The organism is Rathayibacter sp. PhB152, assembly GCF_003751395.1.
GTDB lineage: Bacteria > Actinomycetota > Actinomycetes > Actinomycetales > Microbacteriaceae > Rathayibacter > Rathayibacter festucae.
This window is the reverse complement of record NZ_RJUT01000002.1, coordinates 343,937-400,014: the sequence shown is the minus strand read 5'-3', so window position 1 is coordinate 400,014 and position 56,078 is coordinate 343,937. Positions and strand designations below refer to the sequence as shown.

The following is a 56,078-nucleotide window of genomic DNA, read 5'->3' as shown; positions in this document are numbered from 1 at the left end:
TGAAATGATGGCTTCGCGTACTGGTATGTCCTGGGCGAAAAAGAGGCTGCGAGAAAGTAATATTGCTTCTCAAGACGAGGGGCCAATGATTGCTCCCGACGTTGACGACCTGCCTGAAGTTCGGTTTGAGGCCTTTAAAAAGGCGTTGGGAAACAACGCAAAAGCGGCAGAGAATTGGGTCTCGTGGGCTGAAAGACGCGGCTTGATTGTCCGGGGATTTCAGTTGCGTTGTGAGTTCTGTCATGCGAAGCAGTGGATTCCTGTTGCGGGTTTTGCACCGCCGATCGTTTGCCGAGGGTGCAGTCTCCAAATGCTTGCGCCGTTTGGAGTGAGTTCGAACGTGAGCTTTCACTATCGTCTGAGCGAGTCACTTCGCCGAGTCTATGAGGTCGATGCGATGGGTCACATATTAGCGCTCCGGTATTTTGAAGGTCTTTTTGGCGCGCTGGCACGCCGCAATCGGATGATTACCGGATCTCATCCTGGTATCGACGTTAAGCTCACCGGCACCGAGAACATTCTCGGCGAATCTGACTTGACCATCCTATTCGAAAACGGAGACCTCATCCCGATGGAGATTAAGCGGTCCTACTCGGGAATGACCGATCCCGAGGTGGAGAAACTTTCGGCCATCGCCGACGAATTCCGCTCGCCTTGGATGGCTCTGATCGTCGCGGACCACGGACGCAATGCTCCACCGGAGTTCGTAGATCGCGGGATCCGTGGCGGGCCTTCGCGTCACTGCGTGGTGCTTAGTTACGATCAGATACTAGACCCGCAACCTTTCGTTTCGCTCGGCGGTGATCCATTTAGGTGGATTCCACTGAGCCAAGAGGAACTCGATACTCGTGAGAAGACTTTTGTTAGGCACCTTGTCGAGAGTCCACCACTTTCAGATTGGTCTTGGCTGGAGTCGGACTTGATGAGAGCCGCGACGTCCACGGAGGTTGACTAGAATCTAGTAGAAGATATTTGATAGGGCTGAGCCATCACTGAATTAGGAAGCGCCGAGAATATCGCGAAAAGCGACGGCTTATAGCGACTAGATACGAGATTGCAGCTCCGCGCTCGCGGCGGCGACCTCGCGGGCGATCCCTTCCTCGTCCGCGGCGACGAGGTGGCCGTCCGCGGCCACGGGCCGCCCGTTCACGAGCAGCAGCGTCAGCGGCGGCTGCGCGCCGAGCGCGAGGGCCGCGACCGGGTCGGCGATGCCGGCGTGCTCGATCCCGTCGATCCGCCACAGCGCGAGGTCCGCGAGCTTGCCCACCTCGATCGAGCCGATCTCGTCCTGGCGGCCGAGCACGCGCGCGCCGCCGATCGTCGCGATCGAGAGGGCCTGCCGCGCGCTCATCCGGTCGGCACCGGCGCGCAGCCGGTTCATCAGCACGGCCGCGCGGATCTCGGAGCCGAGCTGCCCGGACTCGTTCGACGCCGCGCCGTCCACGCCGAGCCCGACCGGAGCGCCGGCCGCCAGCAGCTGCGGGATCGGCGCGATGCCCGCGGCGAGCCGCGCGTTCGAGGACGGGCAGTGCGCGACTCCGGTGCCCGTGGCCGCGAACTTCGCGATCGCGTCGTCGTCCAGGTGCACGCCGTGCGCCATCCAGACGTCGTCGCCGAGCCAGCCGAGCGACTCGAGGTAGTCGGTCGGCGACATCCCGAAGGCCTCGCGGGTGTACGCGTCCTCCTCGACGGTCTCGGAGCCGTGGGTGTGCAGCCGCACGCCGAGCTGCCGGGCGAGCACCGCCGACTCGCGCAGCAGGTCCGGCGTCACCGAGAACGGCGAGCACGGGGCGATCGCGACGCGGACCATCGCGTCGAAGGAGGCGTCGTGGTAGCGCTCGACGGCCTCGCCGCTGGCCTGGAGTGCCGCGGCGGTCGTCTCGACCGCGAAGTCCGGCGGCAGCCCGCCCTGCGACTCGCCGAGGTCCATCGAGCCCCGCGTCGCGTGCAGGCGCACCCCGAGGGTCGAGGCGGCGTCCACGATCCCGCCGACGATGTCGCCGGAGCCGCGCGGGAAGACGTAGTGGTGGTCGCCGACGGTGCTGCAGCCCGAGCGGGCGAGAACCCCCATCGCGCCCAGCGAGGCCGACCGGGTGAGATCGGCGTCGATCCGGGACCAGGCCGGATACAGCGCGACGAGCCAGTCGAAGAGGATCGCGTCCTGCGCCCAGCCGCGGGTCAGCCACTGGTAGAGGTGGTGGTGGGTGTTGACGAGTCCCGGGGTCAGCAGGTGGCCGCGGCCGTCGACGCGGGTGAGCACGACGGGCTCGGGCGAGGGCAACCCGGTCGGTGCGCGGCCGTCGAGGGCCCACGCGGGCGGCTCGCCGGGGCCGACCGCGACGATCCGCCGGTCGTCGACGACCACGTGACCGCCCGGATGCTCCGTCCCCGCGGCGTCGACGGTGGCGACATGGGCTCCGGTGATGACGTGGCGCTGCATCCTCCGAGCATGGCAGCGCGGTGTTTCGCGGCGGTTTCCCCCGGACGATCCGCTGCACGGTGCGGGACGCGTCCTCCCCTCAGCGCATCCGGCCGCGGCGCCTGCCTCTAGCGCGCGGCGTGGATTGGACCGGTCCGGGCGGCCAGCGGTGCCCCGGACGCTCCCGCCCGCACGGCCAGCACCTCGGCCAGGATCGAGACCGCCGTCTCCTCCGGCGTCGACGCGCCGATGTCCAGGCCGATCGGCGAGTGCAGCCGGGCGAGCGACTCCTCCGCCACTCCGGCCTCGCGCAGCAGCCGCAGCCGCCGCTCGTGCGTGCGCCGCGAGCCCATCGCGCCGATGTAGGCGGCCGGAAGGGTCAGCGCCGTCTCGAGCAGCGGCACGTCGAACTTCTCGTCGTGGGTGAGCACCGCGATCACCGTGCGCTCGTCCACCTCCGTCGCCGCCAGGTAGTCGGACGGCCAGTCGACCACGACCTCGTCGGCGCCCGGGAACCGCTCCGCCGTCGCGAACACCGGCCGCGCATCGCAGACCGTCACGCGGTAGCCGAGCAGCGCCCCGGCCGCGCAGAGCGCCGCGGAGAAGTCGACGGCGCCGAAGATCAGCAGGCGGGGCTTCTCCGCGCTCACCACGAAGGTCACCTCGAGCTCGACGCCCTGGCAGGCGATCTCCACGGTCGCCGAGCGGCCCGAGGCCAGGCGCGCGGCCCGCTCGGCCAGGATCCGGCGCACCGTGTCCTCGTCCAGCGACGGCCCCACCACGTCCTGCGCGCGGGTCGCGCCGGTCAGCACCAGGCCGACGAGCTCGTCCGGCCCGCCGACGATCATCGCGAGCCCCGCCGGCCGCCCGGCCCGCGCGGCCCGCAGCTCGGCGAGCACGGCCCCCGAGCTCGCGTCGACGACGTGGCCGAAGACCCGCAGCTGTCCACCGCAGGAGAGACCGGCTGCGAAGGCCGCCTCGTCGTCGAAGCCGAAGTGCTCCGAGCCGGAGCCGCCCGAGCCGAGCACCTCCTGCGCGAGCGCGTAGGCCTGGGCCTCGACGCAGCCGCCCGAGATGGAGCCGATGGCGCTGCCGGCCGCGTCGACCGCCATCGAGGAGCCGAGGGCACGCGGTGCCGAGCCGAAGACGTGCGTGACGGTGACCACGGCGACGCTCTCGCCCGCCTCGACGCGCGCGAGGAGCGGAACGGCGAGTTCGAGCACGGCGGCCTCCGACGTCGACGGGCGGGAGGGCGCGGAGCCGGGTCGTGCGGCCGGCGGGCGCTCACACGCGGGAAACATGCCGAGTATATGGTCGAACCCATGCCCGACGACTCCCCCTCGCTCGACCTCGTGATCCGCTCCTCCGCCGTCCTCACCGAGAACGGGACGCGGCCCGCCAGCGTCGCCGTCGCGGGCGGTCTCATCGTCGCCGTCGGCGACATCGACGCGCCCTGGAAGACCCTCGAGGAGGTCGTCCTCCCCGCCGGCCAGGTGCTGCTGCCGGGGATCGTCGACACCCACGTGCACGTGAACGAGCCCGGCCGCACCGAGTGGGAGGGCTTCGCCTCCGCCACTCGTGCGGCAGCGGCCGGCGGCGTCACCACGATCATCGACATGCCGCTGAACTCGATCCCGCCGACCACCACCGTCGCGGGGCTGGGCGCCAAGAAGGCCGCGGCCGGTCCGCAGGCGCTCGTCGACGTCGGCTTCTGGGGCGGGGCGATCCCGGAGAACCTCGGCACCCTGCGCGAGCTGCACGACGCGGGCGTCTTCGGCTTCAAGTGCTTCCTCTCGCCGAGCGGCGTCGACGAGTTCCCGCACCTCAGCACCGAGCAGCTGTTCGCGGCGATGGCCGAGATCGCCGCGTTCGACGGCCTGCTGATCGTGCACGCCGAGGACCCGGACGAGCTCGAGGCGAGCGCCAACGCCGGCGGCACCTCCTACGACGCCTTCGTCGACTCCCGGCCGCCCGCTTCCGAGAACTCGGCGATCGCGAGCGTGATCCAGGCCGTCCGCGAGACGGGCGGGCGGGCGCACATCCTGCACCTGTCCTCCGCCGAGGCGCTGCCGCTGCTGCGCGAGGCGAAGGCCGAGGGGCTGCGGATCACCGCGGAGACCTGCCCGCACTACCTCACCTTCGATGCGGAGACGATCCCCGACGGCGGCACGCAGTTCAAGTGCTGCCCGCCGATCCGGGACGAGCGCAATCGCGAGCTGCTCTGGAAGGGCCTGCTCGACGGCACGATCGACCTGATCGCCTCCGATCACTCCCCCGCCACGGCCGAGCTCAAGTTCGCGCACGACGGCGACTTCGGCCTCGCCTGGGGCGGCATCTCCGGGCTCGAGCTGAGCTTCCGCGCGGTCTGGACGGGCGCGCGCGAGCGCGGGATCCCGCTGGAGCAGGTCGTCGCCTGGATGTCGACGGCGACCGCCGCCTTCGCCGGGCTCGGGCAGAAGGGGCTGCTGCGGGCCGGAGCGGACGCCGACCTGGTCGCGTTCGAGCCGGAGGCGGCGTCGCCGGTGGACGTCGACGCGCTCTCGCACAAGAACAAGGTCTCCGCCTACGACGGCCGCGTGCTGCGCGGCGCCGTCGCGGCGACCTGGGTCGGCGGAGTCCGGGTCACGGGCGAGACCTCGGCGCCGGTCGGCCGGCTGCTCGACCGGCCCTGAGCCGTCACCGGCGGCGGAGTCGGAGCGACGGGGCCGGGCCGCGTGTTCCGGTCACGTTTCCGCCGTGTGAACTCCCGCGGTTCCGGGCGCGGTTCCGGGCGGATCGCACAAGACTCGGGTGACGCGGGCGCCGGACGCTGAGTGCTCCGCCGGTGCGACGGGATCGCCGCGCGCGGCATCCTGGCAGACGGGCACCGCCCGGCCGCGCGACCGCGGCCCCCCGCGAAGCCCCACGAACCACCGAACGCGAACAGGAGCGGACATGTCGATCATCCTCGGAGACCACCAGTACGGGAAGGCCGAGAACCGCGTCGTCCGGATCTACCGCGACAGCCCCCGGCACGAGATCCACGATGTGAACGTCTCGACCGCCCTGCGCGGCGACTTCGCGGCCGCGCACCTCACCGGCGACCAGTCCGCGGTCCTCCCCACCGACACCCAGAAGCAGACCGCCTACTCCTTCGCCAAGGAGAAGGGGCTGCGCTCGATCGAGGCGTACGGCCTCGAGCTGGCCCGGCACTTCGTCGACGGCACCGAGACCGTGCACGGCGCGCGGATCGAGATCGAGGAGTTCGCCTGGGAGCGCGTCCTGGTCGACGGCGCCGAGCACGACCACACCTGGGTCCGCAAGGGCCAGGAGGTGCGCATCGCCTCCGTCACCGTCGAGGGCACCGGCGACGCGCAGCAGGTCTGGATCACCGGCGGCTTCAAGGACCTGACGATCCTCAAGTCCACCGGCTCGGAGTTCCACGGCTTCCTCACCGACCCGTACACGGTGCTCCCGCCCACCCGGGACCGCGTGATGGCGACCTCGCTGGTCGCGAAGTGGCGCTTCGCCCTCAGCGACGAGGAGATCGCCGCGAGCGACTGGGAGGCCGTCTACGCCGGAGTGAAGGCGCTGATGATCAGCCGCTTCGCCACCGTGCACTCGCTCGCCCTGCAGCAGACGCTCTTCGAGATGGGCAAGGCGGTGCTGGAGGAGTTCCCGCAGATCGTCGAGGTGCGCCTCTCGGCCCCGAACAAGCACCACTTCCTCTACGACCTCTCGCCCTTCGGCGTGGAGAACGACAACGAGGTCTACCACGCCGCCGACCGGCCGTACGGGCTGATCCAGGCCGCCGTCACCCGCGACGACGCGCCGGACGCCGGGCCCGCCTGGCGCGCGTACTCGGGACTGGTGTGAGCGGAGGGTCCGGTCCGGGCGCGCGCGGCGTGCACCGCGGGCACGTCCTGCACGTGGCCGGTCGGCCCACGGTCGAGACGGCCGCCGAGGCGCTGGTCTCGATCCCGGACGGCGCGCTCGTCGTCAGCGACGGCGGGACGATCCTCTGGGTCGGACCGCACGCCGCGCTCCCCCGCGAGTACGCGGACTGGCCGGTCACCGGCGACGCGGGCGCGTTCCTCCTGCCGGGCTTCGTCGACACGCACCTGCACTTCCCGCAGACGTACTCGACCGACGCGTTCGGCGGGGGGCAGCTGCTGGAGTGGCTCGACACCGCGATCTTCCCGGCGGAGTCGCGGCTGGCCGACGAGGAGTTCGCCGGCCGCATCGCGCGGGCCTTCACCCGGCGACGGGTGAGCGCCGGGACGACCGCGGCGATGGTCTTCGGCTCGGCGTTCCCGCACGCGCAGGACGCCCTGTTCGAGCGGAGTGTCGAGGCGGGGCTGCGCACGGTGTCCGGTCGCGGACTGCAGACGGTCGGGCCACCCTCGGCCGCGGCGCTGCTGACCGGCGAGGACGAGGCGCTCGCGCTCGTCGCCGAGGAGATCGACCGCTGGCACGCGGTCGACACCGGCGACCCCTCGACGGCGCTGCAGCAGGTCGCGATCGTCCCCCGCTTCTCGCTGTCGGTGACGCCGACGACGCTCGCCGGGCTCGGCGAGCTCTACGACGGCGTGCGCGACCGCGGCGTGTACGTGCACAGCCACCTCAACGAGAACGACCGGCCGGGCGACGGCGAGATCGCCGCGGTCCTCGCGAGCTTCGGCACCCGCAGCTACCTGGACACCTACGACGGGCTGTTCCTGCCCGGCTCGCGGCGCGGCGGCTCCTCGCTGCTCGGCCGGCGGACGATCCTCGCGCACGCCGTGCACTGCCAGGACGCGGAGCTGCACCGGATGGCCGCGACCGGCACCTCGATCGCGCACTGCCCGACCTCGCAGCAGTTCCTCGGCTCGGGGACGATGCCGTGGCGGCGCACCGCCGCCGCGGGCGTGACCATCGCGCTCGGCAGCGACATCGGCGCCGGCGACGAGTGGCTGCTCGCGCGGGTGGCCAACGACGCGTTCAAGGTGCACCTGTCGGAGGAGGGCGACGCGTCGATCGCGCTGCACCCGGCCCAGCTGCTCTTCACCGCGACGCTGGCCGGTGCCCGCGCACTCGACATGGAGGAGCGCTTCGGCAACTTCGACCTCGGCAAGGACGCGGACTTCCTCCGCATCGAGCCCGACCGCTGGGAGCCGCTCGCGGAGGTGCTCGCCCTCGGCGTCCGCGCCGACGACCCCGCCGAGGCGACGGCCCAGCTGCTGTTCGCCCTGCTCCTGGGCCTGCGCGAGCCCGCCATCGCGGCGGTCCACGTGCAGGGCCGCCGCGTCGTCGCTCCGGCGGAGTGACGGGCCGTCGTCCCCGTCCACGCGGCCTCCGCTCGAGTCGTGATCCCGATGATCCTGTCCTCGGGCGGAGCAGCGCGCTAGCGTCGGGCCATGACCCGTCGACTCGCCCCGGTTCTCGCCTCCGCGCTGCTGGGCCTCGTGCTCGCCGGCTGCGCGTCGTCTCCGACACCGGCGTCGACGCCCGACGCGAGCGCCGCGGCCAGCGCCGGTGACCTGGTCGCGGCAGCGGTCGACATCCGATTCACCGGCGACGCGATGCGCCTCTGCCCGTTCGACGGCGATCCCGGCTTCACCATGGGACCGTCCCCGTGCGAGGACGGGCTCTCCCTCACCGGGATCGCACCCGACGACCTCCGCGCGCAGAGCGCGGCGCAGGGGTTCCGGCCGCGGACCGAGGACGGCGTCGAGACGATCCCCGCCTACGTGGTCGGACGCCTCTCGGGACGCTCCTTCGACTTCGTCAGCGCCGACGGCGAGCGGTACGTCCCCGTGAGCAGCAGCACGCCGACCGCCGCGCCGACTCCGGCTCCGAGCTTCGCGACGGACGAGGAGAAGATCGCCTACTCCGACGCCCAGCCCGTCCCACAGCCCGAGGGCTGCAGCGCTCCGGCGGGCGGCTGGCGGTCGATGGCGGCGCTCGGGCTGCACGAGGCCGCCGCCTACCAGCAGGCGCATCCGCGCACCGTGCTCGGCAACGCGCAGACGTTCGTCGACCACAGCACGCAGATCGCGCTGCTGTCCGTCGCGGCGGACGCCGACCCCGCGGTCGTCGCGGCGGATCTCGCCACGGCCTACCCGGGCGCACTCTGCGTCCTGCAGACGGACATCACCGCCGACGACCTGGACCGCGTCCAGGCCGACCCGGTCCTCGCCGCAGCCGAGACCGTCCTGTCCTCGAGCCTCTGGCAGCCGAGCGAGACGAGCGGCGACGATCCCGACCCGGTCTTCACGGTCCGGATGACCGTCCTCACCGACGAGGCGATCGAACGCGCGGCCGAGTACCCGGACGGACTCGTCGAGCTGCAGGCCTGGTTCGAACCCGTCGTCGACCGCGACGCCTCCTGAGCAGGCCGGCTCAGCCGCAGCGCCTGTACGTCGAGGACCCCGGCAGGCGTGCTGGTGGAGCAACCCCGCAGGGCCCGCGTCCATGCTGGTCGAGTAGCCCCGCCAGGGGCGCATCGAGACCCACGCGCGCAGACGACGGCGGATCTCGATACGCGCGCTCCGCGCGCTACTCGATCAGTAAGAAAGAGTGCACCGACGTCCGGATCCTCGCCCCTTTCATGCTGGTCGAGTAGCCTCGCCAGGGGCGTATCGAGACCCTCGCGTGCAGACGCCGGCGGATCTCGAGACGCGCGCTGGGCCCGCTACTCGATCAGCACGGTTGCTCAGCGCAGCCGCAGCGCCAGGAAGAGGTCGGCGCGGTCGGAGGTGTTCGAGAGGTCGCGCTGGGTCAGCTCCTCGACCCGGGCGATGCGGTAGCGGACCGTGTTGAGGTGCAGGTGCGTCTGCTCGGCCGCGCGCACCCAGGAGCCGCCGCAGTCGAGGAACGCCGAGAGCGTCGCCACCAGCTGCGAGTTGTAGCGCGCGTCGTGCTCGATCAGCCGGCCGAGCACCAGCTCGACGAACACCGCGCGCAGGTGGTCGGGCACCGCGCTCAGCAGCTGCACCGCCGAGGTCACCTCGCCGGCCGTCCCGATCCGCACCGGCGACGCGTCGCCCGGCGCGGACGGCAGCCGCAGCGCGTACCGCGCGGACCGCAGCGCCCCACCGAGCGCGGCCAGCGGACTCGGCGCGCTCACTCCGACCCGCAGCACCGCTCCGTCCAGCGCCGCTCCGGCACGGCGCAGCGCCGCGGTCACCACGGCCAGTGCCTCGTCGTCCGCCACCGGGACCAGCGCCACCGCGCCGTCGACGTCGCGGCCCACGACGGCCCGGCCCAGGTGCGCCACCGCGTCCGTCAGCACCGAGCGCGCGAGGTCGCCGTCGCCGTCCACCGCCGCCGCCAGCACCGCGAACCGCTCGACGCCGCCGAGGCCCAGCTGGCGGAGGTAGACCGCCGTCTCGGGCTGCTCGCTGTCCTCCTCGATCAGCTCGAGCAGCCGGTCGGCGAGCGCCGCGTCTGCGAGCACGGCCGCCTCGCGCTGCAGCCGATAGAGCCCGATGACACCGGTCAGCTCGGTGATCGCGTCGAGCAGAGAGGGGTGCCACTCGTTCCAGTCGCCGGCGACGACGACGAACCACGAGACGGCGCGGTGCTCCTCCGCCCCCGCGATGACGAGGATCGACAGCACTCCTCCGTGCGCGTCCGGCACCGTCACCGGGGTGCGGCGCGACGTGAGGGCGGCGTGCACGACGCGGTCGACCTCGTCGGCGCTCAGCGGGTCCGCGGACGCGGCGGCGGAGCGCCCGGTCGCGGTCAGCACGCGCACCGGCCGCCCCAGCTCGGTCGAGGTGCGCGCGATCAGCTCGTCGAGCAGCTGTCCGCGGTAGACCTCGGTCAGCAGCTGCCGCTGGCGCGCGAGCCCGGCGGTCAGCCGCGCGACACGATCTCCCGCCAGCGCATTGGAGAGGTGCGCGGTAATCGAGGCGAAGGACACGTCGGCCGGCACGGCGAACAGCGCGACGCCGTGCGCGCGGCAGGCGGCGACCAGGTCGTCGGGCACGAAGCCCAGGAGCCCCTCGCCGGCCAGCAGCGCGACGGCGCCGGAGGACGCGACCGCGGACACGAAGGCCTCGCTGTCCTCGGCCGTGCGCCGCCACATCATGCCGGTGAGCACGAGCTGATCGCGCGCCAGGTAGCGGCGCGGGTCGAGCAGATCGGTGGTGAACGTCCAGTTCACCTCGCGGGCGAGCGCCTCCTCGGTGGTGTGCACGGCGCGGATCCGCAGCGACGGCGCGTCGAGGAGCTCCCCGAGCTGCACGCTCAGCTCCCCCGGTAGGTCGAGTAGGCGAACGGGCTCAGCAGCAGCGGGATGTGGAAGTGCGCTGACGTGTCCTCGAGCCGGAACGCGACGACGACCTCGGGGTAGAACGACTCCGTGCCCGAGCGCTCGAAGTACGCGGCGGTGTCGAAGACGACGCGGTAGATGCCCGCGGGCAGCTCCGTCGGGCCGAACTCGGCGACGCGGCCGTCGGCGTCCGTGTACGCGCTCGCGACCGGCTCCCAGCCGGATCCTCGTCGCGCCTCGAGCGCGACCGGCACGTCCCGCGCCGGCCGGCCGAGCACGGCGTCGAGCACGTGCGTCGTGACGTGGCTGCGGTGCGCGCTCATCGGCCCGCCTCCACGACGGCGCCGGTCTCCGGGCCGAGCGCCAGCACCCGCAGCACCGTGATCTCGCGCAGCTGGTCGGCGACGATCCCGCGCTCGGTGTCCTCGTCGAGGCCGAGCCGGCGCTCCAGCTCGGCGACGATCTCGGCGCGGTCGCGCCCGGCCGCGCGGATGAGGAACACCCGCCCGAACCGCTCCTCGTAGGCCCGGTTGCCGGCCAGCAGCCGCTCGGCCAGCGCCTCGTCCGGCGAGAGGCTCGACGCCTGCTCGGCGGCGGAGAAGTCGGAGGAGCGTCCCGCGCCCGCGTGCCGCTCGCCGATCCGCGGGTGGTCGGCCAGCGCCGCCTCCACCTCCTCGGCGGTCAGCGTGCGCGCGCTCGCGTCGGCCGCGGCGGCGAGATCGTCGGTCGAGGTGTAGGGCGCGCCCGCGGCGACCTCGTCGGCCCAGCGCGGGACGGCGAGGCACGCCAGCAGCGCATCGCGGAGGGTGGTGGAGTCGGTCATGCGGTCTCCTCGTCGGCCCGGGTGTGCGGCACGATGGTCGGATGGACGTGGTGGGGGTGGTGCTCGCCGCGGGCGCGGGGCGCCGGGCGGGCGGACCGAAGGCGCTGCGACGCGATGCGGCGGGCGTGGGCTGGGTCGAGCGCGCGGTGGTGCGACTCGGGGCCGCGGGCTGCGGGAGCGTGCTCGTGGTGCTCGGCGCCGGGGCCGAGGAGGCGCGGCCCCTGGTCCCGGAGCGCGCCGGCGTCGTCGTCGCGGAGGACTGGGCCGAGGGGCTGTCGGCCTCCCTGCGCACCGGGCTGCGGGCCGCGCACGGTGACGCCGCCCTGGTGACGCTCGTCGACCTGCCCGACGAGCCCGCCGCGGTCGGCGAGCGCCTGCTCCGCGACTCCCCCGTCGGTCCGGCGGTGCTCGCGCGGGCGACCTACGGGGGTCGCCCCGGTCATCCCGTGCTGCTGGGCAGCGCGCACTGGCGTCCGCTCGCGGAGACGCTCTCCGGCGACTCCGGCGCCCGGGACTACCTGGCGCAGCGCAAAGCGCTCGCGGTGGAGTGCGGCGACCTCTTCTCCGGAGCCGACCACGACGGTCCGGACTGACGCGGTCATCCGAGCCCGCTCTCGTCGAGCGCGTCGCGCAGCGCGCGCCAGGCGAGCGTCGCGCAGACCGAGCGCACCGGGTTCGCGGCGACCAGTAGCAGTGCCGCCTCGTCGCCGAGCGGCTCCCCCGCGACCGACTCCACGGCGCGTCCGGACACCGCGTCGTGCGCGGCCATGGCGGCGAGGAAGGCGGTGACGCGCCCGCGGGCAGTGACCGCGTCGAGCCCGTCGAGCTCGTCCGCGAGCAGCGACGCAGAGCCCTGCGACACCTCGCACCCGCGCCCCGACCAGCCGATCGACAGCGCCGCCGCGCCGCCGGAGACCCGGACCTCGATCCGGTCGCCGCAGGTCGGCGTGAGCAGCTCGGCCCGGCCGAGCACTTCCGTCGGCGCCGTCTCGTCCCGCCCCACCGGGTGCCGCGCGTGCGCCCGGATCAGCTCGGCCGCCTCGGCGCTCACGGCCGCTCCTCCAGCTCCGCCAGCTCGGCGTAGAGCGTGCTGATGCCCGCGATGCGCTCGCGCGACTCCCGCGGCACGGCGCCGAGCACCCCGGCGGCCAGCACGGCGACCGCGCTCATCGCCGCCGCGTAGCTGTCGAAGGCCGCCTCGCTGTCGACGGGGCACTCCAGCCAGACGGCGCAGCGATCCGCGAAGCGCCGCGCGTGCGCGTCGGCGAGCAGCACGACGGGTACCCCGTGCGCGGCCAGCACCTCGACGACGGCCGCGAAGGAGGCGGGCCGCCGCCGGAAGCCGACCAGCACCACCGCGTCCTCCGCGCCGAGCCCCGCGATCTCCTCGCCGAGCGACTGCCCGGGCTGCGGCGCGATCCGCACCCGGGCGCGCGCCTGAGCGAGCTGCTGGCGCAGGTGCAGCGCGACCGGGTAGCTGTTGCGCAGGCCGATCACGACGACCTCGCGGGCGCCGGAGAGCAGTCGCACCGACTCCTCGAGCCGCCCGTCGGCGAAGGTCGTCGCGAGCCGGCGGAGGTTCGCGTGCTCGCTCTCGAGGTGCGCGGCCAGCGCGTCGGCGGGGGCTCCGGCCGACGCCGGGCCGACCGGCACCCCGGAGCTGCGCAGCGCACGGGCGTGCTCGCGCACCTCCTGCGAGTTGGAGAAGCCCAGCCGGCGGAAGAGCCGCGAGACCGTGGCCTTCGAGACACCGCTGTGCTGCGCGAGCTCGGTGGCGGTGTAGCTGGCGAGGTCGCCGAGGTGGTCGAGGATGAAGTCGGCCGCGCGCTGCTCCTGGCGCGACAGCGAGGCGTACCCCGCGTCGATCCGGCGGCCGATGCTCGGTGCGGAGGCGTCGGTGCGGTGCTCGGCGATCGGCGCCGAGGCGGTCACACCCGTCCTGCCCGCGCCTCGGCGAACGCGTGCACCGCCGCCTCGAAGGCGTCCAGCGCGGTCGCGACATCGGCCTCGGTCACGTTCTCCTCGGGGTGGTGGCTGACGCCGCCCTCGCAGCGGACGAAGAGCATCGCGTACTCGGTGAGGTCGGCGATCGCCATCGCGTCGTGCCCGGCCTTGGAGAACAGCACCATCGGCTCCGCATCGCCGGTCGCCCGGATGCCGGTGCGGACGACGTCCTGCAGCCAGTCGGCCGCGACGACGGCAGGCGCCCCGTGCGTCTCCTCGACGGTCAGCGCGAGCCGGCGGCGGCGGGCCGTCTCCGACATCGCGTGCTCGATCCCGTCCCAGACGGTGTCGCGGACGTCGTCGAACTCGGCGCGCAGGTCGAGCGAGAACTCCACCCGGCCCGGGATCACGTTGACCGCGCCCGGGAACGCCTCCAGGCGGCCGACGGTGGCGATCGCGCCGTGCTCGCGGGCGATCCGCTCGACGGCGAGCACGGCCTCGGCGGCCCCGGTCAGGGCGTCGCGGCGGCGGTCGAACGGCACGCCGCCCGCGTGGCCGGCCTTGCCGGTGAGGGTCAGCGCGAAGCGCCGGGCCCCGGCGATGGAGGAGACGACGCCGAGCGCGCGGTCCGCCTCCTCCAGGTACGGGCCCTGCTCGATGTGCGTCTCGAGGTAGGCGAGGACGTCGGCGGCGTCGCGCGCCGCGGTCGAGATGCGCGAGGGGTCGAGGCCGAACTCGTGGAACGCCTCGACGAGGGTCGTGCCGTGCGCGTCCTCCAGCTCCCACCAGTGCTCGTCCCAGGTGCCGGCGACCGCGCGGGAGCCGAGCAGGGCCGTGCCGAAGCGGGTGCCCTCCTCGTCGCCGAACGCGACGACCTCGACGGCGAACGGCAGCCGCGTGCCGGCGGCGTTCAGCCGGGAGACGACGGCGATCGCGAGCATCACGCCGAGGATCCCGTCGTAGCGCCCCGCATCGGGCACGGTGTCCAGGTGCGAGCCGAGCAGCAGCGCGGGCAGCCCCGGCGTCGCGCCCTCGTAGCGGCCGCACTGGTTGCCGGCCGCGTCCTGCCAGGTGCGCATGCCGGCGTCCTCCATCCAGCGCGCGGCCATCGCGTTGACGCGGGCGTGCTCGGGAGAGAGGTAGACGCGCTCGATCGCGCCGCGGGTGCTCGACACCGCGGCGAGCTCGTCGCAGCGCGCCATGATCGCGGCGGCGTCGACGACGCTCACGCCGCGCCTGCCCGTGCGGAGTCGTAGACGCCGTACGCGCCCGCGACGCCGCCGCCCGGAGCGACGGTCGCGCCCGCGCGGCGCAGGACCGCCTCGAGCGCGGCGAGGGTCGTCAGCACCGTGTCCTGGCGGGCGTTGTAGCCCATGGTGCCGATCCGCCAGACCTTGCCGTGCAGCGGACCGAAGGAGGTGCCGATCTCGATGCCGAAGTCCTCCAGCATCGCGCCGCGCACCGCGTCGCCGTTCACGCCGTCCGGGATGTGCACCGCGACGACGTTGTTCATCTTGTGCGCGAGGTCGCCGAAGACGCGGAGGCCGAGCCCCTGGACGCCGGCGAGCATCGCCGAGCCGTGCAGCTCGTGGCGCGCGATCGTGGTCTCGAGGCCCTCCTCGACGATCAGCCGGGCGCACTCGCGCGCGCCGTAGAGCATCGTCGTGGCCTCGGTGTGGTGGTTGAGCCGGCGCGGACCCCAGTAGTCGAAGACCATGCCGAGGTCGAAGTAGTTGGAGCGGACCGGGTGCGCGCTGACCGCGTCGCCCTCGTCGCGGATCCCGGCCTCGATGCTCTTGCGCGCCTCGATCACGGCGACGGCGCGCTCGGAGAAGGTGACGGGAGCGGAGCCGGAGGGCCCACCGAGGCACTTCTGCAGGCCGGCCGAGACGGCGTCGAGGCCGAGCTCGTCGGCGCCGAACGCGTTGCCCGCGAGCGACGCGGTGACGTCGGTGTAGAACAGGACGCCGTGCTTCTCGCAGATCGCGCCGAGCTCCTCGAGCGGCTGCGCCATCGTCGTCGACGTGTCGCCGTGCACGACCGCGAGGACCTTCGGGCGCACGCGCTCGATCGCCTCGGTGATGACCGAGACCGGGAACACCTGGCCCCACTCCGCCTCGATCACGTGCACCTCCGCGCCGCAGCGCTCGGCGATCTCGCGGAGCAGGTGGCCGAAGCGGCCGAAGACGGGCACGAGCACCCTGTCGCCCGGCTCGAGCATCGAGACGAGCGCCGCCTCGATGCCGGCGCGGCTGGTGCCGTCGACGAGCATCGTCTTCTCGTTCGAGGTGGCGAAGACGCGGCGGTAGAGCTCCTGCGTCTCGTTCATCATCGAGGTCATGAACGGGTCGTACTGGCCCACCAGCTGCGCCGACATCGCGCGGAGCACCCGCGGATCGGCGTTGATCGGGCCGGGGCCCATCAGCAGCCGGGGCGGCGGGTCGATGGGGAGGAACGTCGAGATCGCGGGCGCGGTCGGGATGGGAGCCACCTTCTTCGCAGTCGGACGTGCAGAGAAAAACCTGTTTCAGGTCACGAGCCTACTGCAACAGACGTTTCGCCCATGTTTCGGCGTGGGAGGGTCCACCGGGAAGAGACGCCCGCAGCCTGTGCTGGTCGAGTAGCCCCGCAGGGGCGTATCGAGACCCACCACCGCATGCACGTCGGCCTCTTCCCCGCCCTGCGATGGCGCCGGAGGCGCCCCCTCCACTCGATACGCCCGCTCCGCGGGCTACTCGATCAGCATGGGTGGAGTCCTCCACCATCGTCGAAATGCTCTGCTCCGGGGCCCTCCTACCCCAGCACTTCCGCCGCCAGCTCCAGCAGTACCGGATCCGCCCCGCGCGGCCCGACCAGGCACAATCCAACCGGTCGCCCGCCGACGCTCAGCCGCGGCACCGACAGCGCCGGATACCCGCCGATCCCCGCGAGACAGGTCAACCCGAGAGTCGCCGTCCGCGCCGCATCGATCACCTCGGCCGACGCGTCGAGCGCCGGCGCGACCGACGACGCCGACGGCAGCAGCAGCACCCGTCCGGCCAGCGCCGCGTCGAGCCGCTCGCGGAACCCCGCGACCCGCTCCCGCGCCGCCGCCTCGGTCTCCGCGTCGATCCGCGCCGCCGCCTCGAACCGCCCCTGCACGTCCGGCGCCAGCACGCCCGGGTGCGCGGCGACCCAGGCACCGTCCGACGCCCACGCCTCCGCCGCCTGCACGAGACGGAACGCCTCGAACATCTCCGCCACCGGCGGCAGCTCGATCCGCTCGGCCCCGAGCCCGTCGACCACCGCCGAGAACGCGGCTGCGACCGGCGCGTCGACCCTCTCGAGCAGCGCGTCGCAGACGACGAACCCGTCCGCAGGCGCCTCCGCAGGCCCGGTCAGCGCGACGCGCGCCACCCGCCGCAGCACCTCGAGATCCCGCGTCAGCCACCCCACCGTGTCGAAGCTCGGCGCGAGCGGCAGCAGCCCCTCGACCGGCACCGCTCCGTGCGTCGTCCGCAGCCCCCAGAGTCCCTGGTACGACGCCGGCACGCGGATCGACCCCGCCGTGTCCGTGGCGAGCCCGATCGACGCCTGCCCGAGCGACACCGCGGCGGCGGGTCCGCTCGAGGAGCCGCCCGGGATCGCCCCCGGCACCGCCGGGTTCGACGGCGTCCCGTAGCCGGAGTTCCGCCCCGCGATGCTGTACGCGAACTCGTCGGTCTGAGCGATCCCGCGCACCGACGCTCCCGCACGCAGCAGCATCGCGACGGCGGGCGCGGTGGATCGCTCGACCTCGGCCTCCGCCAGGCGCACGGGGATCCCGGCGCCGATCCGCTGCCCCTCGATCGCGAACAGGTCCTTCACCGCCACGTCCAGCCCGTCGAGCGGCCCCGCCGCGGAGGCGGGTACGAGCGGCGCCCCGACCGCCCGCCACACCCGCACGTCGAGAGCCGGCGCGGGCGCCTGCACCTGCGCGGCGCGCACCCGCCACACTCCGGAGTCCCGCGTCCACAGCTGCGTCACCAGCCCGCGCGCGCCACGAGCCGGCAGGTTCACTGTCACGACCAGCGCGTCGTCCGCCCCGAGGGCCCGCACGTGCAGCTCGGCGAGCGCTCGCGGCGGCGTCCCGCCCCGCCGCCCGCGGAACCCGGTGATCGCGTCGTGCCCCACGAGCAGCCCGGAGGCGTCCCCACGGAGCGTCGTCGGCTTGCGGACGAAGGCGTCGGCGAGCGCCGGCACGTCGTCGGCCGCCAGCGCGGACTCGTAGGCGAGCACCGCGTCGACGAGCCCGTCGGGCAGCTCCCCCTCCAGCGTCGTGACGCGCGGATCGGCGCCGTGCTGCTCACTCATCGAAGTCCGCCGTCCGCACCCGGGCGTGCACGCCCTTCACCAGGTCGACGACCTGCGAGATGTTGAAGTCCGTCGCCGCGCTGAGGTACGCGTAGGCGAGGCTCGCGTCCATCCCGTAGCGGGCCTGGAGCAGCGCGATCGCCGCCCGTACGCAGTTCTGCACCGCGACGTCGAGGTCCTCGTCCATGCCCGTCGGCACCAGGAACTCGGCCGTCTCGCCGAGCGGCCCGGCGATCTCGCCGAACGCGGCGAGCGCCTCCGCCCGCGGGATCACCTCGAACCGCACCCGCACCCGCAGGCTGGCCTCCATCGCCGTCAGCGCGACCTCGCCGTCGCCCTGCGCGAAGTGCGGGTCCCCGACGTAGGCGAGGGCCTCCGGCACCTGCACCGGCAGGTACACGCTCGTGCCCGCCGTGAGCAGCGAGATGTCGATGTTGCCGCCGTGCGCACCCGGGGGCACCGAGTGCGGCCGCTCGTCGCCCGCCACCGCGACCCCCATGATCCCGAGGAACGGGTGCAGCTCGAACCGCGCCGAGCGCTCACCGCCCGGGGTCAGCGGCAGCACGCCCCGGCGGATCCCGTCGGCGCCCTCCTCCACGCGGGCGAACGCGCTGAACGACCCCGCGGCCAGCGGGTACTCCCCCGGCAGCGCGCCGCGCCCGTGCCGGTTCGAGATCACGCCGTACGGGACGCGCGGCTCGGCCTCGAGCAGCGTCATCCGGAGCAGGTCGCCGGGCTGCGCGCCGCGCACCGCGATCGGCCCGGTCACCACGTGCGGCCCGTCGACGGCGGTGTCGCGGAAGGGCCCGTCCGCGGCGAGCTCGATCGCGTCGCGCAGCACCCCCTCGGGAGCCACACCGTGCGCCCCGAAGAACGCGACGGGATCGCGCCCCTGATCTTCCAGGATCCCCTCGTGGCTCAGAGTGTCGACGACCACATCAGCACCGGAGTCCACGGTGAGCACCGCCCGGTCGCTCGCGCACGGTAGCCGCCCCCACAGCACCGATCCCGGCCCGGCCGGCAGGTACTCGACCCCCTCCGGAAGCCCCTCCCCGGGCTGCACCGCCCACACCGCCGGCTGCTCCTGCGCAGGCCGCCCCTGCGCGTCCCGCCTCTGCACGTCCTGCACGATGGCCGCCTCTCCGCGCGGGCCCGCCCCGCACTCCGTCCGACAGTAGCGGCGCCGTGTTGCGCCCTCGTGTCCCGGCCGCCCGCCGCATCCATGGCAGTATCGGCCCCGCACCACCCTCGCTCCCTCCCGCGAGATGCCACTTGTGCACGCGACACGCCGATGGAGGTGCGCACAAGTGGCATCTCGCGGTACCCGCCCCTCCCCTCCGACGACAGGACCCCCGTGTTCCGACGCCTGCGCACGCGCACCGACAACGTCCACCTCGGCCTCATGCTCGCCCTGACCTTCTCGACCGGCATCATCGACGCCGTCGGCTACCTCGGCCTCGACCGGGTCTTCACCGGCAACATGACCGGCAACGTGGTCATCCTCGGCATGGCGCTCGCCGGCGCCGACGACCTCCCCATCGTCGGCCCGATCATCGCCCTCGCCGGCTTCATGCTCGGCGCCGCGATCGGCGGCCGCGTCCTGCGCCCGGTGAAGGCCGGCTGGACCACCCGCTCCTCCTGGCTCTTCACCGTCGTCGGCCTGCTGATGGCCGTGCTCGCCGTCGTGCTCGGCGTCGTCCCCGAGCACCCCGAGCCCCTGGCCCTCACCGTCACCGGCGTCCTGGGCCTCGCGATGGGCCTCCAGGCCGCGACCGCCCGCCACATCGCGGTCAAGGACGTCACCACTGTCGTCGTCACCTCGACCATCACCGGCCTCGCCGCCGACTCCCGCCTCGGTGGCGGCAAGGGCCAGCCCTGGTTCCGCCGCGCCACCGCCGTCGTCCTGATCGCCGCCGGCGCCGGAGTCGGCGCCCTGGCCCTGAACGTCGGCCTCTGGCTCGGCCTCGCCATCGCGGCCGCGATCACCCTGATCGCCTCGCTCCTCGGCCACCTCATCGCCCACGTCAAGCACGCGACTCCCGCGGAGGAGAAGGCCACCGCCTGACCCGGCCCCGCCCGTTCAGCCGAGCAGGCCGACGCAGAACATCAGCCAGGAGTCCTGCTCATCGCCCCTCAGCGATGACCTGCCACCTCAGCTGCTGTTCTGCAGCGGCTCCTCCGCCGAAGGCAGCGCCGACCGGACCTGCGGCCGCGTCGCTCAGTGCGGCGGCCGCTGGCAGTGCGGGCAGAGGTGCGACGAGCGGTTCATGAACGGCACGCGGACGATCGGCTCGCCGCAGCGCGGGCATGGCTTGCCGGTCTGGCCGTAGGCGTGGAGGCTGTGCGAGAAGTAGCCGGAGGCGCCGTTCACGTTGACGTACTGGGCGTCGAAGCTGGTGCCGCCCTCGGCGAGGGCGCGCTCGAGCACCGAGCGGACCTCGGCGAAGAGGCGGCGGATCCGCGCCTCGGTCAGCGACGAGCTCGGCGTCTCGGGGTGCAGCTCGGCCGCCCACAGCGACTCGTCCGCGTAGATGTTGCCGATGCCGCTGACCAGCGTCTGATCGAGCAGGGAGCGCTTGATGCCGCTGTTCCGTCGGGCCAGCACGCCGAGGACGGCGGAGAGGTCGAAGAACGGGTCGAGCGGATCGCGGGCGATGTGCGCGACCTGCGAGGGCACGGCCCGCAGCCAGTCGCCGTCGACCGCGTCGTCGCCGGCGTAGCCGCCCGGAGCGCCGTCCGCGGTGGGAGCCAGCGAGTCGATCGCCATCGAGCCGAAGATCCGCTGGTCGACGAAGTGCAGGGCCAGCTCGCCGTGCTCCGGATGCTCGATGCCGATCCGGATGCGGGTCAGCTTCGCGAGCGCGGCGTCGGCCGTCCGCAGCAGCACCTGCCCGCTCATTCCGAGGTGCACGAGCAGCGCCTCGTCGCGCCCGGCCGGCAGCCAGAGGAACTTCCCGCGTCGCACCGCGCCGCGCAGCCGCCGCCCGACGAGCAGCCCCTCGAACGAGCCGAGCGGGTGCACATGGCGCTTGAGCGAGCGCTCGTCGACGATCTCGACGCTCGTCACCAGCGAGCCGGTGACGGCGGGAGCGAGCCCGGCCCGCACCACCTCGACCTCGGGCAGCTCGGGCACGGTCAGCCCTCGATCGGAGCGGCCGGCGCCGCGGGGGCGACCGGCTCACCCGGAGCCGTCGCCGAGAGGCGCGTCCAGGCGTCCAGGGCGGCGGCCATCTCGGCCGCCTTCTTGCTCGTCCCCTCGCCGCGCGCGGTGACCAGCCCGCCGACGACGACGGTGGCGACGAAGACCTTGCTGTGGTCCGGTCCGGTCGCGGCGATCTCGTAGCGGGGCGCGGGCGCGCCGCGCTCGGCCGCCGCCTCCTGGAGGCTCGTCTTCGGGTCCATCGAGACGCCGAAGCGCAGCGGATCCGCGGTCAGCGGGGCGATCAGCCGCAGCACGAGGTCGCGCGCGGCGTCCGGGCCGGTGCCGAGATAGACGGCGCCGATGATCGCCTCGACGGTGTCCGCGAGGATCGACGACTTGTCGCGGCCGCCGGTCATCTCCTCGCCGCGGCCGAGGCGGAGGTGCTCTCCGAGGCCGATGCCGCGGGCGATCTCCGCGAGAGCGACGGTCGAGACGAGGCTCGCCCGGCGCTTGGCCAGGTCGCCCTCGCTCAGCGCGGGGTACTCGGTGTAGAGCATGACCGTCACGGCCTGCCCGAGGATCGAGTCGCCGAGGAACTCGAGGCGCTCGTTGTGCGGGAGGCCGCCGTGCTCGAAAGCGAACGACCGGTGCGTCAGGGCGAGCTCGAAGAGCTCACCGTCGAGGCTCACGCCGAGCGTGGCCTCCAGACGCGACCGGTCGTCGCTGGAGGGTGTGGCAGAGGTCTGGTTCACCATGGACCGCACGGCTCGTGCCGCGGAGCGACGCGGAGCCGGAGGGACTGGATCAGACGTTCGCGACCTTGCGGCCCTTGTACTCGAGGAACAGCGCGGTGCCCGCGGAGTCCTCGACGACCTTGGCGCGGTGCGGGAGGCTGTAGACGGTCTTGCCGTTCTCGACGGTCTTCACCAGGGGCGGGACCTCCGCCTTCCACTGCGAACGACGAGCGTGGGTGTTCGCGCGGGACTTCTTCCTCTTGGGAACAGCCATGATTCTCTCTTCTCTAGCTCGGTCGGATCAGGCGGGGCTGATCAGGTTCGGTCGTCTTCGGTGCGCGGCTCGGCGCCGGCACCACTGTCTGCGGAAGCTCCGGGCGCTGCGGCCCCACCGGTCCCCGACTCGCCCAACCCGGCGAGCGCGGCCCACCTGGAGTCGCGCGGAGCCTCGGGCTCGGTCACGGAGGACTCGGCCAGCCGCTCCCCCGTGACAGGGTCGAGGCCCGGACAATCCGGCCGGCACACCGGCTGGAACGGCAGCGACAGCACCACCGCATCCCTGACCAGAGGTTCAAGATCCACGTGGTCGTCGTGAACCTCATAGTCGAAAGCTTCGTCAGAAGAGTACGCGAAAAGTTCCTGGAACTCGACATCGACAGGCAGGGAGATGTCGGTGAGGCAGCGGCTGCACTCGCCGACGGCCTCGGCGGACACCTGGACGCTGGCCAGAATGCCCTCGTGCACGGACTCGATCCGGACGTCGAGATCGAGCGGCGCGCCCTGGCGGACGGCGACGATGCCCTCGCCGAAGGCCTCGGGCGCCTCGAGGTCGAGACGGTGCTCGCGCATCTCCCCCGGGCGGTTCACGATGTCGCGCACGTTCACGGTGAACGGCGTCTTCTTGAAAGTAGTCACGAGGATCGAGCCTAGTCCCCCGCGCCACGCCCGGGCGGAGGTCGCCCGGATCCCGCGCTCGCCCCACGCCCTCACTCCTCAAAGTTGCGGGCGAGTACGCAAAAGTTGCGGTAGCCGGGATCGACTACCGCAACTTCTGCGGAATGGAGAGGGTGGTCAGTGGGAGGGGGACGCGTCAGGCGCCGCCCGCCTCCAGCGTCACCTCGATCGGCTCGTAGTCGGCGCCGCTGGTGTCGACGCCCTCGTCCGCGAGCTCGGCGAGCGCCTTCTCGACGTACTCGTTCGAGTAGGCGGTCTCCGGCGGGTCGTCGCTGATGATGGTCGCGCCGGTCTCGTTCTCCGTCGTCTTGGCGATGTCGACCGTCTGGTCCCAGGCGGCCTCGTCGATCATGCCGACACCGTTCGTGGAGGGCCAGATCAGCTTGTTGACCTCGTTGGTCATCCAGAGCTGGTGGCTGGTGCCGAGGGTGGAGCCGGCCGCGGTGACGATGTCCGCCGCCTCCTGCGGGTTGTCCTTCGCGTAGATCCAGCCCTTGATCGACGCCTTGATGAAGGCGACGGTCTGCTCGGCGTAGGCGTCGTCGCTCGAGAGCTTGTCCGCGTCGGCCCAGATCGCGTCCTGCAGCATCGCCGTGCCGACGTCGTTCCAGCTGATCACGTTGAGGTCGTCGGGCGTGTAGAGCTCGCCCGTGGCCGGGTTCGTCGACTCGAGGACCTGCGCGTACTCGTTGTAGGTCATCGCCTGCGCCGCGTCGATGTCGCCCGCGAGGAAGCCGTTCATGTCGAACTGCTGCTGCACGAGCGAGATGTCGTCGAGCGCGACCCCGTCCTTCTGCATTCCGGCGAAGAGCTCCCACTCGTTGCCGTAGCCCCAGCTGCCGACCTGCTTGCCCGCGAGGTCGGCGGGCGAGGTGATGCCCTTGTCCTTGAACGAGATCTGCGTGGTGGCGCTGCGCTCGAAGATCTGGGCGACGTCGGTGATGTTCGCGCCGTTCTCGATCGAGCCGAGCACCTTCGGGACCCAGGAGATCGCGTAGTCGGCGTCTCCGGAGGCGAGGACGTCCTGCGGGACGATGTCGCCGCCGCCCTCGGCGATGGTCACGTCGAGGCCCTCGTCCTCGTAGTAGCCCTGGTCGACGGCGGCGTAGTAGCCGGCGAACTGGGCCTGGGCGACCCACTGGAGCTGCAGTGTCACGGGCGTGAGATCGCCCGAGTCCCCCGAGCCTCCGGAGCCGGTGTCACTGGTTGCGCTGCAGCCGGTGAGCGCGAGGCCGACGGCGGCGATCCCCGCCGTGGTCGTCATCGCGATGCGCGTGCGTCTGTTCACTGTTCCTCCTGGTGCGGTGCGGTGCGGGATGCGGCCCGGGCGGGCCGTCAGTGCCGTGGAGCGGATGGAGCGGTGGAGCGGATGGAGCCGTGGTGCGGATGGAGCGAGTGCCGTGGTGCGGGTGGTGCGTTCGGGTGGTGCCGAAGGGCCCGCCGACGCGAGCCGGCGGGAGCGGGGGGACGCGCGCCTCAGCGCGCGTGGCTGCGCCGGAGCGCGAGCGCCTCGAGGCCCGCGGTGACGCAGTAGAAGACGAGGCCGACGAGCACGGCCCCGAGCACGTAGGCGTAGGCGAGCGCGTAGTCGCTGCCCGACGCCGCCGAGGTGATCGACTTGCCCAGGCCCCCGATCGGCCCGCCGAAGTACTCGGCGACCAGCGCCGAGATCACGGCGAGCGAGGAGGCGATCCGCAGCCCCGTGAAGAAGAACGGCACCGCCCCGGGCAGGGTGATCGTCCGCGCCGTCTGCCACGGGGAGGCGGCGTAGGCGCGCATCAGATCGCGGTGCACGGGTGCCGCCTGACGCAGCCCCCTCAGCGTGTTGACATACACCGGCACGAAGACCGCGAGCGCCGCCACGAGCTGCCGGGCCGTCTCCACGTTGGCGCCGAACATCGTGTAGAGCACGGGGGCGAGCGCCACGATCGGCACGACGGCCGCCGCCGCGACGATCGCCGCCACCAGCCCGTCGAAGACCCGCACCAGCGCCGACACCCCGGCGACGAGCACCGCGAGCACCGCCCCGGCGACCAGCCCGATCAGCGCGTTGCCGCCGGTCACCCGGCTCCCGGCCAGGACCGAGCCGGCGTTCTGCGCGAACTCCGCCCCGATCGCGAGCGGAGACGGCAGCACGAACGGCTGCACGTCGAGCGCCGTGACGCCGACCTGCCAGAGCAGCAGCGCCGCGATGCCGAGCACGAGCGGCGCGACGACCGCCCGGGCGAGCGCGGGGCTGCTCACCGGTTCTCCACCCCGCGCGGCACCGCGGCGGCGTCGCCGTGCAGCAGCTCGCGCACGGCGCCGACGTCCGAGAAGAACGCCGCGTCCTCGCGCACCCCCGCTTCGCGCTCGGAGGAGTCGGGCAGTGCGATCCGCAGCACGTCGCGGATCCGGCCGGGTCGCGGCGACATCACCACCACGCGGTCGGAGAGGAACACCGCCTCCGGGATCGAGTGCGTCACGAAGACCACGGCGGCCCCCGTCTCGCTCCGGATGCGCAGCAGCTCGGTCTGCATCCGCTCGCGCGTCATCTCGTCGAGGGCGCCGAAGGGCTCGTCCATCAGCAGCAGCCGGGGGCTCTCGGCGAGGGCGCGCGCGATGGCGACCCGCTGCTGCATCCCGCCGGAGAGCTGGTCGGGGTAGGAGTCGGCGAAGTCGCCGAGCCCCACGAGCGCCAGCAGCTCGTCGACCCGCGACCGGCGAGCGGCGGTGCCCACGCCGTGCAGCTCGAGCGGCAGCGCGATGTTCGCGCGGATGCTCCGCCAGGGCAGCAGCCCCGCCTGCTGGAAGGCGATCCCGTACTCCTGGTCGAGCCGCGCCTGCCGCGCCGTCTTGCCGAACACCGAGATCGAGCCGGAGGTCGGCTCGTCGAGGTCGGCGATCAGGCGCAGCAGCGTCGACTTGCCGCAGCCGGAGGGCCCGATCAGCGACACGAACTCCCCCGCGGCGATCTCGAGCGAGACGGTGTCGAGCGCGGTGACGCTCGTGCTCTTCTTCGTGGTGAACGTCTTCGTGACGGAGTCGACGACGACGGCCGGTTCGGCAGCGCTCATGCGGGCTGCTCCCCTCTGCGGAACGGACGGAGGGCGGTGCCGATCAGGCCGACGACGCCGGCGGCCGCGAGGCCCACCAGCACCGCGCCCAGGATCGGCGCCCAGGGCTTGGCGGGGTCTCCCCCGGCGGAGGAGGCGAACTCGATGATCATGCGGCCGATGCCGCCGCGCAGGCCGATCGAGACCTCGGCGACGACGGTGCCGATCACGGCGCTGACGGCACCGAGCCGCAGCGCCGGGAGGAGGAACGGCACGCTCGCGGGCAGGCGCAGCCGCAGCAGCGTCTTCCACCAGCCGACGCCGTAGACGCGCATCAGCTCGACCTGGTGCGCCGACGGCGCGTTCAGTCCGCGCAGCGCGCCGATCGAGACCGGGAAGAAGGCGAGGTAGGAGGCGATCAGCGCCACCGACATCCAGTTCTCCCAGGTGAACGCGCCGAGCTCGAGCTGCGAGCCCCAGCGGCGCACCAGCGGCGCGATCGCGATCAGCGGCACCGTCTGGCTCAGCACGATCCACGGCAGCACCGCCGACTCGGCCGTGCGGAAGCGCTGCATCAGCACGGCGAGCAGCAGCCCGACGACCACGCCGACGACCCAGCCCACGGCCGCGACCCCGAGCGAGAAGGCGCTGGCCTGCAGCACCGCGAGCCAGAGCACCGGCGCGTCGCGGGCGCCGGTGATCGGCTCCCCGAGCCGGCCGGCGATCTCCCAGAGGTGCGGCATCGCGATGGCGCTGGTGCGCGGGAGCACGGTGACGCCGCCGACGACGACGCCGGTCTCCGGCCCGAGGGCCTTGTAGACCTCCCAGAGCACCGCGAGCAGGAGCAGCCCGGCCGCGCCGAGCAGGACCCCGCGCGTCGCGGCCGGCGACCTCATGCCTTGGCCACGATGTGCGGGCCGAGGGCCGGGATGACGCGCTCGCCGTACACGCGCAGCGTCTCCTCCTTGTTGTCGTGCTGGAGGTAGCCGGCGAACTGCGTGACGCCGATCTCGGCGAGCGCCGTCAGCTTCGCGATGTGCTCGTCGGCGGTGCCGAGGACGCAGAAGCGCTCGACGATCTCGTCGGGCACGAACGCGGTGTGCGAGTTGCCGGCCCGCCCGTGCTCGTTGTAGTCGTAGCCCTCGCGCCCGGCGATGTAGTCGGTCAGCGCCTGCGGGACGGCGCCGCTCGTGCCGTAGCGGCCGACGATGTCGGCGACGTGGTTGCCGACCATCCCGCCGAACCAGCGGCACTGGTCGTACATGTGCGCGCGGTCGGTCCCGATGTACATCGGCGCCGCGACGCAGAACTGCAGCGACTCCGGATCGCGGCCGACGTTCGCCGCCGCGTCCTTCACCGTCTGGATCATCCAGCGCGCGATGTCGAGGTCGGCGAGCTGCAGGATGAACCCGTCGCCCGTCTCCCCCGCCAGCTTCAGCGCGAGCGGCCCGTAGGCGGCGACCCACATCTCCAGCGAGGAGCCGCGGCTCCACGGGAACTGCAGGGTCGAGCCGTTGTACTCGACCGAGCGGCTGTTCGCGAGCTCGCGGATGACGTGGATCGACTCCCGCAGCGTCTTCAGCGTCGTGGGAGCGCCGCCGGTGACGCGGACGGCGGAGTCGCCGCGGCCGATGCCGCAGACGGTGCGGTTGCCGTACATCTCGTTGAGCGTCGCGTGCAGCGAGGCGATGACGGTCCAGTCGCGGGTCGCCGGGTTGGTGACCATCGGGCCGACGGTGATCCGGTGGGTCCTCTCGAGGATCTGCGAGTAGATGACGTACGGCTCCTGCCAGAGCAGGTGCGAGTCGAACGTCCACGCGTAGTCGAAGCCGTAGGTCTCGGCGAGGACGGCGAGTGCGACGGTGCGCGAGGCGGGCGGGTTGGTCTGGAGGACGACTCCGAAGTCCATGGGGCTTCCTTCGTTGCGGTGGGAAAAAGAGGACTTCAGGTCAGATCAGATACTGCGAGAGACCTCGCTTGATGTATTTGCCGTCGCCCTTGGTGCCGATGTAGTCGCCGGAGTCGACGACGACCTTGCCGCGGGAGATCACGGTGTCGACGTGGCCGTCGATCTCGAAGCCCTCCCAGGCGGAGTAGTCCATGTTCATGTGGTGGCTGCGGCCCTCGCCGATGCCGATCGAGGTGTGCCCGTTCGGGTCGTAGACGACCACGTCGCCGTCGGCCCCGGGCTGGATCACGCCCTTCTTCCCGTACATCCCGAACATCCGCGCCGGAGTGGTCGAGGTGAGCTCGACCCAGCGCGGCAGCGAGATCTGCCCGGACACGACGCCCTGGTACATCAGGTCCATCCGGTGCTCGACCGAGCCGATGCCGTTGGGGATCTTCGAGAAGTCGCCGACGCCCATGTCCTTCTGGCCCTTCATGCAGAAGGGGCAGTGGTCGGTGGAGACCATCTGGATGTCGTTGGTGCGCAGCGACTGCCACATGTGGTGCTGGTGCCCCTCCGCCTTCGAGCGCAGCGGCGTCGAGCACACCCACTTCGCGCCCTCGAAGCCCGGTGCGCCGAGCTGCTCCTCGAGCGAGAGGTAGAGGTACTGCGGGCAGGTCTCGCCGAAGACGTTCATCCCGCGGTCGCGGGCCTGCGCGATCTGCTCGACCGCCTGCTTCGCCGACACGTGCACCACGTAGAGCGGCGCGCCGGTGAGGTCCGCGATCATGATCGCCCGGTGCGTCGCCTCCTCCTCCGCCTGCCACGGCCGCGAGGTGCCGTGGAAGTAGGGCGAGGTGTTGCCGGCGGCGAGCGACTGCTTCACCAGCTCGTCGATGATCGCGCCGTTCTCGGCGTGCATCATCATCATCGCGCCGTTCGAGGCGCCCTTCTGGAACGCCCGCAGGATCTGCCCGTCGTCCGAGAGGAACACGCCCTTGTAGGCCATGAAGAGCTTGAAGCTGGTCACCCCCTCGTTCATCAGCTCGTCCATCGCCACCAGGGACGAGTCCTGCACGTCGGAGAGGATCTGGTGGAAGCCGTAGTCGATCGCGCAGTTCCCGGCCGCCTTCTCCTGCCAGGCCTGGTAGCGGTCGACGACGCTCTCGCCGGGGTACTGCACGACGAAGTCGACGATCGAGGTCGTCCCGCCCCAGGCCGCGGCCCGGGTGCCGGTCTCGAAGGTGTCCGAGGCGAAGGTGCCGCCGAACGGCATCTCCATGTGCGTGTGCGCGTCGATCCCGCCGGGGATGACGTACTTGCCGGCCGCGTCGATCACGCGGTCGACGTTCGCCGCGAGGTCGAAGCCCAGCAGCGTCGAGCCGGGCGCGAGCACCGCGGCGATGGTCTCGCCGTCGATCAGGACGTCGGCGGTGGCGGTGCCGGTCGCGTTGACGACCGTGCCGTTCGTGATGAGGGTCTTCATCGATGCTCCTCGGTGGTTCCGGTGCTGCGGCGGTCGCGCGGTCGGGTCGTCAGCGGTCAGGGCTTCGGGATGCTCGTGTACGAGTCCGGACGGCGGTCGCGGTAGAACTGCCAGTCGTCGCGCATCTGCTGCACCATGTCGAGGTCGAGATCGCGGATCAGGATCTCCTCGCTGTCACCCGAGCCGCGCTCGCCGACGAAATCGCCGCGCGGGTCGATCACCTGGCTCGTGCCGTAGAAGTCGACGGCCAGCTCGCCGTACTCGTTGTCCTCGCGGCCGACCCGGTTGGGCTGGAGCACGAAGTAGCCGTTCGCCACGGCGGCGCACGGGCCCTCCACCTCCCACAGCCGGTTCGAGAGGCCGGGCTTGGTCGCGTTCGGGTTGAACACCATGTGCGCCCCGTTCAGGCCCAGCTCGCGCCAGCCCTCGGGGAAGTGCCGGTCGTAGCAGATGTAGACGCCGACCTTGCCGACAGCGGTGTCGAAGACCGGGTAGCCCAGGTTGCCGGGGCGGAAGTAGAACTTCTCCCAGAAGCGGTCGAGGTGCGGGATGTGGTGCTTGCGGTACTTGCCGAGGATCGTGCCGTCGGCGTCGACGACCACGGCGGTGTTGTAGTAGACGCCGGTGATGTCCTCCTCGTAGATCGGCAGGATCATCACCGTGCCGAGCTCCTTCGCCAGCGCGGCGAACCGCTGCACGATCGGGCCGTCGGCGGGCTCGGCGTAGCGGTAGTACTTCTTGTCCTCGGTGATGCCGAAGTACGGGCCGTAGAACAGCTCCTGGAAGCAGACGATCTGCGCTCCCTGGGCGGCGGCGTCGCGGGCGAACTGCTCGTGCTTGTCGAGCATCGACTCCTTGTCGCCGGTCCACGTGGTCTGGGTGATCGCTGCGCGGACGATGGTCATCGGTACCTCCATGCTTCGGTCGGCCCGGTCGAGGCTCCGCCGAGGTCCCACGAGACGCGGGAGGCGGGGCCGAGGGGCCGTGGTCTCACTGTGGTCCGCGCGAGGGTCGAAGGCAATGACCGCTTCCGCTCCGTGCGCCGGACAGGGGTTCATCGTCGTCCTCCGACGTTTCCCGGGTGTTTCCGGCGCGGATCCGCAGCATTAAGGCGCCGGTCCTTCGGAATCCGCGGTGTCCACGGTCCGCGGTAGCGTCGACGGATGCGCATCACGATCCTGGCCGGCGGCGTCGGCGGCGCCCGTTTCACCTCCGCGGTGCGCGAGCACCTCCGCGACCTCGAGGCGGCCGGCGGCGGTCCCTCCGAGATCACGGTCGTAGCCAACACCGGCGACGACATGTGGCTGACCGGCCTCAAGGTCTGCCCCGACCTCGACTCGCTCACCTACGCGCTCGCCGGTGTCAACGACACCGAGCGCGGCTGGGGCCGGGCCGGCGAGAGCGAGCGCGTCTCGGCCGAGCTGACCGCGTTCGGCGTCGGCTGGCCGTGGTTCACCCTCGGCGACCTCGACATCGGCACGCACCTCGCCCGCACCTCGATGCTGCGGGACGGGCTGACCCTCTCCGAGGCCACCGAGCGGATCACCGCGCGCTGGCCGCTCGGCGTCCGCCTGCTGCCGATGTCCGACTCCGACGTCGAGACCCACGTCGAGGTCGACCTGCCCGGCGAGGGCGTCCGGCTGCTGCACTTCGAGGAGTGGTGGGTGCGGCTGCGCGCGTCGGTGCCCGCCCGCCGGTTCGTGCAGCAGGGCGTCGAGGAGGCGCGTCCCGCCCCGGGCGTGCTCGAGGCGATCGCCGACACCGACGCGGTCCTGATCGCGCCGTCCAACCCGGTGGTGTCGATCGGGACGATCCTCGGCGTGCCCGGCATCGCGGAGGCCGTGCGGACCACCTCGGCTCCGGTCGTCGGCGTCTCGCCGATCATCGGCGGCGCCGTGGTGCGCGGCATGGCCGACCACTGCCTGCCCGCCATCGGCGTCGAGACCTCGGCGGAGGCGGTGGGTCGGCACTACGGCGCGCGCTCCACCGGCGGCCTGCTCGACGCGTGGCTGGTCGGCGAGGAGGACGCGGCGGCCGTCGGCGCCCTCGACGGCACGGGACTGCGCGTCCACTCGGTCCCGCTCTGGCTCCGCGACCGCGACAGCTCGACGCGGCTCGCGGCCGACGCCATCGCCGCAGCCCGCGCCTGACCACCGCCGGACACGCGCCACCGACCGGCGCCTCCCAGCCTCGGGGGCCAGGCTGGCAGCACCCCTCACCGCACCATCGAAAGGACCACCCATGCCCGGAGCCCTCGTCCTCGCCGGAGGCGGCCTCGCCGGAATCGCCTGGGAGCTCGGCATCGTCCGCGGCCTCAGTGACGCCTCGCCCGAGGCGGCCCGCCTCCTCCTCGACCCCTCGACGACCCTGATCGGCACCTCGGCCGGCTCCGCCGTCGCCTCGCAGCTGAGCACCTCCGTCGGCCTCGACGAGGCCTACGAGTCCCAGCTGCGCGAGGAGTCCGCCGAGATCGGCGCCGTCGTCGACGTCGAGCGCCTGCAGGCGAGCTACGCCGCCGCGATCGAGGGCGCGACCTCGCCCGAGGACGCCCGGCGCCGCATCGGCGTGCTCGCCCTCGAGACCGCGACCCTGTCCGAGGAGTCCCGCCGCGACGTCATCGCCGCGCGGATCGCCGACGCCGACTGGCCCGAGCAGCGCCTCCTGATCACCGCGATCGAAACCGCCACCGGAGCGCTCGCCGTCTTCGACCGCACGAGCGGCGTCGGCCTGGTCGACGCCATCGCCGCCAGCTGCGCGGTGCCCGGTGTCTGGCCGCCGGTCAGCATCGACGGCGTCCGCTACATGGACGGCGGGGTGCGCTCCGGGAGCAACGCCGACCTCGCCGCGGGCGCCGACTGGGTGGTCGTCATCACGCCGATGCCCGGCATCGGCTCGCCCGGTGTCGGCACGCTGCCCACCGCCGAGCTCGAGGCACTGTCGGGCTCGCGCGTCGAGGTCGTCTACGCGGACGAGGCGTCGATCGCCGCCTTCGGCCCGAACTCGCTCGACCCCGAGGTCCGCCCCGCCGCCGCGCAGGCCGGCCGGGCGCAGGGCGCGCGGATCGCCGCCCGGATCGCCGCACTGGTCGGCGCGGACGAGCCGGCCCGCGCCTGACCGGCGCCCGCGTCGCTCCTCCTCAGCGCTTCACGCCGTAGCGGAGGAACACCGTTCCGTCCGCGAAGCTGCGCTGCTGCCGGAGCTCGAGGCGGCTGCGGAAGCCGTGCGGGAGGAACGGCGTTCCGCCGCCCACCGCGATCGGCGCCACGTACCAGCGGATCTCGTCGACCACGCCGGCCAGGAGCGCCTGCGCCCCGAGGGTCGCACCGCCGACGGAGACGTCGTGCGGCTTCGAGCGCACCTCCTGCGCCACGCCCACCGGATCGAACGTCCGCTCGAGCCGGGTGCGGCGGGTGCGCACGGCGGGCAGGGTCGTCGAGTAGACGACCTTGTCGGCCGCGCGCCACATCTCCTGGAAGTCGTGGATGAAGGCGAACTGCTCGGCGAGCTCGTAGCCCGCGTCCCAGCCGCGCATGGTCTCGTAGATCCGGTGGCCGTAGAGGTACGTGCCCACTCCGGTCTCGGTCTCGTTGATGAAGCGGTGCACCTCGGGGCGGGGCGTGGCCCAGCTGAAATCCCCGGTCTCGTCGACGGTGTAGCCGTCGATCGAGGCGACACCGCTGTAGACGAGCGCGCCCACAATGGCCTCCTCTGCAGCCGGCTTCGGGTTCCGACCACGCCCGCGAGGGTAGGCGTGAGAGCGCTCCAGCGCAACGGCTGCCGGAGAACAGTCGCCGAACGACGGCCGAGCGGCGGGGGCGTCCCCCTCAGGGCTCAGTGGCGGCTGCTGAGCAGCGCCAGCACATCGGCGTGGCGCCCCTCGGCCTCGGCGTCGCGGAGGAAGCGCACCCGGTCCACGAGCACCTCCTCCACCTCCGGCTGCGTGGCGAGGATCCGCACCGTCTCGTCGAGGAACTCGTCCAGCGGCATCGCGCTCGGGTCGTCCTGCTGCCCCATCAGCGTCGTCTGCACGGCCGGCGGCACCAGCTCGATCACCTGCACCGGAGTCTCCGCGAGCTGCGCCCGCAGGCTCTGCGTGTAGGAGTGCACCGCGGCCTTGGTCGCGCTGTAGGTCGGCGTCGCCGGCAGCGGCACGAACGCGAGTCCCGAGGACACCGTCATCAGCACCCCGTCCGGCTTGGCGGCGATCCACGGCGTGAAGGCCGTGAGGGTGCGGATCGTGCCGAGCAGGTTCGTCTCGACGATGGCGGCGGCGGTCTCGAGGTGCCCCGAGTCCTGCAGGTCCTCCGGCAGCATGATGCCGGCCATCGTGACGACGACGTCGAGGTCGGGGTGCTCCCGAGTGACCGTCTCGACCGCGGCGGCGATCGACTCCGGGTCGGTGACGTCGATCACGACCGAGTGCGAGCCGGGGTGCGCCGCGGTGAACTCGTCCAGCAGCTCGCTGCGGCGACCGCCGAGGATCACCGTGTTCCCCGCGTCGAGGAAGCGCTCGGCGAGGCCCCGGCCGATGCCCGAGGTCGCGCCGGTGATCAGGATGGTGCTGCCCGTTGTCTTCATGTCGTCTCCTTCGTCTGCCCGGGCTGTCCTGCCCGGCCGGACTCCACCGTCCCCCGGCCAGGCGCGGGCCGGAAGGGCTGGACGATCCAGGGATCGTCGCTCCCTGGTCCGCGATGCGCGCGGACCGGCAGGATGAGCGCATGGACCGACCTGCGCTCGCTGAGTTCCTCCGCGGCCGACGCGAGCGGCTGCAGCCGTCCGACGTCGGCATGCCGCCCGGAGCGCGCCGCCGCACCGCGGGCCTGCGCCGAGAGGAGATCGCCGCCGCCGTCGGCATGTCCGCCGACTACTGGTCGCGGCTGGAGCAGCAGCGCGGACCGCAGCCGTCCGAGCAGATGCTCACCGCGATCGCCCGCGGGCTGCGCCTGGACCTCGACGAGCGCGACCACCTCTTCCGGCTCGCCGGGCAGACCCCGCCCGCCCGGCACCGGCGCGACGAGCACGTCTCCCCCGGGCTGCTCCGCGTGCTGGACCGGCTGGACGACACTCCCGCGCTGGTGATCACCGAGCTCGGCGAGACCCTCGTGCAGAACCGCCTGGCCCGTGCCCTCTTCGGCGACGGCGACGCCTGGACCGGCCTGGACCGCAGCGGCATCCACCGCTGGTTCGCGCACCCCGACGAGGCTCGCCGCAGCTACCCCGAGCGCGAGCACGAGCACCAGGGGCGGATGCAGACCGCCCAGCTGCGCTTCGCCGCCGCGGCACCCGACGCCGACCCGCTGGCCGGGCGGATCATCGCGTCGCTGCTCGGTCGGAGCGAGGAGTTCCGCCGCTACTGGGAGCTGCAGGAGGTCACGGCCCGCTTCGAGGACCACAAGACCCTGCGCCACCCCGAGGTCGGCGAGATCGACGTCGACTGCCAGGCCCTCTTCACCGAGAACCAGGCGCAGGTGCTGCTGGTGCTCACGCCGCGTGCAGACTCCCCCGCCTCCGCCGAGGCCCTCCGGCTGCTCGGCGTCGTCGGCGACCAGCGGCTGACGCCGTCGGCGTAGGGCCGGTGTCGACCGGGCGGGTGTCCGCGACGGTCCGTCCGCGCCGGGGCGCGTGTCCGCCGCGCGCCGACGTCCGCCTAGGGTGGAGGCGGTCGCAGCGAGCGGCCGCGAAGGGTTCCTCATGAAGATCAGCCAGCTGCGTCACTTCGTGGCCGTCGCCGAGGAGCTCCACTTCGTGCGCGCCGCCGAGAAGCTCGGCATCTCCCGCCAGAAGCTCGACTCCTCCGTCGCCGCCGTCGAGCTCGACCTCGGCCGCCCGCTCTTCGAGCCGGGCGCCGCCGCCACGACCCTCACCGCCGCCGGTCGCCAGCGCCTCGCCTCGGCCCGCGAGGAGCTCGCCGCCCTCGGCGACGAGCCGGAGGAGGCCCCCAAGTCCGGCGGCAAGGCCAAGGCCTCGAAGGGCACCGGCCGCGCGCCCGTCGTCAAGGGCCAGCCCAAGCCCTACAAGCGCCGCCAGTCCCGCTGACCCGAGGTCTCGCGAGGTTCTCCTGTGGGCCCTACCGGGCTCGAACCGATGACATCCACGGTGTAAACGTGGCGCTCTACCAACTGAGCTAAAGGCCCCCGTCGCGGCCGGGCCGCGGACGATCGGGATCGATCCTACGACACGGCTCGCACCGCTACTCTCGGCGCATGGCGGACACGGACGACACCCGCGCGAGACGCCGGGCCGAGAGCCGCTGGCCGGCCTCCGCCGCGATCCTCGTGGCCGTGGTGCTCAACCTCGTCGGACACGATCCCGGCACCTCGGTCGTCCGGATCGCCGCGGCGGTTCTGACGCTCGCGCTGCTGATCCCGCTGTTCGTGGTCAACCCGCGGCGCCTGGACACCGAGACCCGCTGGTCCCGTGGAGTGTCGATCGCCCTCGCGGTCGTGCTCGCCGCGGCGAACCAGATCAACGTCGTCCGGGTCGTGATCGACCTCGTCGACGGTTCGGCCGACGGCCCGCTGCTGCTGCTCACCGCGCTGCAGGTCTGGGTGACGAACGTCGTCGCCTACGCGCTGATCTACTGGGAGCTCGACCGCGGCGGCCCCGTCTCCCGCGGCACGCTCGAGCGCTCGCAGCTGCCGCCCGCCGACTTCGCCTTCCCGCAGGACACCTACCGCGACACCGTCGCCGAGGTGGCGGTCGGCTCCTCCGAGAAGGCCGACTGGCGCCCCGGCTTCGTCGACTACCTCTACCTGTCGACGACGAACACGATGGCGTTCAGCCCCACCGACACGATGCCGCTCTCCAGCCGGGTGAAGCTCCTGATGGCCCTCGAGGGCTTCACCGGCTTCGTCCTGCTGGCCCTGGTCATCTCCCGAGCCGTCAACATCCTCAACTGACGCCCTGGCGAGTGCACCCCTGCTCCCCTCCCGCGAGATGCCACTTGTGCACGCGACACGCCGTGAGAGGCGGTCACAAGTGGCATCTCGCGGAGAGCGTCAGGCGTGGGCCGGAGTGAGCGCGTCGATCGCGGCGCGGTAGTCGTCCATCGAGCGGGCCTCGCCGGGCGCCGTGATGAAGGTGTCGCGGATGACGCCCTCCTTGTCGATGAGGAAGGTCGCGCGCGTCGCGTAGCCCTTGCCCTCGAGGAAGACGCCGTACTGCTTGGCGACGTCGCCGTGCGGCCAGAAGTCGGAGAGCAGCGTGAAGTCGTAGCCCTGCTTCTCGCCCCAGGCGCGCAGGGTGTGCTTGGAGTCGACGGAGATGCCGATCAGCTCGACCTCCGCGTGCTCGAACAGCGAGAGGTTCTCGCGCAGTGCGCAGAACTCGCCCGTGCAGGTGCCGGAGAAGGCGAGGGGGAAGAAGACGAGGGCGACGTTGCGCCGCCCGTGGAAGTCGCCGAGCTGGATGCGCTCGCCGTACTGGTTCGCGAGTTCGAAGTCGGGAGCCAGCGTGAGCTTCTCGAGAGCCATCGGACGATGTCCTTCCATGCGCACGAATGTCGCGCGAGCACGAGGGGCAATGCTAGACCCGCTCCGGCCGTCCACCAAGGAGGAGCCGACCAGCGGTCGGGAACGAGGCCGCTGGACGCGCTGCCGCTGGAGAAATCCCACAGTGCCCTGTGCGGTTCCGTCGTGGATCGCCACACATGACCGGAATCGCTAGGCTTGCACGGGTGCCCGCGCGCTCCTCGTCATCCGAGGGTCCTGCGCGCGGATCCGCACCGCTTCATGAGAGTGATGTCTCGGGCACGATCTGCCCCCAGAGAGAGGTCGAGGGTGACTGTTAACGATCAGGACCCGTATTCCGTCGGACACGTCGACTCGGATCCCGAGGAAACGTCGGAGTGGAACGAGTCGCTGGACGCGCTCGTCGAGGAGCGGGGTGCGGGTCGCGGACGCGACGTCATGCTCAGCCTCCTCAAGCGCTCCAAGGAGCTGCACCTCGGCGTTCCGATGGTGCCGACGACGGACTACATCAACACCATCGCGGCCGAGAACGAGCCGGACTTCCCCGGCGACGAGGACGTCGAGCGCCGCTACCGCGCGTGGATCCGCTGGAACGCGGCCATCCTCGTGCACCGCGCGCAGCGCCCCGGCATCGGCGTCGGCGGGCACATCTCGACCTACGCGTCGAGCGCCTCGCTGTACGAGGTCGGCTTCAACCACTTCTTCCGCGGCCAGGACCACCCGGGCGGCGGAGACCAGATCTTCATCCAGGGCCACGCCTCCCCCGGCCCCTACGCCCGCGCCTTCCTCGAGGGACGCCTCAGCGAGCACCAGCTCGACGGCTTCCGACAGGAGAAGTCGCACCAGGGCGGCGGGCTCTCCAGCTACCCGCACCCGCGCCTCATGCCGGAGTTCTGGCAGTTCCCGACCGTGTCGATGGGCCTCGGCCCGATCAACGCGATCTACCAGGCGCAGGCGAACAAGTACCTCACCAACCGCGGCATCAAGGACGCCTCCGACCAGCAGGTCTGGGCGTTCCTCGGCGACGGCGAGATGGACGAGGTCGAGTCGCGCGGTCAGCTCCAGGTCGCCGCGAACGACGGCCTCGACAACCTCAACTTCATCATCAACTGCAACCTGCAGCGCCTCGACGGCCCGGTCCGCGGCAACGGCAAGATCGTCCAGGAGCTGGAGTCGTTCTTCCGCGGCGCCGGCTGGAACGTCATCAAGCTCATCTGGGGCCGCGAGTGGGACGACCTGCTCGCCCGCGACACCGAGGGCGCGCTGCTCGACCTGATGAACAAGACGCCCGACGGCGACTTCCAGACCTTCAAGACCGAGGACGGCGCCTACGTCCGCGAGAACTTCTTCGGCCGCGACGAGCGCGCCAAGAAGCTCGTCGAGGACTACAGCGACGAGCAGATCTGGGGCCTGCGCCGCGGTGGTCACGACTACCGCAAGATCTACGCCGCCATGAAGGCCGCGACGGAGCACAAGGGCCAGCCGACCGTCATCCTCGCGCACACCATCAAGGGCTACGGTCTCGGCCGCAGCTTCGAGGGCCGCAACGCGACCCACCAGATGAAGAAGATGACGCTGGACAACCTGAAGGGCTTCCGCGACACCATGCGGATCCCGATCACGGATGCGCAGCTCGAGGAGAACCCCTACCTCCCGCCGTACTACCACCCCGGTCAGGGCGACGAGGCGATCGAGTACATGCAGGAGCGCCGCCGCGCGCTCGGCGGCTACCTGCCCGAGCGCCGGTCGAAGTACACGCAGCTCTCGCTGCCGGACGACTCGGCCTACAAGATCGGCAAGAAGGGCTCCGGGACGCAGGAGATCGCCACCACCATGGCGTTCGTCCGCATCCTGAAGGACATCCTGCGCTCGAAGGACTTCGGCAACCGCGTCGTCCCGATCATCCCCGACGAGGCCCGCACCTTCGGCATGGACGCGTTCTTCCCGAACGCGAAGATCTACAACCCGCGCGGCCAGCACTACACGTCGGTCGACCGCGAGCTGCTCCTGGCCTACAAGGAGAGCCCGCAGGGTCAGATCCTGCACGTCGGCATCAACGAGGCGGGCGCCCTCGCGGCGTTCACCGCGGTCGGCACCTCGTACTCGACGCAGGGCGAGCCGCTCATCCCGGTCTACGTCTTCTACTCGATGTTCGGCTTCCAGCGCACGGCCGACGCGATCTGGGCGGCGGGCGACATGATGGCCCGCGGCTTCATGATCGCGGCGACCGCCGGTCGCACCACGCTGACCGGTGAGGGCCTCCAGCACGCGGACGGCCACTCGCCGATCCTCGCCGCCACCAACCCGGCCGTCGTCAGCTACGACCCGGCGTACAGCTACGAGATCGCACACATCGTGCAGTCCGGTCTCGAGCGGATGTACGGCGGGAAGCACCCGGACCCGAACGTCATGTACTACGTGACGGTCTACAACGAGCCGATCGTGCACCCGAAGGAGCCCGAGGACGTGGACGTGGACGGCATCGTCCGCGGCATCCACCGCGTCTCCTGGGGCCAGTGGGACGGCCCGAAGGCCCAGCTGCTCGCGTCCGGCGTCGCCGTGCCGTGGGCGATCGAGGCGCAGAAGCTCCTCGCCGAGGACTGGGGAGTGTCGGCCGACGTCTGGTCGGTCACCTCCTGGAACGAGCTGCGGCGCGACGGCATCAACTCCGAGCACCACAACTTCCTCTACCCCGAGGACGAGGCGCAGGTGCCCTACGTCACGCAGAAGCTCGCCGACGCGAAGGGTCCCTTCGTCGCCGTGTCGGACTTCTCGCACCAGGTCCCGGACCAGCTGCGGCAGTTCATCCCGGGCGACTTCGCGACGCTCGGAGCGGACGACTTCGGCTTCTCGGACACCCGCGCCGCCGCACGTCGCCACTTCAAGATCGACGGACCGTCGGTCGTGGTGCGCACGCTGCAGCTGCTCGCCAAGCGCGGCGAGGTCGACCCCTCGCTCTCCGCCCAGGCGATCCAGAAGTACAGCCTCCACGACGTGAACGCCGGCACCACCGGCAACGCCGGCGGCGATAACTGACGGACGGCTCGGTGCTCTCCTCCGACGACGCGCAGTCGACGACGCGGGGAACCGCCCCTTCCGCGGAGCGTCCGGCCACCCGGCCGGGCGCTCCGCGCACGAAGGAGCAGACCCTCGCGTGGCTGCGGACCCTCTCGGGCGAGCTGTCCACGCAGACCATCAAGAAGCTCGAGGACACGCTGCCCTGGTACGGCAGCATGCCCCCGGGCCGCCGCTCCGCGGTGGGCATGGTCGCGCAGGCCGGCATCACCTCGTTCATCTCCTGGTTCGACGACCCCTCGGCGACGCCGTGGATCGCCGCCGACGTCTTCGGAGCGGCTCCCCGCGAGCTGCTCCGCTCCGTCTCGCTGACCCAGACCCTCCAGCTGATCAAGGTCACCGTCGAGGTCGTCGAGGAGCGGATCACCAACCGCGGCGAGGACCTGCGCGAGGCGATCCTGCTCTACTCGCGCGAGATCGCCTTCGCCGCCGCCGACGTCTACGCCAGGGCGGCGGAGGCGCGCGGCCTCTGGGACGCCCGTCTCGAGGCCCTCGTCGTCGACTCGATCCTCACGGGCGAGGCCGACGACGAGCTGCCGAGCCGGATCGCGGCCCTCGGCTGGCACGGCCACGGCGAGGTCGCGGTGCTCGTGGGCACCGCGCCGAAGATGCTCGACGTCGATCAGCTCCGCCGCACCGCCCGGCACATGAGCGCCGACGTGCTGATCGGCGTGCAGGGCAGCCGGCTCGTGCTGGTGATCGGCCGCGCCGAGCCGAGCGAGAACGCGACGGAGGAGACCGGCCCGCCGGTCGCCTTCCTCGAGATCGCGAACGCGCTCGAGCCGGGCTTCGGCTCCGGGCACCTGGTCCTCGGCCACGAGGTGCCGACGCTGGTCGAGGCCTCGCGCAGTGCCCGCGCCGCGCTGGCCGGCTTCGCGGTCGCGCGTTCCTGGCGCAACGCCCCGCGGCCGGTGAACGCCGACGACCTGCTGCCCGAGCGCGCCCTCGCGGGCGATCCCCTGGCCCGGCAGAGCCTGATCACCCAGATCTACAAGCCGCTGCAGAAGCACTCGACCGAGCTGCTCACCACGCTGTGGGCGTACCTCGACAACGGCCGCTCGCTCGAGGCGACGGCCCGCGAGCTCTTCGTGCACCCCAACACCGTCCGCTACCGCCTGAAGCGCGTGGCGGAGGTGATCGGCTGGGACGCGACGGGCGCGCGCGAGGCGCTCATCCTCCAGTCGGCCCTCATCCTCGGCTCGATGAGCGACCCGGACGGGGCGGTCCGCCGCCGTCCGACGCGCAAGTGAGCCGCACCCCTCCTCGCAGACCGTTGTAGAACCGCCACAAGCTCTTTGTGGTTTGTCAGTACCTCAGAGCGCCGCACGAACCGGCGCGGATCGGAAGACTGAAAGCGTGATCGTCGTCGTCGCCCCGGGTCAGGGCTCCCAGACCCCCGGATTCCTCGAGCCGTGGCTCGCCGTCCCCTCGGTGGCCGAGCAGGTCGCCGCGCACTCGGAGGCGGTCGGCATCGACCTGGCCGCCCATGGCACCGTCTCGGACGCGGACACGATCCGCGACACCGCGGTCGCCCAGCCGCTGATCGTCTCCGCCGGGCTCGTCAGCCTGGCCGCGTTGCTCGAGGGCGGCCGCCGCGAGCGCATCGCGGGCATCGCCGGCCACTCGGTCGGCGAGATCACCGCCGCGGCCGGGGCGGGAGTCCTCTCCGAGCCCGACGCACTCGTCTTCGTCCGCGAGCGCGCCCGCGCCATGGCCGCCGCGGCCGCCGCGACCCCCACCGCGATGAGCGCCGTCCTCGGCGGCGACGAGGAGGCGCTCCTCGCCCGCCTCGACGAGCTCGGCCTCGAGCCGGCCAACTACAACGGCGGCGGCCAGATCGTCGTCGCCGGCGCGGTCGACGCCCTGCAGGCGCTGAAGGACGAGCCGCTCCGCGGCACCCGCGTCGTCCCGCTCCAGGTCGCCGGCGCCTTCCACACCCGCTACATGGCGCCCGCCCGCGACTCCCTCGCCGACGTCGCCGCCTCGATCACGCCGGCCGACCCGACGCTGCGCCTCTGGACGAACAACGACGGCACGGTCGTCGACTCCGGCGCCCGCTTCCTCGAGCTGCTCGTCGGCCAGGTCGCCTCGCCCGTCCGCTGGGACCTCTGCATGGCGGCCTTCGCCGAGGCGGGCGTCACCGGCCTGATCGAGCTGGCCCCCGCCGGCGCCCTCGTCGGCCTCGCCAAGCGCGGCCTCAAGGGACTCCCGACCCTCGCGATCAAGACCCCCGACGACCTCGACGCCGCCCGCGCCTTCATCGACGAGCACGCCGCCTAGCAGGAGAGACCCATGACGACCCCTTCCCTCACCCAGTCCAGCGGCAGCCAGTACACCCGCATCCTCGGCATCGGCGCGGCCCGCGGCGACCTCGTCGTCCCCAACGACGACCTCGTCGGCCCGATCAACTCCTCCGACGAGTGGATCCGCCAGCGCACCGGCATCGTCGAGCGCCGCCGCGCCTCGTCCGAGATCCAGGCCGTCGACCTCGCGACGACCGCCTCGCTCGAGGCGATCGAGAAGGCCGGGATCCGCGCCGACCAGATCGGCCTCGTGCTGGTCTCCACCATCAGCAACACCGTGCAGACCCCGTCGCTGGCGGCGCTCCTCGCCGACCGGATCGGCGCGAACCCGGCACCCGCCTACGACATCTCCGCCGCCTGTGCCGGCTACACCTACGGCATCGCCCAGGCCGACTCGTTCGTCCGCTCCGGCCTCGCCGAGTACGTCCTCGTCGTCGGCGCCGAGAAGCTCTCCGACATCGTGAAGTCGACCGACCGCAGCATCTCCTTCCTCCTCGGCGACGGCGCCGGCGCCGCGATCGTCGGCCCGAGCGACACCGCCGGCATCTCGAAGACCGTCTGGGGCTCCGACGGCTCCAAGTGGGACACCGTCGGGATGGACAACCCGCTCGCCGCCTACCGCGACGGCGTCGCGGAGTGGCCGACGCTGCGCCAGGACGGCCCCTCCGTCTTCCGCTGGGCGGTCTGGGAGATGGCCAAGGTCGCCAAGCAGGCGCTGGCCGAGGCGGGCGTCGCGCCCGAGGACCTCGCCGCCTTCATCCCGCACCAGGCGAACATGCGCATCATCGACGAGCTCGCGAAGCAGCTGAAGCTGCCCGAGACCGTGACCATCGGCCGCGACATCGAGACGACCGGCAACACCTCGGCCGCCTCCATCCCGCTCGCGACCCACCGCCTGCTCGAGGAGCACCCCGAGCTCAGCGGCGGACTCGCCCTGCAGATCGGCTTCGGCGCCGGACTCGTCTTCGGCGCGCAGGTCGTGGTGCTCCCTTAGGGGGCGCAGGCCCACCCCTAAACTGACCTACGGTCACACGACGAACACCTCGATCTCGACGTACACCGAGTCGAAACACCCTGATCGAACACCCCTCAAGGAGAGAACCATGGCACTGTCCAACGAAGAAGTCCTCGCCGGCCTGGCCGAACTGGTCAACGACGAGACGGGCATCGCGACCGATTCCGTCGAGATGGAGAAGTCGTTCACCGACGACCTCGACATCGACTCCATCTCGATGATGACCATCGTCGTCAACGCCGAGGAGAAGTTCGACGTGAAGATCCCGGACGACGAGGTCAAGAACCTCAAGACGGTCGGCGACGCGGTCACCTTCATCGTCAAGGCCTCCGCGTAACCAGCGCCCCGCGCACCCCGTCCACGCGGCGGACACCCCGGCCAGGGCTCCGAGCCCGGCCGGGGTGCGCCCGGCACCCACCCGTCACGGAACAGAGATCGTCGTCATGAGTCCCAAGAAAATCGTCGTCACCGGCATCGGAGCCAGCACGCCCCTCGGCGGCACCGCTCGCGAGTCCTGGAACGCCCTTCTCGCGGGCGAGTCCGGCGTCAGCACGATCCAGGCCGACTGGGTGACCGAGCTCGAGCTCCCCGTCACCTTCGCCGCCCAGGCCAAGGTGCGCCCGGAGGAGGTCCTCCCCCGGCCCGAGGCCAAGCGCCTCGACCCCTCCAGCCAGTTCGCCCTGATCTCCGCCCGCGAGGCCTGGGCCGACTCCGGCATCACCGACGTCGACCCGCTGCGCGTCGGCGTCGACTACTCCACCGGCATCGGCGGACTCTGGACCCTCATCGACGCGTGGGACACCCTCCGCGAACGCGGTCCCCGCCGCGTCCTCCCGATGACCATCCCCATGCTCATGCCCAACGCCGCCGCGGCCGCGATCAGCATGTCGATCCCCTCCCGCGCCTACGCCCGCACCGACGTGTCGGCCTGCGCCTCCAGCACCGAGGCGATCGCCAACGCCTACGAGCACCTCCAGCGCGGCCTCGCCGACGTCGTCATCGCCGGCGGCACCGAGTCGGTCGTCCACCCGCTCCCCCTCGCCGCCTTCGCCTCGATGCAGGCCCTCTCGCGCCGCAACGACGATCCGGCCACCGCCTCCCGCCCCTATGACGTCTCCCGCGACGGCTTCGTCCTCGGCGAGGGCGCCGCCACTCTCGTCCTCGAGACCGAGGAGCACGCCCTCGCCCGCGGCGCCCGCATCTACGCCGAGCTCGCCGGCGGCGCCGTCACCAGCGACTCGTACCACATCACCGCCCCCGACCCCGAGGGCTCCGCCGCCGCCCGCGCCATGATCGAGGCCCTCGAGCAGGCCGGCGCCGCCCGTACCGACGTCACCCACGTCAACGCCCACGCAACCAGCACCCCCGTCGGCGACATCGCCGAGTACCGCGCCCTCGCCCGCGTGTTCGGCGACCACCTCCCGAACATCGCCGTCTCCGCCACCAAGGCCGCCACCGGCCACCTCCTCGGCGGAACCGGCGCCCTCGAGGCGATCTTCACCGTCCTCGCCCTGCACGAGCGCACCGCCCCGCCCACCATCAACCTCACCGAGCAGGACCCGCAGATCCCCCTCGACGTGGTCACCAGCCCGCGCGACCTCGGAGCCGGGCCCCTCGTCGCCCTCTCCAACTCGTTCGGGTTCGGGGGGCACAATGCTGTTGCCGCGTTCCGGTCGGTGTAACGGGGCATAGCCCCGTCACCCCGACCGGAACGCGGGCTGCGCCGCTCCCTGCGCGGCGCAGGCGCGTCCGCTCCCTAGGTGGTTGCGGATCGCAGGGCCGGTGCGGTGCGGCGACGGCGATCCGCTGGAACGCGGATCGCCGGATACGCCTCGTGCCGCGAGGGTGGTCGTTCACCGCGAGCCCCCGCCCACAGTTCCGGGAACAGGACCGCATCGCCTGCGGCTCGCTCCGCCCGACACTCGCTGCGACACTCCGGGTGAGGTGACCGCATCGCCTGCGGCTCGCTCCGTCCGACACCCCCGCCAGCACTCGACCATGCTGGTCGAGTAGCCCCGCAGGGGCGTATCGAGGCCCACCGTCCTCAACCTTCGTTCGTGCGGTGGTGGATCTCGATACGCCCGCTGCGCGGACTACTCGATCAGCATGCAGTTCGCGGCTCGATGGCGAGGAAGAGGACGCTGCAGCGCCCCCTTCATGCTGGTCGAGTAGCCCCGCAGGGGCGTATCGAGACCCACCGTCACCAGCAGGGCGGGTCTGCAGACTCGTCCTTCTGACGCCGGTGGATCTCGATACGCCCGCTCCGCGAGCTACTCGATCAGCATGCACTGCGCCGACGCATTCGCGTGCAGTGCAGTGCCGCAGACTGCCGAAGCGCGTCTCGCGAGCCGAAGATTCCCCCACTCCGTCCGAGAGTCGCGCGCACCGTGTTGCCGCGCGCTCCGAGGCGTATCCGGCGATTCGCGTGCGAGCGAATCGCCGTCGCCGCACGCAAGACGCTCTGCAGATCGCGACCACCCGCCTAGCCGACTGCGCTGCGCCGCGCGGGGAGCGGCGCAGAAATGGGCACCGCCAGCTCAGCCGACGCTGTGCATCCAGATGACCCGCGCGAAGTCGCTCGCGGCGCGGAACGGCTCGAGCTCGTCCTCCCAGGCCTGGCCGAGGGCGAGGCGCAGCTCACGGTGCAGCTCGATGGGGTCGGCTCCGGCGCTCTCCATGGCGGAGCGGATGCGGTCCTCGGGGACGACGGTGTTGCCGGCGCTGTCGGTCTGGGCGTAGAAGACGCCCAGCTCGGGAGTGTGCATCCAGCGGCCGCCGTCGACGCCCGGAGAGGGGTCCTCGGTCACCTCGTAGCGGACGTCGGCCCAGCCGCGGAGCGCGGAGGCGATCGCCGCGCCGGTGCCGACCGGTCCCTCCCAGGCGTACTCGGTGCGCTGGGCGCCGCGCTGCACCGGCTGCTCGATCCAGTCGAAGTTCACGGCACGGCCGAGAGCGCGACCTGCTCCCCATTCCAGATGGGGGCAGAGCGCGCGGGGGGCGGAGTGCACGAAGAGCACACCCCGAGTCTGTTGCGTCACCACGCTGTCCTCCGTCCGTCCTGGTGCGTCTTCCCCAACGACCTGGACCACGAGCGACGTGCAGTGCCTTCTTGTGCGGTGGACGAGCCACCAGTCGAGATTATGCAGGACCCTCCGCGCCACGACAAGGCGCCTCGCCGCTCCCGCCGCCGGGTCGCGCAGATCCCCTGCCTATACTCGGGAAAGTCCGCCCGAACCGCGGCGTCGCCCGGCTCCGGGCCCGCGACCCGCTCGAGAGGAGCCCCGTGTCGGTCCGCGACGGTCTGCTCGCCCTTCTCACCCTCGGTCCCGCCTACGGTCTGCAGCTGCACGCCGAGCTGCTCGATCGGGCGGCCCACCGTCGCCGGGTCAACGTCGGGCAGATCTACTCCACGCTCGACCGGCTCCGCGAACGCGGCCTCGTCGCGGCGGCGGGATCGACGGAGGACGGACTCCCCCTGCACGCGCTCACCGACGAGGGCCGCGCCGAGGCGCTCGCCTGGCTGAGCGGCGAGGGCGCTTCCGCCGAGGAGGACTGGGACGACGTGCTCGACCGCATCCTCCTCGCCTCCAGCCTCTCCGACGCCGACCTCGACGCGGTCCTCGACGCCTACGCGAGCACGCTCCCGGAGGAGCAGGAGGCGCTGGACGAGCACCCGCAGCGGCGCCTCGCAGCACGGGCGGTGCTGGTGCGCGACGACGCACTGCGCCGGCTCCTCGACGCCGCCCGGGAGGAGCTCGTCGGGGCCGGCGACGGAGCGGCCGTCCGCGGCTACGCCCTCGAGCGGCCCCGGCGGGGGCGCAAGGCGGCGGCGCGGGACGACGCCGCGACCGAGGGGCCGATCGGCGCACAGAACGACCGGCACGAGACAGGCGCGGGCGCCGTCGCCTAGGGTGGGGGCTATGATCCGTTCGCCTCTCGGCCTCCGCGTGTCCACCTCCGCGCGCCGACGGCTCGTCGCAGCCGGAGCGGGCACGGTCCTCGTCCTCTGCGCCGCCCTCGCCGCACCGATGGCGGCCTCCGCCTACGACCCGGCCGACTACCCGTCCTGGTCGGACGTCGAGGCCGCGAAGTCGAGCGAGAGCGCGACGGCCGCCGAGGTCGACCGCATCACCGCGATCCTCGCCGACCTGCGTGACCAGGCCGCCGTTCTCACCGACGCCGCCATCTCCCGTGCCGCCGAGGCCGACGCCGCGCAGAGCGCGCTCGACGAGGCCACCCAGCGCGTGACGGCTCTCGAGGAGCGCGCCGCCGCCGCCCGTGCCGACGCGGACGCCGCGAAGGAGCAGGCCGGTCGCCTCGCCGCCCAGCTGTACCGCAACGGCGGAACCGACGCGACGCTGAACCTCCTCGTCGGCGGCGAGCAGTCGGACCAGCTGCTCTACCGCCTCGGCACCATGAGCCAGCTCACCCTGCAGACCAGCCGCCTCCAGGACGACGCCGAGACGACCGAGAACGCCGCCGCCTCCCTCGCCGAGCAGGCGGAGCAGGCGCGCACGGAGCGGCTCTCCCTCGTCAGCGCCGCGCAGGACGCGCTCGCCACGGCGCAGGCGGCGCAGTCCGAGGCCGATGCGAAGGTCGCCGACCAGGAGCAGTACAGCGCCGGGCTCTACGAGCAGCTCGCCTCGCTCAAGAACACCACGGCCGCGCTCGAGGAGGAGTTCGCCACCGGTCAGGAGGCGAAGGCCGCGTTCGAGGAGCAGGAGCGCCTCTCCCGCCTCGCCGCCGAGGCGGAGGCGCGTCGCCAGCAGACGGCGAAGGCGCCGTCCGCGCCCTCCGCCCCAGCACCGGCGGCGCCCGCGGCCCCGTCGACAGACGGAGGCGGCGGCCCGGTCGAGCTCGGCGACGACGACGCGTCCGGCAAGGACAGCAGCGCGAAGACCATCGCCGCGCTCGGCACCTACGCCGGCCGGACCGACGGCATGTCGCCGGCGCAGGCGCAGAACTACGCGCGCTCCGTCATGGGCGTCCACGGCTGGGGCCAGGACCAGGCCGACAGCTGCCTCATCCCGCTCTGGAACGGCGAGTCGGGCTGGCGCTGGAACGCGCTGAACCGCTCCTCGGGCGCCTACGGCATCCCGCAGGCGCTGCCGGCGAGCAAGATGGCCACCTACGGCGCGGACTACCAGACCAACGCCGCGACCCAGATCGACTGGGGTCTGGCCTACATCTCCGACCGCTACGGCTCGCCGTGCGCGGCCTGGTCGGCCTGGAACAACCGCTCGCCGCACTGGTACTGAGCCGCCGCACCGGAGCCTCGGTCGGGCAGTCGCGTCACTTCGCCTCGTCGTAGGCGTCGACGATCGCGACGGTGACCGGGAAGTCGATGTCCTGATCGCCGAACAGCGCCCGCCCCGCGCGCACCGCGGCCTCGCGCACGACCGCGGCGACCCGCTCCGCCTCCTCCGCGGGCGCGTGCACGATCACCTCGTCGTGCAGGAAGTAGACGAGGTGCGCGAGAGCGCCCTCCGCGCGCAGCCGGGCCCGCAGCTCGCCCATCCAGCAGAGTGCCCACTCGGCGGCCGTGCCCTGCACGACGAAGTTGCGGGTGAAGCGCCCCCAGTCGCGGGCGCGCTGACCACCGGCGTCGACGTCGCCGGGCGGTGAGCTGCGTCCGAGCCGGGTCGACACCCGCTCGCCCCGCTCGCCGGCGCGGGCGGCCGCCTCGACGTGCGCGACGGAGAGCGGGTACGCGCGCGTGAGTCGCGGGAGCAGCCGCCCGGCCTCGCCGCTGGTCGCCCCGTACATCGCGCCGAGCATCGCCACCTTGGCCCGCGGTCGGTCCGGGACGACGCCCGCGTCAACGATGCCCTGGTAGAGGTCCTTGCCCCGACCCGCGGCGGCCATCACGGAGTCGCCCGCCAGCGCGGCGAGGATGCGCGGCTCCAGCTGTGCCGCATCGGCGACCACCAGCTTCCAGCCCGCGTCGGCGGTCACTGCGGCGCGGATCTGACGCGGCAGCTGCAGCGCTCCCCCGCCCGACGTCGCCCAGCGGCCGGTGACGACGCCGCCGACGACGTACTCGGGCCGGAAGCGCCCGTCGTGCACCCAGGCGTCGAGCCAGGCCCAGCCGTTGGCGGTCAGCAGGCGCGAGAGCTTCTTGTACTCCAGCAGCGGCGGGATCACCGGATGCTCGATCGAGGTCAGCTCCCAGGAGCGGGTCGACTCGACCGTGAGTCCGGCGCGGCGGAGCGCGCGCAGGAGGTCCGCCGGCGAGTCGGGGTTCAGCTCGGGCGCGTCCAGCTCGCGGCGGATGTCGTCGGCCAGGGCCTCGAGGCGGGCCGGCCGGCCGCCGAAGCGCGGACGCGGGCCGAGCAGGTCGGTGAGGACGCGGTCGTGGACGTCGGCGCGCCATGGCAGCCCGGCCGCGGCGATCTCGCGGGCGATCAGCGCACCGACCGACTCCGCGGCGAGCAGGAGCCGAAGGCGCCCGCCCTGCGCGGCCGCTGCCACCGCCTCCTCCTGCCGGGCGAGCTCGACCAGCGGGTCCAGCTCGTCCGACTCTGCGGGCGCCTCCTCGAAGCCGAGCAGCGTGTCGCCGGCGACCGGGGCGGCGGCCCCGGCGTCCCAGGCGTCGGGAGCCGAGCGGGCGAGCGGCGAGCGCGCCGTCTGCTCCGAACGGCGGAGGATCGCCCGGGCGAGGCGGAGATCGTGGCAGCGCGCGATGTGCACGCCCTCGGCCAGGAGCGCCGGGTACCAGCGGGCGGTGTCGTCCCAGACCCAGCGCGGCCGCTCCGCCTCCCGCTCGCGGACGAAGGCGGCCAGCTCGACCGGACCGCGCCCGCCGCCGGCCTCGGCCCCCGAGCCGTCCGCGACGACCGCCCGCCACTCCCCCGTGGGGCCACCGGTGAGCGCGAGGAGCATCCGGCCATTCTCCTCCGCGGCGGCGCGCGCTCGGACGACGGCCTCGACCGCCGGACTCACGGCGCGGGCGCCCCGGCCGGCCTCGACGCCGGGTAGCCCGGGAACGGCTTCTCCTGCGCGGTCAGCGGCTGATGCGCCCACAGCGTGGCTGCGATCGTCTCCATCGACCGCGAGTAGCCCACCAGCGTCCGCTTGCCCGGCTCCGCGGCCCAGGTGACCGCCCGGAACCAGCTCTCGCGGTAGGGCCCCGTCTCGATCCGCCGGATCAGCCCGATCCGCCCGGTCCGCATCGCGTCCACCATCACCCACTCGTCGGGCCCGCTGCTGCGCAGCATCTGGAGGGGACTCCACTCGATCATCTCGCCTCCTGCCCGGTCGATCCGCTGCCGTGGCGAGCACGGGCGCCGCGGCGTACACTCGCAGACTATCGAACACATGTTCGAACGGCCAGTCGAGTCCGGCGGGTCGAGCGGAGCAGGCGGGAGCACCCACGATGGCGGTGATCGACGAGACGGCGATGGTCGCGACCGACGGCGACGGAGTGCCCGTCGCGCTCGAATGGCGCGGCGCCAGCTACCGGGTGAGCGACCGTCCGACGGTCTGGACGCGCACCAGCGACTGGTGGGCGCCGCTCGACGGCTTCCCGCCGACGTTCGGCGGCGTGCCGGTCAGCATCGGCGGCTGGCGCTTCCAGGCGACCGATCTCGAGACGGGCGGAGCGTTCGTGCTCGACGTCGTCGCCTCGACGGATCCGTGCTGGAGCGTGGTGCGGTGCTACGAGTGAGGGCGGGCGGGTGCGACCCCGGACCCCTCTCCTTGCTGTCGGACCGCTACTTGCTGTCCGACCAGGGCGCCTTCGTCATGGCGACCAGAGCCGCGACTCCGGAGACGAGGCCGACACCGGCGATGGCGGCTACGACGAGCCAGAGCACGAGTTCCATAGGGCCAGTCTACCGAGTGCGTCGAGCCCCCGTTCCATCGCCCGGCTCTGCAATAGCGTGAGCGGAATGACCGACTCCCCCACGCGCGCGAGCGTCGGACTGCGCTCCGAGCGCGGTCCGATCCTCCTGGCGCTGATGATCTCGACCGCGCTGGTCGCCCTCGACGCGACCATCCTCTCCACCGCGGTGCCCTCGATCGTCGCGGACCTCGGCGGCTTCGAGCAGTTCCCCTGGCTGTTCTCGATCTATCTCCTCGCCCAGGCGGTCTCCGTCCCCCTCTACGGCAAGCTCTCCGACGTGATCGGGCGGAAGCCCATCATGCTGATCGGGATCGGCCTCTTCCTCGTCGGCTCGCTGCTCTGCGGCCTGGCCTGGAGCATGCCCGCGCTGATCGCCTTCCGCGCCCTGCAGGGCCTCGGCGCCGGGGCCATCCAGCCGATGGGCATCACCATCGCCGGCGACATCTACACGGTCGCCGAGCGGGCGAAGACCCAGGGCTACCTCGCCAGCGTCTGGGGCATCTCCTCGGTCGTCGGCCCCACTCTCGGCGGCGTGCTCTCGGACCTGGGCGCCTGGCGCTGGATCTTCCTGGTCAACATCCCGCTCTGCCTGCTCGCGGCCTTCCTGCTGATCCGCAGCTTCCGCGAGACCACCCGCGGCGAGCGCACCCCGCTCGACCTCGCGGGCGCCTCGGTGCTCGCCGTCGGCACCGCGCTGCTGATCCTCGGCCTGCTCGAGGGCGGCAACGCCTGGCCCTGGCTCTCGCCCGCGGGCGTCGGCGTCTTCGTCGTCGCGGCTCTCGCCTTCGCCGGCTTCGTCGCCATCGAGCGCCGGGCGGTCGCCCCGGTGCTGCCGCTCTGGGTGCTCACGCGGCGGGTGCTGCTCTCGACGAGTCTCGTCTCGGTGACGGTCGGCGCGATCACGCTCGGCGTCACCTCCTACTTCCCGACCTTCGCGCAGGGCGTCCTCGGCAGCTCCGCCCTCGGCGCCGGCTTCGCGGTCGCCGCGATGACGATCGGCTGGCCGGTCGCGGCGAGCCTCTCCGGCAGGCTCTACCTGCGGATCGGCTTCCGCCGCACGGCCTTCCTCGGCGCGGCGCTGGTCACCGTCGGCACCGGGCTGACGATCCTCCTCGGGGCCTCGTCGAGCCTGTGGGAGATCGCGGGCTTCTGCGTGCTGATCGGCGCCGGGATGGGCCTGGTCGCGACGCCGACCCTCATCCGCGCGCAGGCGAGCGTCGAGTGGAACGAGCGCGGCGTCGTGTCCTCGACGAACTTCTTCGCCCGCAACATCGGCAGCGCGATCGCCGTCGCGGTGTTCGGCGCGATCGTCAACGCCCAGGCCGGCGGCGGGGATCCGACGCCCGAGGGCCTCGCGGCCGGCACCCGCTTCGTCTGCATCGCGCTGACGGTCCTCGCCGTCGGCATGCTCTTCGCGGTCCGCGCGATGCCGAAGGACGACCCGCGGCCGGCCGAGGCCTCGGCCGCGACCTCCGCGGAGTCCTAGCGCGGAGCCCGGCGGGCGGCGGAGAGGGCCCTCAGCCGCTCCACGTGCCGGCGCCGGGTGCGGTGGATCCAGCGCTGCACCGGGTCGCCGAGCCCGGGGTGCCGGCGCAGCGTGTGCAGGGCGCGGTCGAGGCGCCGCACCATGTCGGCCGCGGCACCGAACGGTCGCGCCGAGATGCCGACCTCCAGGTGGCGGTCGTAGACGATCCGGTGGCGCAGCCCCAGATGCACGCTGATCTCGACGTCGTCGTGCACGTAGGGGTCGTCGCGATGCATCTCCCCCGCGATCTCCTGCCAGGCCGAGCGGCGGACGGCGCAGTTCGAGCCGAAGAGCGGCCAGTTGGCCAGCGCGGAGCCCATCAGCACGAAGTACGCGTCCATGTAGACGATCCGGGCGAGGGTCCGCGCGACCGGGCCGAGCTCGACGAACCGGCCGGGGCCGGTCACCGCGCCGACGCCCGGGTCGGCGAAGTGCGCGGCGATCCGCGCGAGCCAGTGCCGGTCGGGCTGAGAGTCGGCGTCCAGCCGGGCGAGCACGTCGCCCTCCGCCTCGTCGAAGCCGTGCGCCGTGCTGGCCGGGATGCCGGTCCCGCCGTGCACGATCACCCGGGCGCCCGCCGCACGGGCGATGTCCGCGCTGTCGTCGGTGCTGCCGTCGTCGACGACGACGATCTCGAAGGGGGCGAGGGTCTGCTCGGCCAGGAGGGCGAGCAGCCGCTCGAGGTGCCGGGCGTCGTCCTTGACGGGGACGACGACGGAGATGCGTCGGGAGTCCATCAGGACAGTCAACTCGATCCGGGCCGCCGCCCGGGCATCCGCCACGCCCGCGACCGCGGTGACCGGCGTGTCAAGCGTCTGCCGGCCGGGCGACGCCGGTGCTGGGATCGAGATCGAGGAGGCGCGCCGCCTCCTCGGAACAGGAGACGTCATGACCCAGGGACCCCGCGACTTCCGCCCCACCCGCGCCGTCGTCACCGCCTCGGACTCCGGCATCGGCCGGGCCGCCGCCGTCGCCCTCGCCGAGGCCGGCATGGACGTCGGCATCACCTGGCACAGCGACGAGCAGGGCGCCCTTGAGACCGCGGAGGAGGTGCGCTCGCACGGCCGTCGCGCCGAGGTCGCCCACCTCGACGCGACCGAGCTCGACAGGGTCGGCGACGTGATCGACGACCTGTCGCAGCGCCTCGGCGGACTCGACGTCTTCGTCAACAACGCGGGCGGGGGCGGGGGCGAGCCCTTCCTCGAGCAGAGCCTGAACAGCTGGCGCGAGGTCGTCGCGCTGAACCTCGACGGAGCGTTCGTCGGCCTCCAGCGCGCCGGCCGCATCATGGTCGCGCAGGGCACCGGCGGCCGGCTGATCGGCGTCACCAGCGTGCACGAGCACCAGCCCCGCGTCGGCGCGAGCGCCTACGTCGCCGCCAAGCACGGACTCGGCGGGCTGCTGAAGGTCGCCGCCCTCGAGCTCGGCCGCTACGGGATCACCGCCAACGCGGTGGCACCGGGTGAGATCGCGACCCCGATGAACGACGCGGAGGACGTGGATCCGCATGGCATCGACCGCCCGGGCATCCCGCTCGGCCGTCCCGGCGACGCGCGCGAGATCGCGGCCGTGATCGCCCTCCTCGCCTCGCCCGCGGGCGCCTACATCACTGGAGCGTCCTACGCAGTCGACGGCGGAATGTTGCAGATGGGGCCGCAGGCCGGCTCGCACCTGCTACAGGACGACTGGCGGGACGCCTGACCGGCCGACCGCTCCGAACAGCTGACGGCACTCCCGGCCTCTCCGACTCAAGTCCGGCTCGCAGAAACAGCTCCGGCTCGCCGGAACAGCCGGATTCCACGAGCCGGAGCCGACTCCACGAGCCGAAGCTCAAGACCACCGACCTTCGGCTCGCAGAAACAGCCCCGGCTCGCCGGAACAGCCGGATTCCACGAGCCGAAGCCGACTCCACGAGCCGAAGCTCACGACCACCGACCTTCGGCTCGCAGAAACAGCTCGGGCTCGCCGCAATAGCCGGATTCCACGAGCCGGAGCCGACTCCACGAGCCGAAGCTCACGACCACCGAACTCCGGCTCGCAGAAACAACCCCGGCTCGCCGGAACAGCCGGATTCCACGAGCCGAAGCCGACACCACGAGCCGAAGCCCACGACCACCCACCTCCGGCTCGCAGAAACAACCCCGGCTCGCTGGAACTGCTCGAATACGCAAGCCGGGGTCGAGATCACGAGCCGAAGCTGACGACCACCGACCTCCGGCTCGCGGAATCAGCTCCGGCTCGCCGGAACAGCCGGAATCCACGAGCCGGCGTCGAGATGACGAGCCGAAGCTCACGACCACGGACCCCTACCGATCTCCGGCTCGCAGAAACACCCTCGGCTCGCCGGAACAGCCGGATCCGTGAGCCGGAGCCGATCGCCCGAGCCGCCCGACCGGTACTCTCGAAGAGGTGCTCCGGCGGGCGGGGCGCTCGGACCGAGGGTGCAGGTGACGCGCGTGTGGTTCCGCCGTCGACGCAGGTTCAAGATGGAGCCGTACGACCCGGACGAGAACCCGTCGCGCGAGCCCGTCTCGGTCGAGGAGGCCGCGGAAGAGGGCCTGCTGCTCGCCCAGTACGCGAGCCGGATGGCCGTGAAGAACCGCGTGCTGATGGACGGACTGGCCGAGGGCGTCCCCTTCGACGTCCGGCACTACTCCGTCATCGCCGCCGCCGAGCTGGAGAAGCTCGCCGACGAGTCGGAGGCGGCGGCCGAGCGCCTGCGCGCCATCGCCGCGGACGCGACCCTGGTCGGCGGCCGCTCCGACCACGTGCACGACTACCGCTCCGCCGACATCGACAATCTCGACCACCGCGAGCGGCTCTCGCTCGCGGTCGCCGACTCCCTGCGCCACCGCGCACGGGACGAGCAGTACCTGGCCTCGCTCGTCGACGACGCCCGGCAGGACGCCTGGCGCGAGCTGTCGCAGTCGATCGAGGAGACCCTCGACCGCGCGCCGCTGATCGACGCGGACGACGAGGAGTATCAGCGAGACCGCTCGGTGCGGATGGCGCTCGTCGTCGTCGACGACCTGGCGAAGCTCGCGGCCGAGCGCGGAGTCGCGCTCGAGGAATGAGGCGGGCTCTCACGGTCGGCGCGAGTCACCGGATCAGAAGATGACGTCGGTCAGCGCAAGGGGCGATCAGGCCCAGCCGGCCCGGAACGACTCAGTCGCCTCGGACGAGCGCTCGCGCACGGCCTCGAGCAGCTCGACCATCGAGGTGCTGCGCAGGAACGCGAGCCGGTCGAGCTCGGTGACGGGAGCGACTCCCGCGAGCTGCCAGGCGTGCGCGGCCGGGTCCTCGGCCAGCTCGACGACGGCGCCGTAGCGCTGCTCGACGAACTCGCTCGCAACCGCCAGCGCCGTCCGCACCGCGGACTCGGCGGAGCGCAGCAGCTCCTCGTGCTCGGGCGCCCACTCCAGCGGCGCGACGGGACGCACCTCGGCCTTCGGGTACGGATCGTCGTCGTACCAGCGGACGACCTCGAAGCGGTTCTCGCCGACGCTGTCGATGGTGACGAACGACTCGGCGCCGTCGATGTTCAGGATGCGCGCGACCGTGCCGATCGGGAAGCGCTGATCGCCGCCGCCGACCTCCTGCCCGCGCTCGATGAGGACGACGCCGAACGAGAGCGTGTCGTCCTCGAGCACGTCGCCGAGCATCCGCAGATACCGCGGCTCGAACAGCCGGAGCGGGAGCGGCATGTGCGGCAGCAGCACGGAGCCGAGCGGGAACATCGGGAGGTCAGGCACGAGAACAGCGAACCACGTCGTGCGGAGACCGGCCACTACGGGCTTCCGGGCGGCGGACGTGCTAGCGCCGACGCGGTCGACGCAGAAGGAACACCATCCGTTA

The 56,078-nt window shown here is 72.4% G+C and carries 54 protein-coding genes and 1 tRNA gene (1 of these 55 cut by a window edge); 24 read left to right on the top strand and 31 right to left on the bottom strand.

Annotation, left to right across the window (positions count from 1 at the left end):
• Positions 1–955: the final stretch of a hypothetical protein gene (locus EDF36_RS20870; RefSeq protein ID WP_148059971.1), read on the top strand. 1,289 nt of this gene lie to the left of the window's left edge; the window shows 955 of its 2,244 coding nt (coding positions 1,290–2,244); its start codon lies off the left edge, out of view; it ends in the stop codon at positions 953–955.
• A gap of 87 nt (positions 956–1,042) precedes the next feature.
• Here the strand turns inward: EDF36_RS20870 and EDF36_RS05270 are convergent, their stop codons facing one another.
• On the bottom strand, positions 1,043–2,440 hold the full coding sequence (locus EDF36_RS05270) for an 8-oxoguanine deaminase (RefSeq protein WP_123732161.1): 1,398 nt from the start codon (positions 2,438–2,440) through the stop codon (positions 1,043–1,045).
• A gap of 107 nt (positions 2,441–2,547) precedes the next feature.
• Positions 2,548–3,642, bottom strand: a complete 1,095-nt coding sequence (locus EDF36_RS05265; RefSeq protein ID WP_123732160.1) for an XdhC family protein — start codon at positions 3,640–3,642, stop codon at positions 2,548–2,550.
• A gap of 99 nt (positions 3,643–3,741) precedes the next feature.
• Here EDF36_RS05265 and allB point away from each other — a divergent pair, with 99 nt between their 5' ends.
• From allB to EDF36_RS05245, 4 genes are all read left to right on the top strand, one after another.
• Positions 3,742–5,091 carry an allantoinase AllB gene (gene allB / locus EDF36_RS05260; RefSeq protein WP_123732159.1) on the top strand — a complete coding sequence of 450 codons (1,350 nt, stop codon included), beginning with the start codon at positions 3,742–3,744 and terminating at the stop codon, positions 5,089–5,091.
• Positions 5,092–5,353: 262 nt separating this feature from the next.
• The gene (gene pucL, locus EDF36_RS05255; RefSeq protein ID WP_123732158.1) at positions 5,354–6,274 is read left to right on the top strand and encodes a factor-independent urate hydroxylase; all 921 of its coding nucleotides are present in this window, start codon (positions 5,354–5,356) and stop codon (positions 6,272–6,274) included.
• Positions 6,271–7,704: an amidohydrolase family protein gene (locus EDF36_RS05250; protein ID WP_185020373.1), complete on the top strand. Its 1,434-nt coding sequence runs from the start codon at positions 6,271–6,273 to the stop codon at positions 7,702–7,704. The genes pucL and EDF36_RS05250 overlap by 4 nt, the downstream gene beginning before the upstream one ends.
• A 90-nt stretch (positions 7,705–7,794) precedes the next feature.
• Positions 7,795–8,769: a hypothetical protein gene (locus EDF36_RS05245; RefSeq protein ID WP_123732156.1), complete on the top strand. Its 975-nt coding sequence runs from the start codon at positions 7,795–7,797 to the stop codon at positions 8,767–8,769.
• Positions 8,770–9,092: 323 nt separating this feature from the next.
• Here the strand turns inward: EDF36_RS05245 and EDF36_RS05240 are convergent, their stop codons facing one another.
• Genes EDF36_RS05240 through uraD form a run of 3 tightly spaced genes read right to left on the bottom strand, consistent with a single transcriptional unit; the run spans position 9,093 to position 11,478 of the window.
• On the bottom strand, positions 9,093–10,628 hold the full coding sequence (locus EDF36_RS05240; RefSeq protein WP_123732155.1) for a helix-turn-helix domain-containing protein: 1,536 nt from the start codon (positions 10,626–10,628) through the stop codon (positions 9,093–9,095).
• Positions 10,629–10,630: 2 nt separating this feature from the next.
• Positions 10,631–10,978, bottom strand: coding sequence for a hydroxyisourate hydrolase (gene uraH, locus EDF36_RS05235; RefSeq protein ID WP_123732154.1), 348 nt, complete (start codon positions 10,976–10,978; stop codon positions 10,631–10,633).
• Positions 10,975–11,478, bottom strand: coding sequence for a 2-oxo-4-hydroxy-4-carboxy-5-ureidoimidazoline decarboxylase (gene uraD, locus EDF36_RS05230; RefSeq protein ID WP_123732153.1), 504 nt, complete (start codon positions 11,476–11,478; stop codon positions 10,975–10,977). The genes uraH and uraD overlap by 4 nt, the downstream gene beginning before the upstream one ends.
• A gap of 41 nt (positions 11,479–11,519) precedes the next feature.
• On the opposite strand from uraD, the gene EDF36_RS05225 reads away from it, so the two are divergent.
• Positions 11,520–12,071: an NTP transferase domain-containing protein gene (locus EDF36_RS05225; RefSeq protein WP_123732152.1), complete on the top strand. Its 552-nt coding sequence runs from the start codon at positions 11,520–11,522 to the stop codon at positions 12,069–12,071.
• 5 nt (positions 12,072–12,076) lie between these two features.
• On the opposite strand, the gene EDF36_RS05220 is transcribed toward EDF36_RS05225, so the two are convergent.
• From EDF36_RS05220 to EDF36_RS05195, 6 genes are all read right to left on the bottom strand, one after another.
• Entirely contained in the window at positions 12,077–12,529 is a 453-nt protein-coding gene (locus EDF36_RS05220; RefSeq protein ID WP_123732151.1) for an iron-sulfur cluster assembly scaffold protein, read from the bottom strand.
• Positions 12,526–13,410, bottom strand: a complete 885-nt coding sequence (locus EDF36_RS05215; protein ID WP_260300532.1) for a MurR/RpiR family transcriptional regulator — start codon at positions 13,408–13,410, stop codon at positions 12,526–12,528. Before EDF36_RS05215 ends, EDF36_RS05220 begins: the two co-directional genes overlap by 4 nt.
• The gene (locus EDF36_RS05210; protein ID WP_243586621.1) at positions 13,407–14,651 is read right to left on the bottom strand and encodes an allantoate amidohydrolase; all 1,245 of its coding nucleotides are present in this window, start codon (positions 14,649–14,651) and stop codon (positions 13,407–13,409) included. The genes EDF36_RS05215 and EDF36_RS05210 overlap by 4 nt, the downstream gene beginning before the upstream one ends.
• Positions 14,648–15,844, bottom strand: coding sequence for an alanine--glyoxylate aminotransferase family protein (locus EDF36_RS05205; RefSeq protein ID WP_123732430.1), 1,197 nt, complete (start codon positions 15,842–15,844; stop codon positions 14,648–14,650). The genes EDF36_RS05210 and EDF36_RS05205 overlap by 4 nt, the downstream gene beginning before the upstream one ends.
• Before the next feature lie 371 nt (positions 15,845–16,215).
• Positions 16,216–17,754 carry an AtzH-like domain-containing protein gene (locus EDF36_RS05200; protein WP_123732150.1) on the bottom strand — a complete coding sequence of 513 codons (1,539 nt, stop codon included), beginning with the start codon at positions 17,752–17,754 and terminating at the stop codon, positions 16,216–16,218.
• A complete protein-coding gene (locus EDF36_RS05195; protein WP_221181612.1) occupies positions 17,747–18,874 on the bottom strand; it encodes an acetamidase/formamidase family protein in 1,128 nt (375 codons plus the stop codon). Before EDF36_RS05195 ends, EDF36_RS05200 begins: the two co-directional genes overlap by 8 nt.
• A gap of 234 nt (positions 18,875–19,108) precedes the next feature.
• Between EDF36_RS05195 and EDF36_RS05190 the strand changes: the two genes are divergently transcribed.
• On the top strand, positions 19,109–19,819 hold the full coding sequence (locus EDF36_RS05190) for a YoaK family protein (RefSeq protein ID WP_311316374.1): 711 nt from the start codon (positions 19,109–19,111) through the stop codon (positions 19,817–19,819).
• Positions 19,820–19,972: 153 nt separating this feature from the next.
• Here the strand turns inward: EDF36_RS05190 and mutM are convergent, their stop codons facing one another.
• The 11 genes from mutM to EDF36_RS05135 all read right to left on the bottom strand — a co-directional run bounded on the left by mutM (position 19,973) and on the right by EDF36_RS05135 (position 29,898).
• Positions 19,973–20,887 carry a bifunctional DNA-formamidopyrimidine glycosylase/DNA-(apurinic or apyrimidinic site) lyase gene (gene mutM / locus EDF36_RS05185; protein ID WP_123732147.1) on the bottom strand — a complete coding sequence of 305 codons (915 nt, stop codon included), beginning with the start codon at positions 20,885–20,887 and terminating at the stop codon, positions 19,973–19,975.
• 2 nt (positions 20,888–20,889) lie between these two features.
• On the bottom strand, positions 20,890–21,651 hold the full coding sequence (gene rnc, locus EDF36_RS05180; RefSeq protein WP_123732146.1) for a ribonuclease III: 762 nt from the start codon (positions 21,649–21,651) through the stop codon (positions 20,890–20,892).
• A 49-nt stretch (positions 21,652–21,700) separates the two neighbouring features.
• Positions 21,701–21,904, bottom strand: a complete 204-nt coding sequence (gene rpmF / locus EDF36_RS05175; protein ID WP_123445680.1) for a 50S ribosomal protein L32 — start codon at positions 21,902–21,904, stop codon at positions 21,701–21,703.
• A gap of 41 nt (positions 21,905–21,945) precedes the next feature.
• Positions 21,946–22,545 (bottom strand): YceD family protein, encoded by a 600-nt coding sequence (locus tag EDF36_RS05170; protein WP_397459890.1) that lies wholly within the window; start codon positions 22,543–22,545, stop codon positions 21,946–21,948.
• A gap of 175 nt (positions 22,546–22,720) precedes the next feature.
• Positions 22,721–23,872, bottom strand: coding sequence for an ABC transporter substrate-binding protein (locus EDF36_RS05165; protein WP_260300531.1), 1,152 nt, complete (start codon positions 23,870–23,872; stop codon positions 22,721–22,723).
• A 188-nt stretch (positions 23,873–24,060) separates the two neighbouring features.
• On the bottom strand, positions 24,061–24,828 hold the full coding sequence (locus EDF36_RS05160) for an ABC transporter permease (RefSeq protein ID WP_123703193.1): 768 nt from the start codon (positions 24,826–24,828) through the stop codon (positions 24,061–24,063).
• On the bottom strand, positions 24,825–25,640 hold the full coding sequence (locus tag EDF36_RS05155; protein ID WP_123732145.1) for an ABC transporter ATP-binding protein: 816 nt from the start codon (positions 25,638–25,640) through the stop codon (positions 24,825–24,827). Before EDF36_RS05155 ends, EDF36_RS05160 begins: the two co-directional genes overlap by 4 nt.
• The gene (locus EDF36_RS05150; protein ID WP_123732144.1) at positions 25,637–26,515 is read right to left on the bottom strand and encodes an ABC transporter permease; all 879 of its coding nucleotides are present in this window, start codon (positions 26,513–26,515) and stop codon (positions 25,637–25,639) included. Before EDF36_RS05150 ends, EDF36_RS05155 begins: the two co-directional genes overlap by 4 nt.
• Positions 26,512–27,528: a TIGR03842 family LLM class F420-dependent oxidoreductase gene (locus EDF36_RS05145; RefSeq protein WP_123445675.1), complete on the bottom strand. Its 1,017-nt coding sequence runs from the start codon at positions 27,526–27,528 to the stop codon at positions 26,512–26,514. Before EDF36_RS05145 ends, EDF36_RS05150 begins: the two co-directional genes overlap by 4 nt.
• A gap of 40 nt (positions 27,529–27,568) precedes the next feature.
• Positions 27,569–28,993, bottom strand: a complete 1,425-nt coding sequence (hydA, locus tag EDF36_RS05140) for a dihydropyrimidinase (RefSeq protein ID WP_123732143.1) — start codon at positions 28,991–28,993, stop codon at positions 27,569–27,571.
• A 56-nt stretch (positions 28,994–29,049) separates the two neighbouring features.
• On the bottom strand, positions 29,050–29,898 hold the full coding sequence (locus tag EDF36_RS05135; RefSeq protein WP_123732142.1) for a nitrilase-related carbon-nitrogen hydrolase: 849 nt from the start codon (positions 29,896–29,898) through the stop codon (positions 29,050–29,052).
• A gap of 258 nt (positions 29,899–30,156) precedes the next feature.
• Here EDF36_RS05135 and cofD point away from each other — a divergent pair, with 258 nt between their 5' ends.
• Both cofD and EDF36_RS05125 read left to right on the top strand, forming a co-directional pair.
• Complete coding sequence (cofD, locus tag EDF36_RS05130) at positions 30,157–31,143, top strand: 2-phospho-L-lactate transferase (protein ID WP_123732141.1); 987 nt, start codon at positions 30,157–30,159, stop codon at positions 31,141–31,143.
• A gap of 91 nt (positions 31,144–31,234) precedes the next feature.
• On the top strand, positions 31,235–32,107 hold the full coding sequence (locus EDF36_RS05125; protein ID WP_123732140.1) for a patatin-like phospholipase family protein: 873 nt from the start codon (positions 31,235–31,237) through the stop codon (positions 32,105–32,107).
• 22 nt (positions 32,108–32,129) lie between these two features.
• On the opposite strand, the gene EDF36_RS05120 is transcribed toward EDF36_RS05125, so the two are convergent.
• Both EDF36_RS05120 and EDF36_RS05115 read right to left on the bottom strand, forming a co-directional pair.
• Positions 32,130–32,690: a dihydrofolate reductase family protein gene (locus tag EDF36_RS05120; RefSeq protein ID WP_123732139.1), complete on the bottom strand. Its 561-nt coding sequence runs from the start codon at positions 32,688–32,690 to the stop codon at positions 32,130–32,132.
• A gap of 134 nt (positions 32,691–32,824) precedes the next feature.
• Positions 32,825–33,571 (bottom strand): SDR family oxidoreductase, encoded by a 747-nt coding sequence (locus EDF36_RS05115; protein WP_123732138.1) that lies wholly within the window; start codon positions 33,569–33,571, stop codon positions 32,825–32,827.
• A 140-nt stretch (positions 33,572–33,711) separates the two neighbouring features.
• Between EDF36_RS05115 and EDF36_RS05110 the strand changes: the two genes are divergently transcribed.
• Both EDF36_RS05110 and EDF36_RS05105 read left to right on the top strand, forming a co-directional pair.
• Complete coding sequence (locus EDF36_RS05110; protein ID WP_123732137.1) at positions 33,712–34,563, top strand: helix-turn-helix transcriptional regulator; 852 nt, start codon at positions 33,712–33,714, stop codon at positions 34,561–34,563.
• Between the two features lie 121 nt (positions 34,564–34,684).
• On the top strand, positions 34,685–35,029 hold the full coding sequence (locus EDF36_RS05105) for a LysR family transcriptional regulator (RefSeq protein ID WP_123732136.1): 345 nt from the start codon (positions 34,685–34,687) through the stop codon (positions 35,027–35,029).
• A 25-nt stretch (positions 35,030–35,054) separates the two neighbouring features.
• Here the strand turns inward: EDF36_RS05105 and EDF36_RS05100 are convergent.
• A tRNA-Val gene (locus EDF36_RS05100) sits at positions 35,055–35,127 on the bottom strand.
• Positions 35,128–35,196: 69 nt separating this feature from the next.
• Here EDF36_RS05100 and EDF36_RS05095 point away from each other — a divergent pair.
• A complete protein-coding gene (locus EDF36_RS05095; protein ID WP_123732135.1) occupies positions 35,197–35,892 on the top strand; it encodes a DUF1345 domain-containing protein in 696 nt (231 codons plus the stop codon).
• A gap of 99 nt (positions 35,893–35,991) precedes the next feature.
• Here EDF36_RS05095 and EDF36_RS05090 read toward each other — a convergent pair whose 3' ends face one another.
• Entirely contained in the window at positions 35,992–36,465 is a 474-nt protein-coding gene (locus tag EDF36_RS05090) for a peroxiredoxin (RefSeq protein WP_123445665.1), read from the bottom strand.
• Between the two features lie 306 nt (positions 36,466–36,771).
• Between EDF36_RS05090 and aceE the strand changes: the two genes are divergently transcribed.
• The 6 genes from aceE to EDF36_RS05060 all read left to right on the top strand — a co-directional run bounded on the left by aceE (position 36,772) and on the right by EDF36_RS05060 (position 44,537).
• Complete coding sequence (aceE, locus tag EDF36_RS05085) at positions 36,772–39,498, top strand: pyruvate dehydrogenase (acetyl-transferring), homodimeric type (protein ID WP_123732134.1); 2,727 nt, start codon at positions 36,772–36,774, stop codon at positions 39,496–39,498.
• 122 nt (positions 39,499–39,620) lie between these two features.
• Positions 39,621–40,787: a CdaR family transcriptional regulator gene (locus EDF36_RS05080; protein ID WP_173232301.1), complete on the top strand. Its 1,167-nt coding sequence runs from the start codon at positions 39,621–39,623 to the stop codon at positions 40,785–40,787.
• Positions 40,788–40,893: 106 nt separating this feature from the next.
• Positions 40,894–41,817: an ACP S-malonyltransferase gene (locus EDF36_RS05075; protein ID WP_123732132.1), complete on the top strand. Its 924-nt coding sequence runs from the start codon at positions 40,894–40,896 to the stop codon at positions 41,815–41,817.
• A gap of 12 nt (positions 41,818–41,829) precedes the next feature.
• Positions 41,830–42,834, top strand: a complete 1,005-nt coding sequence (locus EDF36_RS05070; RefSeq protein WP_123445661.1) for a beta-ketoacyl-ACP synthase III — start codon at positions 41,830–41,832, stop codon at positions 42,832–42,834.
• A gap of 109 nt (positions 42,835–42,943) precedes the next feature.
• Positions 42,944–43,192: an acyl carrier protein gene (locus EDF36_RS05065; protein WP_123445660.1), complete on the top strand. Its 249-nt coding sequence runs from the start codon at positions 42,944–42,946 to the stop codon at positions 43,190–43,192.
• Between the two features lie 106 nt (positions 43,193–43,298).
• Positions 43,299–44,537: a beta-ketoacyl synthase gene (locus tag EDF36_RS05060; RefSeq protein WP_123732131.1), complete on the top strand. Its 1,239-nt coding sequence runs from the start codon at positions 43,299–43,301 to the stop codon at positions 44,535–44,537.
• Positions 44,538–45,392: 855 nt separating this feature from the next.
• On the opposite strand, the gene EDF36_RS05055 is transcribed toward EDF36_RS05060, so the two are convergent.
• Positions 45,393–45,896 (bottom strand): DUF3145 domain-containing protein, encoded by a 504-nt coding sequence (locus tag EDF36_RS05055; protein WP_243581736.1) that lies wholly within the window; start codon positions 45,894–45,896, stop codon positions 45,393–45,395.
• A gap of 242 nt (positions 45,897–46,138) precedes the next feature.
• Between EDF36_RS05055 and EDF36_RS05050 the strand changes: the two genes are divergently transcribed.
• Both EDF36_RS05050 and EDF36_RS05045 read left to right on the top strand, forming a co-directional pair.
• On the top strand, positions 46,139–46,765 hold the full coding sequence (locus EDF36_RS05050; RefSeq protein ID WP_148059124.1) for a PadR family transcriptional regulator: 627 nt from the start codon (positions 46,139–46,141) through the stop codon (positions 46,763–46,765).
• Between the two features lie 10 nt (positions 46,766–46,775).
• Positions 46,776–48,113: a hypothetical protein gene (locus EDF36_RS05045; RefSeq protein WP_123732130.1), complete on the top strand. Its 1,338-nt coding sequence runs from the start codon at positions 46,776–46,778 to the stop codon at positions 48,111–48,113.
• Positions 48,114–48,147: 34 nt separating this feature from the next.
• On the opposite strand, the gene EDF36_RS05040 is transcribed toward EDF36_RS05045, so the two are convergent.
• Positions 48,148–49,737 (bottom strand): bifunctional 3'-5' exonuclease/DNA polymerase, encoded by a 1,590-nt coding sequence (locus tag EDF36_RS05040; protein WP_123732427.1) that lies wholly within the window; start codon positions 49,735–49,737, stop codon positions 48,148–48,150.
• Between the two features lie 56 nt (positions 49,738–49,793).
• Positions 49,794–50,096 carry a hypothetical protein gene (locus EDF36_RS05035; RefSeq protein ID WP_123445655.1) on the bottom strand — a complete coding sequence of 101 codons (303 nt, stop codon included), beginning with the start codon at positions 50,094–50,096 and terminating at the stop codon, positions 49,794–49,796.
• A gap of 134 nt (positions 50,097–50,230) precedes the next feature.
• On the opposite strand from EDF36_RS05035, the gene EDF36_RS05030 reads away from it, so the two are divergent.
• Positions 50,231–50,521, top strand: coding sequence for a hypothetical protein (locus EDF36_RS05030; protein ID WP_123445654.1), 291 nt, complete (start codon positions 50,231–50,233; stop codon positions 50,519–50,521).
• A 223-nt stretch (positions 50,522–50,744) separates the two neighbouring features.
• Positions 50,745–52,184 carry an MDR family MFS transporter gene (locus tag EDF36_RS05025; RefSeq protein WP_123732129.1) on the top strand — a complete coding sequence of 480 codons (1,440 nt, stop codon included), beginning with the start codon at positions 50,745–50,747 and terminating at the stop codon, positions 52,182–52,184.
• Here EDF36_RS05025 and EDF36_RS05020 read toward each other — a convergent pair.
• Positions 52,181–52,960 (bottom strand): glycosyltransferase family 2 protein, encoded by a 780-nt coding sequence (locus tag EDF36_RS05020; RefSeq protein ID WP_123703149.1) that lies wholly within the window; start codon positions 52,958–52,960, stop codon positions 52,181–52,183. The genes EDF36_RS05025 and EDF36_RS05020 overlap by 4 nt on opposite strands.
• 151 nt (positions 52,961–53,111) lie before the next feature.
• Between EDF36_RS05020 and EDF36_RS05015 the strand changes: the two genes are divergently transcribed.
• Positions 53,112–53,924, top strand: coding sequence for an SDR family oxidoreductase (locus EDF36_RS05015; RefSeq protein ID WP_123732128.1), 813 nt, complete (start codon positions 53,112–53,114; stop codon positions 53,922–53,924).
• Between the two features lie 785 nt (positions 53,925–54,709).
• On the top strand, positions 54,710–55,297 hold the full coding sequence (locus EDF36_RS05010; protein ID WP_123445650.1) for a hypothetical protein: 588 nt from the start codon (positions 54,710–54,712) through the stop codon (positions 55,295–55,297).
• Between the two features lie 66 nt (positions 55,298–55,363).
• On the opposite strand, the gene EDF36_RS05005 is transcribed toward EDF36_RS05010, so the two are convergent.
• Complete coding sequence (locus EDF36_RS05005) at positions 55,364–55,975, bottom strand: LON peptidase substrate-binding domain-containing protein (protein ID WP_243581747.1); 612 nt, start codon at positions 55,973–55,975, stop codon at positions 55,364–55,366.
• Between the last annotated feature and the right edge of the window lie 103 nt (positions 55,976–56,078).

Excerpts from the sequence above, each read along its gene's own strand:
- EDF36_RS05270 (WP_123732161.1), bottom strand. The coding sequence starts at position 2,440 with ATGCAGCGCCACGTCATCACCGGAGCCCATGTCGCCACCGTCGACGCC.
- allB (WP_123732159.1), top strand. The coding sequence starts at position 3,742 with ATGCCCGACGACTCCCCCTCGCTCGACCTCGTGATCCGCTCCTCCGCC.
- pucL (WP_123732158.1), top strand. The coding sequence starts at position 5,354 with ATGTCGATCATCCTCGGAGACCACCAGTACGGGAAGGCCGAGAACCGC.
- EDF36_RS05245 (WP_123732156.1), top strand. The coding sequence starts at position 7,795 with ATGACCCGTCGACTCGCCCCGGTTCTCGCCTCCGCGCTGCTGGGCCTC.
- uraH (WP_123732154.1), bottom strand. The coding sequence starts at position 10,978 with ATGAGCGCGCACCGCAGCCACGTCACGACGCACGTGCTCGACGCCGTG.
- uraD (WP_123732153.1), bottom strand. The coding sequence starts at position 11,478 with ATGACCGACTCCACCACCCTCCGCGATGCGCTGCTGGCGTGCCTCGCC.
- EDF36_RS05225 (WP_123732152.1), top strand. The coding sequence starts at position 11,520 with ATGGACGTGGTGGGGGTGGTGCTCGCCGCGGGCGCGGGGCGCCGGGCG.
- EDF36_RS05205 (WP_123732430.1), bottom strand. The coding sequence starts at position 15,844 with ATGGGCCCCGGCCCGATCAACGCCGATCCGCGGGTGCTCCGCGCGATG.
- EDF36_RS05200 (WP_123732150.1), bottom strand. The coding sequence starts at position 17,754 with ATGAGTGAGCAGCACGGCGCCGATCCGCGCGTCACGACGCTGGAGGGG.
- rnc (WP_123732146.1), bottom strand. The coding sequence starts at position 21,651 with ATGGTGAACCAGACCTCTGCCACACCCTCCAGCGACGACCGGTCGCGT.
- rpmF (WP_123445680.1), bottom strand. The coding sequence starts at position 21,904 with ATGGCTGTTCCCAAGAGGAAGAAGTCCCGCGCGAACACCCACGCTCGT.
- EDF36_RS05155 (WP_123732145.1), bottom strand. The coding sequence starts at position 25,640 with ATGAGCGCTGCCGAACCGGCCGTCGTCGTCGACTCCGTCACGAAGACG.
- EDF36_RS05150 (WP_123732144.1), bottom strand. The coding sequence starts at position 26,515 with ATGAGGTCGCCGGCCGCGACGCGCGGGGTCCTGCTCGGCGCGGCCGGG.
- EDF36_RS05145 (WP_123445675.1), bottom strand. The coding sequence starts at position 27,528 with ATGGACTTCGGAGTCGTCCTCCAGACCAACCCGCCCGCCTCGCGCACC.
- hydA (WP_123732143.1), bottom strand. The coding sequence starts at position 28,993 with ATGAAGACCCTCATCACGAACGGCACGGTCGTCAACGCGACCGGCACC.
- EDF36_RS05135 (WP_123732142.1), bottom strand. The coding sequence starts at position 29,898 with ATGACCATCGTCCGCGCAGCGATCACCCAGACCACGTGGACCGGCGAC.
- cofD (WP_123732141.1), top strand. The coding sequence starts at position 30,157 with ATGCGCATCACGATCCTGGCCGGCGGCGTCGGCGGCGCCCGTTTCACC.
- EDF36_RS05125 (WP_123732140.1), top strand. The coding sequence starts at position 31,235 with ATGCCCGGAGCCCTCGTCCTCGCCGGAGGCGGCCTCGCCGGAATCGCC.
- EDF36_RS05115 (WP_123732138.1), bottom strand. The coding sequence starts at position 33,571 with ATGAAGACAACGGGCAGCACCATCCTGATCACCGGCGCGACCTCGGGC.
- EDF36_RS05110 (WP_123732137.1), top strand. The coding sequence starts at position 33,712 with ATGGACCGACCTGCGCTCGCTGAGTTCCTCCGCGGCCGACGCGAGCGG.
- EDF36_RS05105 (WP_123732136.1), top strand. The coding sequence starts at position 34,685 with ATGAAGATCAGCCAGCTGCGTCACTTCGTGGCCGTCGCCGAGGAGCTC.
- EDF36_RS05095 (WP_123732135.1), top strand. The coding sequence starts at position 35,197 with ATGGCGGACACGGACGACACCCGCGCGAGACGCCGGGCCGAGAGCCGC.
- EDF36_RS05090 (WP_123445665.1), bottom strand. The coding sequence starts at position 36,465 with ATGGCTCTCGAGAAGCTCACGCTGGCTCCCGACTTCGAACTCGCGAAC.
- EDF36_RS05070 (WP_123445661.1), top strand. The coding sequence starts at position 41,830 with ATGACGACCCCTTCCCTCACCCAGTCCAGCGGCAGCCAGTACACCCGC.
- EDF36_RS05065 (WP_123445660.1), top strand. The coding sequence starts at position 42,944 with ATGGCACTGTCCAACGAAGAAGTCCTCGCCGGCCTGGCCGAACTGGTC.
- EDF36_RS05060 (WP_123732131.1), top strand. The coding sequence starts at position 43,299 with ATGAGTCCCAAGAAAATCGTCGTCACCGGCATCGGAGCCAGCACGCCC.
- EDF36_RS05045 (WP_123732130.1), top strand. The coding sequence starts at position 46,776 with ATGATCCGTTCGCCTCTCGGCCTCCGCGTGTCCACCTCCGCGCGCCGA.
- EDF36_RS05040 (WP_123732427.1), bottom strand. The coding sequence starts at position 49,737 with ATGCTCCTCGCGCTCACCGGTGGCCCCACGGGGGAGTGGCGGGCGGTC.
- EDF36_RS05035 (WP_123445655.1), bottom strand. The coding sequence starts at position 50,096 with ATGATCGAGTGGAGTCCCCTCCAGATGCTGCGCAGCAGCGGGCCCGAC.
- EDF36_RS05030 (WP_123445654.1), top strand. The coding sequence starts at position 50,231 with ATGGCGGTGATCGACGAGACGGCGATGGTCGCGACCGACGGCGACGGA.
- EDF36_RS05025 (WP_123732129.1), top strand. The coding sequence starts at position 50,745 with ATGACCGACTCCCCCACGCGCGCGAGCGTCGGACTGCGCTCCGAGCGC.
- EDF36_RS05020 (WP_123703149.1), bottom strand. The coding sequence starts at position 52,960 with ATGGACTCCCGACGCATCTCCGTCGTCGTCCCCGTCAAGGACGACGCC.
- EDF36_RS05015 (WP_123732128.1), top strand. The coding sequence starts at position 53,112 with ATGACCCAGGGACCCCGCGACTTCCGCCCCACCCGCGCCGTCGTCACC.
- EDF36_RS05010 (WP_123445650.1), top strand. The coding sequence starts at position 54,710 with ATGGAGCCGTACGACCCGGACGAGAACCCGTCGCGCGAGCCCGTCTCG.